Annotated in this window: 58 protein-coding genes and 2 tRNA genes (2 of these 60 running past the window's edge); 53 read left to right on the top strand and 7 right to left on the bottom strand. The window is 44.8% G+C overall.

What is annotated here, in order from left to right; genetic code table 11:
* From DWY63_RS03920 to DWY63_RS03930, 3 genes are all read left to right on the top strand, one after another.
* A protein-coding gene (locus DWY63_RS03920; protein WP_022461313.1) for a YlmH family RNA-binding protein crosses the window boundary here: on the top strand, window positions 1-220 show its 3' end. It extends 545 nt beyond the left edge of the window; 220 of the gene's 765 nt are visible here — the last part of the coding sequence; its start codon lies beyond the left edge, outside the window; it ends in the stop codon at window positions 218-220.
* A gap of 164 nt (window positions 221-384) precedes the next feature.
* Window positions 385-1,470, top strand: a complete 1,086-nt coding sequence (gene trpS, locus DWY63_RS03925) for a tryptophan--tRNA ligase (protein WP_022461312.1) — start codon at window positions 385-387, stop codon at window positions 1,468-1,470.
* Between the two features lie 102 nt (window positions 1,471-1,572).
* Window positions 1,573-2,268 (top strand): anaerobic ribonucleoside-triphosphate reductase activating protein, encoded by a 696-nt coding sequence (locus DWY63_RS03930; RefSeq protein WP_117801395.1) that lies wholly within the window; start codon window positions 1,573-1,575, stop codon window positions 2,266-2,268.
* An 8-nt stretch (window positions 2,269-2,276) separates the two neighbouring features.
* On the opposite strand, the gene DWY63_RS03935 is transcribed toward DWY63_RS03930, so the two are convergent.
* On the bottom strand, window positions 2,277-3,458 hold the full coding sequence (locus tag DWY63_RS03935) for a DUF6128 domain-containing protein (protein WP_117801396.1): 1,182 nt from the start codon (window positions 3,456-3,458) through the stop codon (window positions 2,277-2,279).
* Window positions 3,459-3,565: 107 nt separating this feature from the next.
* On the opposite strand from DWY63_RS03935, the gene tadA reads away from it, so the two are divergent.
* From tadA to DWY63_RS03995, 12 genes are all read left to right on the top strand, one after another.
* Window positions 3,566-4,114, top strand: coding sequence for a tRNA adenosine(34) deaminase TadA (gene tadA / locus DWY63_RS03940; protein ID WP_117509593.1), 549 nt, complete (start codon window positions 3,566-3,568; stop codon window positions 4,112-4,114).
* A gap of 179 nt (window positions 4,115-4,293) precedes the next feature.
* Window positions 4,294-4,379 (top strand) — tRNA-Ser (locus DWY63_RS03945).
* A gap of 172 nt (window positions 4,380-4,551) precedes the next feature.
* Entirely contained in the window at window positions 4,552-5,985 is a 1,434-nt protein-coding gene (locus tag DWY63_RS03950; protein ID WP_117509592.1) for an RsmF rRNA methyltransferase first C-terminal domain-containing protein, read from the top strand.
* 190 nt (window positions 5,986-6,175) lie between these two features.
* Window positions 6,176-7,471 carry a PcsB-like coiled-coil domain-containing protein gene (locus DWY63_RS03955; protein ID WP_117761688.1) on the top strand — a complete coding sequence of 432 codons (1,296 nt, stop codon included), beginning with the start codon at window positions 6,176-6,178 and terminating at the stop codon, window positions 7,469-7,471.
* A 236-nt stretch (window positions 7,472-7,707) separates the two neighbouring features.
* Window positions 7,708-7,781: transfer RNA gene (locus DWY63_RS03960), tRNA-Pro, on the top strand.
* Between the two features lie 99 nt (window positions 7,782-7,880).
* The gene (locus DWY63_RS03965) at window positions 7,881-8,666 is read left to right on the top strand and encodes a Cof-type HAD-IIB family hydrolase (RefSeq protein ID WP_242857168.1); all 786 of its coding nucleotides are present in this window, start codon (window positions 7,881-7,883) and stop codon (window positions 8,664-8,666) included.
* Window positions 8,667-9,176: 510 nt separating this feature from the next.
* Complete coding sequence (locus tag DWY63_RS03970) at window positions 9,177-12,383, top strand: response regulator (protein WP_117801397.1); 3,207 nt, start codon at window positions 9,177-9,179, stop codon at window positions 12,381-12,383.
* Window positions 12,384-12,441: 58 nt separating this feature from the next.
* Window positions 12,442-14,286, top strand: coding sequence for an ABC transporter substrate-binding protein (locus tag DWY63_RS03975; RefSeq protein ID WP_117801398.1), 1,845 nt, complete (start codon window positions 12,442-12,444; stop codon window positions 14,284-14,286).
* Between the two features lie 146 nt (window positions 14,287-14,432).
* The gene (locus DWY63_RS03980; RefSeq protein WP_117801526.1) at window positions 14,433-16,574 is read left to right on the top strand and encodes an ATP-binding protein; all 2,142 of its coding nucleotides are present in this window, start codon (window positions 14,433-14,435) and stop codon (window positions 16,572-16,574) included.
* A 173-nt stretch (window positions 16,575-16,747) separates the two neighbouring features.
* Complete coding sequence (locus tag DWY63_RS03985; protein ID WP_022463031.1) at window positions 16,748-17,212, top strand: MarR family winged helix-turn-helix transcriptional regulator; 465 nt, start codon at window positions 16,748-16,750, stop codon at window positions 17,210-17,212.
* Window positions 17,196-18,545, top strand: coding sequence for an MATE family efflux transporter (locus DWY63_RS03990; RefSeq protein WP_117801399.1), 1,350 nt, complete (start codon window positions 17,196-17,198; stop codon window positions 18,543-18,545). Before DWY63_RS03985 ends, DWY63_RS03990 begins: the two co-directional genes overlap by 17 nt.
* Before the next feature lie 163 nt (window positions 18,546-18,708).
* Window positions 18,709-19,146 (top strand): MarR family winged helix-turn-helix transcriptional regulator, encoded by a 438-nt coding sequence (locus DWY63_RS03995; protein ID WP_022463033.1) that lies wholly within the window; start codon window positions 18,709-18,711, stop codon window positions 19,144-19,146.
* Window positions 19,147-19,236: 90 nt separating this feature from the next.
* On the opposite strand, the gene DWY63_RS04000 is transcribed toward DWY63_RS03995, so the two are convergent.
* Together DWY63_RS04000 and DWY63_RS04005 are read right to left on the bottom strand one after the other, a co-directional pair.
* Window positions 19,237-19,878, bottom strand: coding sequence for an endonuclease III domain-containing protein (locus DWY63_RS04000; protein WP_117509586.1), 642 nt, complete (start codon window positions 19,876-19,878; stop codon window positions 19,237-19,239).
* Between the two features lie 45 nt (window positions 19,879-19,923).
* Window positions 19,924-20,799: an AraC family transcriptional regulator gene (locus DWY63_RS04005; RefSeq protein ID WP_022463035.1), complete on the bottom strand. Its 876-nt coding sequence runs from the start codon at window positions 20,797-20,799 to the stop codon at window positions 19,924-19,926.
* Between the two features lie 167 nt (window positions 20,800-20,966).
* On the opposite strand from DWY63_RS04005, the gene DWY63_RS04010 reads away from it, so the two are divergent.
* The 3 genes from DWY63_RS04010 to DWY63_RS04020 all read left to right on the top strand — a co-directional run bounded on the left by DWY63_RS04010 (window position 20,967) and on the right by DWY63_RS04020 (window position 26,629).
* The gene (locus DWY63_RS04010; protein ID WP_117801400.1) at window positions 20,967-21,917 is read left to right on the top strand and encodes a phospho-N-acetylmuramoyl-pentapeptide-transferase; all 951 of its coding nucleotides are present in this window, start codon (window positions 20,967-20,969) and stop codon (window positions 21,915-21,917) included.
* 276 nt (window positions 21,918-22,193) lie between these two features.
* Window positions 22,194-24,512, top strand: a complete 2,319-nt coding sequence (gene yicI / locus DWY63_RS04015; protein ID WP_117801401.1) for an alpha-xylosidase — start codon at window positions 22,194-22,196, stop codon at window positions 24,510-24,512.
* Between the two features lie 89 nt (window positions 24,513-24,601).
* Window positions 24,602-26,629: a glycoside hydrolase family 31 protein gene (locus DWY63_RS04020; RefSeq protein ID WP_117801402.1), complete on the top strand. Its 2,028-nt coding sequence runs from the start codon at window positions 24,602-24,604 to the stop codon at window positions 26,627-26,629.
* 84 nt (window positions 26,630-26,713) lie between these two features.
* Here DWY63_RS04020 and DWY63_RS04025 read toward each other — a convergent pair whose 3' ends face one another.
* Window positions 26,714-27,535 (bottom strand): hypothetical protein, encoded by an 822-nt coding sequence (locus tag DWY63_RS04025; RefSeq protein WP_117801403.1) that lies wholly within the window; start codon window positions 27,533-27,535, stop codon window positions 26,714-26,716.
* Window positions 27,516-28,151, bottom strand: a complete 636-nt coding sequence (locus tag DWY63_RS04030) for a helix-turn-helix domain-containing protein (RefSeq protein WP_055265066.1) — start codon at window positions 28,149-28,151, stop codon at window positions 27,516-27,518. Before DWY63_RS04030 ends, DWY63_RS04025 begins: the two co-directional genes overlap by 20 nt.
* Window positions 28,152-28,450: 299 nt before the next feature.
* Here DWY63_RS04030 and DWY63_RS18660 point away from each other — a divergent pair, with 299 nt between their 5' ends.
* Entirely contained in the window at window positions 28,451-28,576 is a 126-nt protein-coding gene (locus DWY63_RS18660) for a hypothetical protein (protein ID WP_330415410.1), read from the top strand.
* Here DWY63_RS18660 and DWY63_RS04040 read toward each other — a convergent pair.
* Together DWY63_RS04040 and DWY63_RS04045 are read right to left on the bottom strand one after the other, a co-directional pair.
* Complete coding sequence (locus DWY63_RS04040; protein WP_117509614.1) at window positions 28,562-28,762, bottom strand: Uma2 family endonuclease; 201 nt, start codon at window positions 28,760-28,762, stop codon at window positions 28,562-28,564. The two genes, DWY63_RS18660 and DWY63_RS04040, sit on opposite strands and share 15 nt — an antisense overlap.
* 38 nt (window positions 28,763-28,800) lie before the next feature.
* Complete coding sequence (locus tag DWY63_RS04045; protein WP_055265060.1) at window positions 28,801-29,043, bottom strand: hypothetical protein; 243 nt, start codon at window positions 29,041-29,043, stop codon at window positions 28,801-28,803.
* 136 nt (window positions 29,044-29,179) lie between these two features.
* Here DWY63_RS04045 and DWY63_RS04050 point away from each other — a divergent pair, with 136 nt between their 5' ends.
* The 34 genes from DWY63_RS04050 to tnpB form a co-directional block, all read left to right on the top strand.
* Window positions 29,180-29,662, top strand: a complete 483-nt coding sequence (locus tag DWY63_RS04050) for a glycoside hydrolase family 3 N-terminal domain-containing protein (RefSeq protein ID WP_243001834.1) — start codon at window positions 29,180-29,182, stop codon at window positions 29,660-29,662.
* A gap of 206 nt (window positions 29,663-29,868) precedes the next feature.
* On the top strand, window positions 29,869-30,132 hold the full coding sequence (locus DWY63_RS04055; RefSeq protein WP_022461716.1) for an IreB family regulatory phosphoprotein: 264 nt from the start codon (window positions 29,869-29,871) through the stop codon (window positions 30,130-30,132).
* An 11-nt stretch (window positions 30,133-30,143) separates the two neighbouring features.
* On the top strand, window positions 30,144-30,587 hold the full coding sequence (gene ruvX, locus DWY63_RS04060; protein ID WP_055228327.1) for a Holliday junction resolvase RuvX: 444 nt from the start codon (window positions 30,144-30,146) through the stop codon (window positions 30,585-30,587).
* Window positions 30,588-30,602: 15 nt separating this feature from the next.
* Window positions 30,603-30,863 carry a DUF1292 domain-containing protein gene (locus tag DWY63_RS04065; RefSeq protein WP_055265056.1) on the top strand — a complete coding sequence of 87 codons (261 nt, stop codon included), beginning with the start codon at window positions 30,603-30,605 and terminating at the stop codon, window positions 30,861-30,863.
* 178 nt (window positions 30,864-31,041) lie between these two features.
* A complete protein-coding gene (locus tag DWY63_RS04070) occupies window positions 31,042-32,706 on the top strand; it encodes a ribonuclease J (RefSeq protein WP_055218756.1) in 1,665 nt (554 codons plus the stop codon).
* Between the two features lie 5 nt (window positions 32,707-32,711).
* Entirely contained in the window at window positions 32,712-33,047 is a 336-nt protein-coding gene (locus DWY63_RS04075; protein ID WP_158568317.1) for a YlbF family regulator, read from the top strand.
* A 26-nt stretch (window positions 33,048-33,073) separates the two neighbouring features.
* On the top strand, window positions 33,074-33,487 hold the full coding sequence (locus DWY63_RS04080; RefSeq protein ID WP_117801406.1) for a solute-binding protein: 414 nt from the start codon (window positions 33,074-33,076) through the stop codon (window positions 33,485-33,487).
* A 30-nt stretch (window positions 33,488-33,517) separates the two neighbouring features.
* Window positions 33,518-34,183 (top strand): O-methyltransferase, encoded by a 666-nt coding sequence (locus DWY63_RS04085; RefSeq protein ID WP_117801407.1) that lies wholly within the window; start codon window positions 33,518-33,520, stop codon window positions 34,181-34,183.
* Window positions 34,180-35,409, top strand: coding sequence for a peptidase U32 family protein (locus tag DWY63_RS04090; protein WP_117801408.1), 1,230 nt, complete (start codon window positions 34,180-34,182; stop codon window positions 35,407-35,409). The genes DWY63_RS04085 and DWY63_RS04090 overlap by 4 nt, the downstream gene beginning before the upstream one ends.
* Window positions 35,410-36,110: 701 nt before the next feature.
* Entirely contained in the window at window positions 36,111-36,368 is a 258-nt protein-coding gene (locus tag DWY63_RS04095) for a hypothetical protein (RefSeq protein WP_117801409.1), read from the top strand.
* Window positions 36,369-36,632: 264 nt separating this feature from the next.
* Window positions 36,633-37,901 carry a glycosyltransferase family 4 protein gene (locus DWY63_RS04100; RefSeq protein WP_117801410.1) on the top strand — a complete coding sequence of 423 codons (1,269 nt, stop codon included), beginning with the start codon at window positions 36,633-36,635 and terminating at the stop codon, window positions 37,899-37,901.
* Between the two features lie 15 nt (window positions 37,902-37,916).
* Entirely contained in the window at window positions 37,917-38,501 is a 585-nt protein-coding gene (locus DWY63_RS04105; RefSeq protein ID WP_117801411.1) for an acyltransferase, read from the top strand.
* A complete protein-coding gene (locus DWY63_RS04110) occupies window positions 38,501-39,595 on the top strand; it encodes a glycosyltransferase family 4 protein (RefSeq protein ID WP_117801412.1) in 1,095 nt (364 codons plus the stop codon). The genes DWY63_RS04105 and DWY63_RS04110 overlap by 1 nt, the downstream gene beginning before the upstream one ends.
* Before the next feature lie 89 nt (window positions 39,596-39,684).
* Window positions 39,685-40,791 (top strand): EpsG family protein, encoded by a 1,107-nt coding sequence (locus DWY63_RS04115; RefSeq protein WP_117801413.1) that lies wholly within the window; start codon window positions 39,685-39,687, stop codon window positions 40,789-40,791.
* A 12-nt stretch (window positions 40,792-40,803) separates the two neighbouring features.
* Window positions 40,804-41,802, top strand: coding sequence for a glycosyltransferase family 2 protein (locus tag DWY63_RS04120; RefSeq protein WP_117801414.1), 999 nt, complete (start codon window positions 40,804-40,806; stop codon window positions 41,800-41,802).
* Window positions 41,792-43,225, top strand: a complete 1,434-nt coding sequence (locus DWY63_RS04125; RefSeq protein WP_117801415.1) for a lipopolysaccharide biosynthesis protein — start codon at window positions 41,792-41,794, stop codon at window positions 43,223-43,225. The genes DWY63_RS04120 and DWY63_RS04125 overlap by 11 nt, the downstream gene beginning before the upstream one ends.
* A gap of 14 nt (window positions 43,226-43,239) precedes the next feature.
* On the top strand, window positions 43,240-44,349 hold the full coding sequence (locus DWY63_RS04130) for a DegT/DnrJ/EryC1/StrS family aminotransferase (RefSeq protein WP_117801416.1): 1,110 nt from the start codon (window positions 43,240-43,242) through the stop codon (window positions 44,347-44,349).
* 12 nt (window positions 44,350-44,361) lie between these two features.
* Window positions 44,362-45,561 carry an ATP-grasp domain-containing protein gene (locus DWY63_RS04135; RefSeq protein ID WP_199607178.1) on the top strand — a complete coding sequence of 400 codons (1,200 nt, stop codon included), beginning with the start codon at window positions 44,362-44,364 and terminating at the stop codon, window positions 45,559-45,561.
* 20 nt (window positions 45,562-45,581) lie between these two features.
* Window positions 45,582-46,574, top strand: coding sequence for an NAD-dependent epimerase/dehydratase family protein (locus tag DWY63_RS04140; protein WP_117801417.1), 993 nt, complete (start codon window positions 45,582-45,584; stop codon window positions 46,572-46,574).
* A gap of 42 nt (window positions 46,575-46,616) precedes the next feature.
* Complete coding sequence (locus DWY63_RS04145) at window positions 46,617-47,570, top strand: hypothetical protein (RefSeq protein WP_117801418.1); 954 nt, start codon at window positions 46,617-46,619, stop codon at window positions 47,568-47,570.
* Between the two features lie 2 nt (window positions 47,571-47,572).
* The gene (locus DWY63_RS04150; RefSeq protein WP_117801419.1) at window positions 47,573-48,565 is read left to right on the top strand and encodes an NAD-dependent epimerase/dehydratase family protein; all 993 of its coding nucleotides are present in this window, start codon (window positions 47,573-47,575) and stop codon (window positions 48,563-48,565) included.
* 193 nt (window positions 48,566-48,758) lie between these two features.
* On the top strand, window positions 48,759-49,589 hold the full coding sequence (locus DWY63_RS04155) for a LicD family protein (RefSeq protein WP_117801420.1): 831 nt from the start codon (window positions 48,759-48,761) through the stop codon (window positions 49,587-49,589).
* Between the two features lie 15 nt (window positions 49,590-49,604).
* Window positions 49,605-50,039, top strand: a complete 435-nt coding sequence (locus DWY63_RS04160; RefSeq protein WP_117801421.1) for an adenylyltransferase/cytidyltransferase family protein — start codon at window positions 49,605-49,607, stop codon at window positions 50,037-50,039.
* A gap of 5 nt (window positions 50,040-50,044) precedes the next feature.
* Window positions 50,045-51,268, top strand: coding sequence for a DUF1015 domain-containing protein (locus tag DWY63_RS04165; protein WP_117801422.1), 1,224 nt, complete (start codon window positions 50,045-50,047; stop codon window positions 51,266-51,268).
* Window positions 51,269-51,290: 22 nt separating this feature from the next.
* Window positions 51,291-51,686 (top strand): adenylyltransferase/cytidyltransferase family protein, encoded by a 396-nt coding sequence (locus DWY63_RS04170; protein ID WP_158568318.1) that lies wholly within the window; start codon window positions 51,291-51,293, stop codon window positions 51,684-51,686.
* A gap of 120 nt (window positions 51,687-51,806) precedes the next feature.
* The gene (locus DWY63_RS04175) at window positions 51,807-52,850 is read left to right on the top strand and encodes an SGNH/GDSL hydrolase family protein (RefSeq protein ID WP_117801424.1); all 1,044 of its coding nucleotides are present in this window, start codon (window positions 51,807-51,809) and stop codon (window positions 52,848-52,850) included.
* 127 nt (window positions 52,851-52,977) lie between these two features.
* Complete coding sequence (locus DWY63_RS18300) at window positions 52,978-54,384, top strand: hypothetical protein (protein WP_243001835.1); 1,407 nt, start codon at window positions 52,978-52,980, stop codon at window positions 54,382-54,384.
* 16 nt (window positions 54,385-54,400) lie between these two features.
* Window positions 54,401-54,583, top strand: coding sequence for a helix-turn-helix domain-containing protein (locus DWY63_RS04185; protein WP_117801425.1), 183 nt, complete (start codon window positions 54,401-54,403; stop codon window positions 54,581-54,583).
* 29 nt (window positions 54,584-54,612) lie between these two features.
* Window positions 54,613-55,476: a helix-turn-helix domain-containing protein gene (locus DWY63_RS04190; protein ID WP_117801426.1), complete on the top strand. Its 864-nt coding sequence runs from the start codon at window positions 54,613-54,615 to the stop codon at window positions 55,474-55,476.
* Window positions 55,470-55,976, top strand: a complete 507-nt coding sequence (rfbC, locus tag DWY63_RS04195; protein ID WP_117801427.1) for a dTDP-4-dehydrorhamnose 3,5-epimerase — start codon at window positions 55,470-55,472, stop codon at window positions 55,974-55,976. Before DWY63_RS04190 ends, rfbC begins: the two co-directional genes overlap by 7 nt.
* Window positions 55,977-56,024: 48 nt before the next feature.
* Entirely contained in the window at window positions 56,025-56,366 is a 342-nt protein-coding gene (locus DWY63_RS04200) for a hypothetical protein (protein WP_117801428.1), read from the top strand.
* Window positions 56,367-56,506: 140 nt separating this feature from the next.
* The gene (locus DWY63_RS04205) at window positions 56,507-56,893 is read left to right on the top strand and encodes a hypothetical protein (protein WP_117801429.1); all 387 of its coding nucleotides are present in this window, start codon (window positions 56,507-56,509) and stop codon (window positions 56,891-56,893) included.
* Window positions 56,894-57,034: 141 nt separating this feature from the next.
* Complete coding sequence (gene tnpA, locus DWY63_RS04210; RefSeq protein ID WP_242998605.1) at window positions 57,035-57,445, top strand: IS66 family insertion sequence element accessory protein TnpA; 411 nt, start codon at window positions 57,035-57,037, stop codon at window positions 57,443-57,445.
* A protein-coding gene (gene tnpB, locus DWY63_RS04215) for an IS66 family insertion sequence element accessory protein TnpB (protein ID WP_117801430.1) crosses the window boundary here: on the top strand, window positions 57,439-57,671 show its 5' portion. It continues 7 nt past the right edge of the window; only the first 233 of its 240 coding nucleotides appear in the window; its start codon is at window positions 57,439-57,441; its stop codon lies beyond the right edge, outside the window. The genes tnpA and tnpB overlap by 7 nt, the downstream gene beginning before the upstream one ends.

The following is a 57,671-nucleotide window of genomic DNA, read 5'->3' on the forward strand; positions in this document are numbered from 1 at the left end:
GCTGTCGCTGGCGTTCAGCAGTTCGCGGAGCAAAATGGTGCCGCTGATCGAGGGCGGCCAGGTGTTTATCAACGGAAAGCTGGTGACATCGCCGAGTGCGTCATTAAAAGAGGACGATCTCGTGACCGTGCGCCATATGGGAAAATTCCGCTATGTGGGCGTGCAGAACCAGACGAAAAAGGGAAGGCTGTACGTGGCTGTTGAACGATTTGTCTCATAATAGATATTTTGAGGGATTTTACAGGAAAAGACCATTGACAGTGTTTGTAAAAAGACGGTATTATAGAGGGTATGTAGAAGGTCCGCAGTTATGAGAATTTTCATGAAATTTTTCATACAGAAGCGGACTGCGAAGATTACGTATCAGGAAGGCAGGAAGAAAAAATGGGAAAAATTATACTGACCGGCGACCGACCGACCGGCAAGCTGCATGTAGGACATTACGTTGGTTCACTGCGCCGCCGCGTGGAGCTGCAGAACTCCGGTGAATTCGATAAAATTTACATCATGATTGCAGACGCACAGGCGCTGACCGACAATGCGGACAACCCGGAGAAGGTGCGCCAGAACATTCTGGAGGTAGCACTGGATTACCTTTCCTGCGGACTTGATCCGGAAAAGAGCACCATCTTTATCCAGTCTCAGATTCCGGAACTGTGTGAGCTTTCTTTCTATTATATGAATCTCGTTACGGTTTCCAGACTGCAGAGAAACCCAACCGTAAAATCGGAGATCCAGATGAGAAACTTTGAGGCGAGCATCCCGGTTGGATTCTTCACCTACCCGATCAGCCAGGCAGCCGATATCACTGCATTCAAGGCAACGACCGTTCCGGTTGGAGAGGATCAGATGCCGATGATCGAGCAGACACAGGAGATCGTCCACAAATTCAATACGGTTTATGGCGAGGCACTTGTGCAGCCGAAGATTATGCTGCCGGAGAATGATTCCTGCAGACGTCTGCCGGGTATCGACGGAAAAGCGAAGATGAGTAAATCGCTCGGAAACTGCATTTACCTGTCCGAGGAGCCGGATGAGATCAAGAAAAAAGTCATGAGCATGTACACCGACCCGGATCACATCAAGATCACCGACCCGGGCAAGATCGAGGGAAATACCGTATTTACCTATCTCGATGCATTCTGCCAGCCGGAGCACTTCGAGCGCTATCTGCCGGATTACGCAAATCTCGACGAGCTGAAAGCACATTACCAGAGAGGCGGCCTTGGCGATGTCAAAGTGAAGAAGTTCCTGAACAATGTACTGCAGGAGACCTTAGAGCCGATCCGTAACCGCAGAAAAGAGCTGGAAAAAGACATTCCGGCGATCTACGAGATGCTGAAAAAAGGCAGCGAAGAGGCAGAAAAAGTTGCCGCTCAGACACTGGCGGATGTCAAAGCAGCCATGAAAATCAACTATTTTGATGATCTGGACCTGATCCGTTCCCAGGCAGAGCGTTACGGCAAATAATTACCAATAGAAGATAAATGGAAAAAGCGGACATTATGGTTCCGCTTTTTCTGTTGCAGGGCGGACGAAAGTTCGGAGTCCTGCGGTCAGAGAGGATAGCATATGGTCATACATGGATTTCAAAAGCTGACGCTGCTGGATTACCCGGGCAAGGTGGCGTGCACATTGTTTTCGGGCGGATGTAATTTCCGCTGCCCGTTCTGCCAGAACGGAAATCTCGTGCAGCATCCCGAATGGGAGCCGGTGATTCCGGAGGAGGAGATTTTTGCAGTGCTCGAAAAGCGGTGCGGCGTGCTGGACGGCGTCTGCGTGACGGGCGGTGAGCCGACGCTGGATCCGGATCTGGAGCGGTTCGTGACGAAAATTAAGGAACTGGGATATTTTGTGAAGCTCGATACGAATGGATACCGGCCGGAGATTTTGAAAAAGCTGGTGGAAGAGAAGAAAATCGATTACGTCGCCATGGACATCAAAAACGCGCCGTCCCGGTACGGCGAGACGGCGGGCGTGAAAAAGATCGATGTGATGCGGATCAATGAGTCGGTCGAGTTTTTAAAGAGCGGCGTGGTGGACTATGAGTTCCGGACAACGCTCTGCAAAGAGCTGCATGGAAGGGAAGAGATCGAAGCGATCGGAAAGTGGCTTTCCGGGGCAAAACGGTACTTCCTGCAGAATTACCGGGAATCGGATTATGTGATTGATCCGAGGTTCTCGGGGTATGCGAGGGAGCAGCTCGAGCGGTTCTGCGAGATCCTGCGCGGAAAGATTGAGACGGTGGAGATCCGCGGCGTGGATTAAAAAACGCTTTAAAGCGTGCGGTACCAGTAGCCGAAGCGGGCATCGGGCGCGAGCTCGGATGGGCGCATCGCCTGCTTAAAGTGGAAAAAGCCGAAGAGGCTTGCCATGAACTGCTCATTCGGCGTGTAGACGCCGGGGACGCCGAAATACCAGAGTTCCTGCTGGTCGCGGTTCCGGGCGAGGAGCAGATGGCGATAGGACGAGGAGCCATGGAGGACGAAGCGGTTCGCATCCACCGAAAGACCGGCGGCGCGGAGCTGTGGAAGATCGTCGAGTGATAGGCGCAGGCAGTCGGTCAGATCATCATCTGGGAACGGATGGAACTCCGGGAACTGGTCCTGAAGCTGGAGATAGAGAGCAGCCCGGGACGGCGGCACGGCTGCTGCGGCGGGAAAATCGGCGGAAGTCATATGTAGCGGCTGGGCGGCAGAATCCGGGATGGGCTGCGGCGGTTCCGGGTTGGCAGAGGGATAGCTTTCTGCGGTTTTCACAGATTCCGCGGATGCGGGATGGAGTGTGTTGGCGGATGATTGCGTGATCTTGTCTGCAGGAACGGTGTTTACCGTGTCAGTTGATGTGGATTCTGTGGAGACGGTGGATTCCGGGTTGGAATTTTGTGGATAAAGTTCGGAATTGCTGCTGAATTCTGTGGAAAGTTCATCGAACTGTGCTTTGGAAGCGTCTGATGATGGCAGGGACTGCGCAGGTACGGCGGGATCCAGAGGTTCGGGTGTTTCGGCAGTTTTCTCTTCGGTCGGTCTGGCACCATTGTCTGCGGATGTTTTGGGCTCCTGCGGGAGCGTGGGAGCGAAAAACTCCGGCTGAATCGGAAGATCGTCCCACTGGGTGGCGATGACGCCGGTCTGGCGGCAGAGCAGGATCAGACCGCCAAGCTCGTCGAGCGTGACATCCGTCTGCCCAATGGCATCGGAGTGCGTGAAGAGTTTTCCGCTCGTAGAAGAGCGCCCCGCAAGGAGATTTCCGAGCGGAATGCCGTACATCCGCCCTGACCGGCGGATAAATCCGTAGACCGTGACCGAGGTCTCCGGCGGAAGCGACGGCGATTTGATCTGGAAGTCCATGCGGCAGAAACCGTTCTGCGACTCCACGCGGACAAAGCCGCAGCATCCGCCCTTGCGGTTGTTCGGGTATTCGTATAGATAGGCAATGAAACGCCGGTAATCAGACATAAAAACCTCCTGCATAGAAGTAAAAAGAGTAGAAAAAGATACTGCGCTACAGTTCACGATATGCGGGAAGGACAGAAAATATACGCAGAGAAGAAAGGAAGTGCACAATGGAAGAAGAAACAAAGCTGGAAACGCCGGAGGAAAAAGCGCACCGGAAAGAACGGGAACGCTTCATGCGCCAGGCGATTACGCAGGCGAAGAAAGCAGAAAAGCTGATGGAAGTGCCGATCGGCTGTGTGATTGTGTACGAGGGAAAGGTGATTGCGCGGGGGTATAACCGCAGAAATACGGATAAAAACACGCTGTCCCACGCGGAACTGAATGCGATCCGGAAAGCCAGCAAAAAGCTCGGCGACTGGCGGCTGGAGGGCTGTACGTTGTATGTCACCCTGGAACCGTGCCAGATGTGCGCCGGTGCGATCGTACAGGCGAGAGTCAGCGAAGTCGTCATCGGCAGCATGAACCCGAAGGCGGGCTGCGCGGGATCGATCTTAAATATGCTGGAAATGCACGAGTTTAACCATCAGGTGAAGGTCGAGCGCGGCGTGCTGAAAGAAGAGTGCTCGGAGATGCTGAGTGCGTTTTTCCGGAGACTGCGGGTGGTGAAAAAGAAGAAAAAAGAAGAGAGGAAGAGGGCGGAAGAAGGGAAAGAATAAAAGAAGAGGCAGCATCGGGATGGGATGCTGCCTGAGGAAGATTATTTGTTTGAGTAAGTTGCACTTTCGAATATTTCCGTAAAAAATACAATCCCCGTATTTCCATCGGAAACCATCGAAAAAATCATTGACGAATCCCGAAAAAAGCACTATAATATATGATGTATTTGACAAAATACGGAGAAGTACCCAAGAGGCTGAAGGGTCTGGCTTCGAACACCAGTAGGTCGGAAACGGCGCAAGGGTTCAAATCCCTTCTTCTCCGCTATGCAAAAAAGAGACAGCAAAAAGATTGAAAAATCGAAAAAGCTGTCTCTTTTTCTGTGAGAAATTATGAAATAGATGCAAAACAAAAGAAACAAAGACAGAAAAAGCATCGCCAGTTCACGAAAAGGGACCGATGCACAACAAAGCAAAATAAAAAGGAGAGACAATACATGGCGCAGTTACCACAGGAATTTCTGACCCGCATGCAGGACATGCTGGGCGATGAATTTGATGCATTTTTAACTTCCTACGACGCACCCCGCACAGCCGGGCTGCGTGTGAATACAAAAAAATGCCGGACCGAAGATTTCCCGCCGCTTGTTCCGGGAACGTGGAAGAAAATTCCGTGGATTCCAAACGGCTATTTCGTGCCGGACGGCATGCGCATGGGCCAGTCTCCGCTGTATGCGGCAGGCGTCTTCTATCTGCAGGAGCCAAGCGCCATGACCCCGGCGTCCCGCCTCCCGATCGAACCGGGTGAACGTGTGCTCGATCTCTGCGCCGCACCGGGCGGCAAGGCAACCGAGCTGAATGCGCGCCTGAAAGGAACCGGCCTTCTCGTCGCCAATGACATCAGCAACGCCCGCGCCAAAGCACTGCTGCGCAATCTGGAGCTGTTCGGAAGTGAAAACGTGCTTGTCACCAATGAGACACCGGCAGGCCTTGCAGACGTCTTCCCGGGCTTCTTCGATAAAATCCTCGTGGATGCACCGTGCTCCGGCGAGGGCATGTTCCGGAAAGATGAGGCAGTCATCGGCACCTGGACCCCGGAGCGGCCGGATTTCTTTGCGGATCTGCAGCGCGAGATCACCTCGAATGCTGTCAAAATGCTGCGTCCGGGCGGCCTCATGATGTATTCGACGTGTACCTTCGCCCCGCAGGAGGACGAGGGAACCGTTTCTTTCCTTCTGGAAAACTTCCCGGAAATGGAACTGATCGAGATGGAAGGCTACGAAGGTTTTTCAAAAGGCAATCCAGTCTGGGGAAACGGCGATCCGGAGATCGAAAAGACCGTGCGCATCTGGCCGCATAAAATGAACGGCGAGGGCCATTACCTTGCCCTGTTCCGCAAAAAAGGCGAAGCCATTCCTTATGAGACAGAAGAAAAACCGATCGAAAAGAAAAACAAAAAACAGAAAAACCGGAAAAAAGACCGCGGAACGGAAGCACCGGGTCCGTCGAAAGCAGAAAAACAGATCCTTTCCGATTTCCTGTCCCGGATGACAGCACCGATCCCGGTGGAGGAACTGGAAGTCCGCGCCGGAAAAGTATACCATTCCCCGTCCCTGCCGGATGGCGTGCGGAATCTTCATTTCCTGCGGAACGGTCTGTATCTCGGTGAACTGAAAAAAGACCGTTTCGAGCCGTCACAGCCGTTTGCCGTGACACTCTCCGCGGACAAGTTCAAAGATTACATGAATTTAAAGGCAGATGACGAGCGTACCGAAAAATATCTCCACGGTGAGACAATTTCCGTAGAGCCGGGAGAGACCGCATCGCCGTCGGGCTGGAAGCTGGTCTGCGTCGATGGATTCGGCCTTGGATGGGGCAAACTGGTCAATGGAACCTTGAAAAATAAGTACCCTGTTGGATGGAGAAAGTAGAAAAATCATGCCAGTTTTTGCAGGAAAAACGTCGAAATATTACAAAGTTATTAACAGAAATTAAAAAAGACTTTCATTTCAGACATACTTGTGTTATAATGGCAAAGTACGGCGGGAAAAAAGGCCCATTTTCCGCAGTAACTTGGAGTGACAATCAGCAACAGAACGTAATAAGTATGAGGTGTACGACATGAAAAAAAAGAAATTATTCAGCCTGGTTTTGGCCACAGTGCTTACGGCAGCAACCGTTCTGCCATGCTATGGTGCCAGTACAAAGGAGAAAATTTCAAATGCTCAGGCAGAACAGGCTGCCGCACAGTCTCAGCTTGACAGCATACAGAGCAGGATTGACGAACTCAATTCCAAAAAGGGACAATCAGAAGAATATCTTTCCGAACTGAACCAGCAGCTGGACGATCTGCAGAACCGTCTGCAGGAGCTTCAGGATCAGTATGATGCGAAGCAGAACGAACTGGTACAGATTCAGGCAGATCTGGAAGATGCAAAAGCAAAAGAAGAAGAGCAGTACGAGGCGATGAAGCTCCGTATCCAGTATATGTATGAAAATTCTTCCGGAAACGGATACATGGCAATGCTCTTTTCTTCCAAAAGCATTTCAGAGCTGATCAGCCGGGCAGAATACATACAGAAAATTTCCGATTTCGACCGCGATCTTATGCAGGAGTATGAAGACACGGTAGACCAGGTAAAAGAAAAAGAAACACAGGTGCAGGAAGAGCAGGCAGCGATCGTAGAACTGCAGCAGCAGAGCAGCGATCAGCAGGAAGCAATCCAGGAGCTGTACGCAGCAGCTTATCAGGAACTCCGTACCTACTCCGCAGAGCTGGACGATGCAAAATCCAGCGAGAGTGCACTGGTAGATGAAATCAACAGCAAAGCAGATGCAATCAACGACCTGATCCGTCAGGCGAAAGAAGAGGAGATTGCAGCGCAGAAGAAAGCAGAAGAGGAAGCAGCCGCAGCAGCCGCCGCACAGCAGGCTGCCGCAGAAGCTGAGGCAGAGGCCGCCAGAAAACAGGCAGCCGAGGCCGCAAGAGTCGCAGCCGCAGAAGCAGCAAATGCCGCAGCGAAAGCAGATACCGATACAAGCAGCAGCTCCGGAAGCAGTTCTTCGGACAGCAGCGCATCCTCCACGACAACGGGGAGTCCATCCGCGTCAGATACTTCCAGCAGCTCCTCCAGCGGAACATACCTTGGAAGATTTAAACTGACAGGCTATTGCTCCTGTTCCATCTGTACCGGACAGTGGTCCGGCGGATCCACCGCGAGCGGAACCACACCGACCGCCGGCAGAACGATCGCCATGGGCGGTGTACCATTCGGAACGAAACTGATGATCAACGGCCAGGTTTACACGGTAGAAGACCGCGGAACCGCTTACGGCCACGTAGACATCTTCTGCAGCAGCCATTCCGAGGCGCTGAGCTTCGGCGTGCAGTATGCAGATGTATATCAGCTGAGCTGAGAAACAAAGATAAGAGATATGCCGGAACAGAACTTCCGGCATATCTCTTTTTTTGACTTTCTCAGAAACTGTCATTCTAAAAGAACACCAAAAAGGCCGCAAACCCGTGTGAAATGTACCTTTTGAAGCAATAATAAAAAAAATTAAAAAAATTTCAAAAAAGGTGTTGACATTCCTATAGACATCATATATAATAGCTATTGTTGACGGACGAGAGTTCAGAAAACAAATAAAATCGAAGCGTGGCTCAGTTTGGTAGAGCGCTGCGTTCGGGACGCAGAGGTCGTGGGTTCGAATCCCGTCGCTTCGACTGGAATGAAAATGCCGAAAGCCTTGACAATCAAGAGCTTCGGCATTTTTTCGTATGTCAGAAAGAGAACAGGAAACAGTACACGAGGAGGAAATTTTTGTGAAAGCATTATTTTTTGATATTGATGGAACGTTACTGAGTGAGATTACAAAAGAAATTCCGCAGAGCGCGCTCGATGCATTGAAAAAGACAGCGGAAAAAGGAAATCTTACGTTTATTAATACCGGCCGCACCTGGTCGGAGCTGCCCGAGGAGCTGAAAAAGCTTCCGTTTTCCGGATTTCTGTGCGGCTGCGGGACCTATCTGCGCCGGGACGGCGAAATCCTGATGCATCAGACGATTCCGAAAAAGCGCTGTGAGGAAATCCCGGTTATTTTAAAGGAGTGCAGGATCGGCATGATTCTGGAGGGAACGGATAATGTTTATTTTTCGTCGGAGGTATCCCGTTTTCGGGAGGTCGAGCAGACCCGTGCCTATTTCGCTGCTGTCGGAATCGGACTCGCGGAGACAGCGGAGACAAAAGGAATCATTTACGATAAATTTTGTATCGTAACCGATGCACAGTCTGATATAGAACGTATGTACCGTGAATTTGAGCAGGAGTTTGATATCATGGATCGCCGCGGCGGTGTATACGAAATCGTTCCGCACGGCTGCAGCAAAGGAACAGCTGTGGACTATGCGCTGAAACAGTTTCAGCTGGAGAAAGAAGATGCATACGTATTTGGCGACAGCAGCAACGACCTTACCATGTTCCGGTGCGGCGCACACACCATTGCGCTTGGAAAACATGATGAGATTCTGGATCCGTACACAGAGTACGTAACCGATACCGTCGAGCGGGACGGCGTGGCAAAGGCGATGGAGCATTACGGATTGATCTGACAGAAAAAAAGAAAGCGAAGGGGCGCATTTGAAAAGAAATTTTCAGGTGCGCCCCTTTGGTTGCAATTTTCTGAAAAAGGAAACAAGAAAAGCAGCGTCTGAAAAGGTATGTGCATTGCAAAGTAAAAAATTTCATGGTAATATAAAAATGAGTTTTTATGTATATTTGTAATGATACCAGGAGGTGAGCGTTCAGAAGTTCCATGGAAACAGAAAAAAATCAGATAAATAAAAAAAGCCTCAGATACCGTTTTACAGCAGGAACGATCGGAGTAAGTGTCTGGCAGCAGGAATGAATGCTCACTTGGCAAAGCCTATAAAAATTGAAAACATAAAGAGAATTTTGTATGAATATTGTGTGTAGTGGCTGCAACTTCTCAAATCCGTATACCTGTTTTTCACGTTTTGTAGGATATTATAACGTAAATGTAAAACTGGCAGGGACAGGTTCTCTGTATACAGATAAAAGCAGGATAATGAAGCATAAAACAGAGAGAGGATTTTTATAAAATGGAAAAGTATGAAGACAAAATATATTCTTTAGGTGAGGCTGTAACGGGACAGACACAGGCTATGTCACAGGCCGTACAGAAAACACTGGAAAATAATGGCGGGGTAGGTATAATGACAGGATCTTATGACCAAAACCTGTCTATTTTGTCTGTGAATAATCTGCTGTTGCATAGTACAGGATATACATTCGATACTTTCATGGAACAGACAAAAGGCTCATTGAGAAACTTCTTTTATGACGAGGAAGATAGACAGGAGCGAGACCATTTTTTGCAGCTTCACGGAACAGGGGAAGCACAGATCCTTACAGCAGACGGTACAGTGAAAAATGTACGGCTTTGTAAAGAGGATGCGACAGATGAGGCGGGCAGACAGATCTGGGTTATGTCCGTACAGGTCAACTGGGATCATGTAAATTTGACACTGCTCAATGAGGCTATCTGTTCCGGCTTCTGGTATTTTGACTGTGACGAAAACAGTGAGATTGTGAATGCAAACTGGAGTCATGAATTCCGAAAAATGCTTGGCTATCATGACACTCTGGACTTTCCGAATAAACTGGAATCCTGGTCAGATCTTCTGCATCCACAGGATAAAGAAAGAGTAATGGTGCAGCTTCAGGCGGCAATTAAGGATAAGACGAACCAGATAAAATACCAGGTAGAGTATCGTATGAGAATGAAGGATAATCAATACCAGTGGTTTCGGGCATCGGCAGAAGTAATACGCCGTCTGGATGGTTCTGCCAGCAGGATTGCCGGGATTTTTATTAATATTGATGCGGAAAAAAAAGAGGCCATGCAGGCACAAAAATCTGCTGCTTTCCACCGGGCTTTTACGAAAGCAGATTTGTGTGAGTATTATGTAAATCTGGAAGCGAATACTTTTGATACCTTTAAGGTTGAACCGTCCCTGATGACAGTCTTTGAACAGAGTCATACATGGGATGAACTGATCCGTCATTTTGTGGATTCCTATGTTGTGGAGACAGATAAGAAGGCGGTATCCTCTTTTTACGACCGTGGTTATATTGCAGAAAGGCTGAAGGGTCTGGAAACCGAATTGGCTTTAGAGTGCCGTATCACTCTGAATGGAGAAGAACGATGGGTCCGCAATGTGGTCATACGTGGCGAAATAGAGGATTCAGAATATGCCATGATCTTTCTGCGTGATATCACAGAGACAAAGGTAGAGAGCGCACGGCATCTGCAGATGGCAGCGGATAATGCTTCCATGGAGCAGCTGATTCAGAGTATTGTGCGTCTGGTTGACCGCTTTGTTGTCTGTGATCTGGAAAATGACAGATATGAATTCTATAACCTGAATGGACAGATGCTATATAAACCTCTGGGATTCTATCATGATTTTCAGATGCAGGTTCTTGAAAAGTATAAGACACTGGAAACATTGGAAACTATGGACATCCTGATCGCACCGGAAAATATCCGGAAGAATCTGAAAAGTGAAAATGATATTTATAAGTTTGAGTACTGCAGCCTGGATGAAAAGACTTATAAGATCGCTTCTTATATTCCTTTGGAATGGAAGAATGGAAAGCTGGAAAAGGTATTGCTGGCATCCATGGATGTGACACAGGAGAAGAAAGCAGAGATTGAATCCCGTCAGGCACTGAAAGAGGCTTACCGGTCTGCAGAAAATGCAAACCGTGCGAAAACAGAATTCCTTTCCAATATGTCCCACGATATCCGGACACCGATGAATGCCATTGTCGGCCTGACAGCAATTGCAGGAGCAAATATTGAGAGCCAGGACAGAGTCATTGAATGTCTCAGCAAAATTACAAAATCAAGCCGTCATCTGCTGGGGCTGATTAATGAAGTGCTGGATATGGCACGTATTGAAAGTGGAAAAATGACGCTGGCACAGGAGGATTTCAATCTGCCAGATCTGGTGGATAATCTTATAACACTCACAAAACCGGTGATTGATGAACATAAACACAATTTAGATATACACATTAATCACATTGAACATGAGAGTGTCTGTGGTGACAGCCTGAGAATCCAGCAGGTATTTGTGAATCTGATGAGTAATGCGGTCAAGTATACACCGGATGGCGGGAATATTACTTTTTCTATAGAGGAAAAGCCAAACGGATTTTCGGAACTTGGATGCTATGAATTTACGATTGAGGATAATGGGATCGGTATGTCACCGGAATTCCAGAAAATCATGTTTGATCCTTTCAGCCGCGCAGATGACCATCGGACAACCAGAGTCCAGGGAACAGGTCTGGGAATGGCAATCAGCAGAAATATTGTGAACCTGATGAATGGTAATATTAAAGTGGAAAGCACCTTACATAAGGGAACTAAAATTACAGTAACAATTTATCTGGAACTTCAGGAAAAAGAAAAAGAACAGGACAGAAATCTGATGAATCTACCTGTTCTGGTTGTGGATGATGATAAGACATGTTGTGAAAGTACAGTTGCCACATTGAAGGAGATTGGAATTACAGGCGAATGGGTTCTCTCCGGCAGAGAAGCCGTTGAGCGCTGTTATGCACATCATGAGCTAAAAAATGATTACTTTGCTGTTATTTTAGATTGGAAAATGCCGGATATGGACGGAATTGAAACAGCCAGACAGATCCGGAAACGGATAGGGAAAGAGATTACCATTATTGTACTGACATCTTATGAATTCAGCGAGATCGAAGAAGAAGCAAAGGCTGCAGGCGTAGATGCTTTTATTGCAAAACCGCTGTTTCGTTCCCGTTTGACGGCTACATTGCGGCAGTTTACTTCTGGCAGAAAAGAAAAAACAGCAAGAAATTATCTGGATGAGCTGTCTGAAGCAGATTACACAGGAAAAAGAATTCTGCTGGTCGAGGATAATGAGTTAAACAGAGAAATTGCCGTTGAAATTCTGCAGATGACAGGGGCGGAAGTGGAAACGGCAGAAAATGGAAAAATTGCAGTTGAAAAAGTAGAAGCTTCTCCGAAAGGCTTGTATGACCTTATTTTTATGGATATCCAAATGCCTGTCATGAATGGTTATGAGGCAACCGCAGCAATCAGGAGCCTTCCGGGTGAACAGGGAAAACTACCGATTGTTGCCATGACAGCAAATGCTTTTGCAGAAGATGTACAGCTGGCAAAAAATACAGGCATGAATGGACATATCGCGAAACCGCTGGATATGAATAAGCTGAATGATGTTCTGGAAAACTGGCTGTAATTGTTTCCTAATTATTGAATTAATGATTTTATCAGGAAAGAATGAGGAAAATACGAGGATGAAAAAGGCAAAACAATGTCTGATAGCATTACTGTCAGGTGTGCTTTTAGCAATTACTGTTTTGTCTGGCTGTGGACAATCTCAAAAAGCAGTATCTAAAAATGACGATCACCTTACCGTGTATCTGTGGGAAAATCGTTTAATGAAAAATATTGTACCCTATATCCATGAGCAGTTTCCAGATCAGGATATTGAGTTTATTACCGGTAACAACGATACCGATTTATATAGCTATTTTGAGGAACATGGTGAACTGCCGGATATCATAACCGTACGTCGATTTTCTGGAAAAGATGCACAGGATCTAGAGCCATATCTAATGGATTTTGCTTCTTATGACGTGGTTTCCAGGTATTACTCCTATGCATTGCAATATTATAAAAATTCAAAAAATGAGATTCAGTGGCTTCCTATCTGCGGTATACCGCAGACGATTATTGCCAACAAGACATTGTTTGAACAGTATGGAATCAAGATACCGAAAAACTATAAGGAATATGCACAGGCATGCCAGCAATTTTATGATAATGGTATAAAACCGTATTCCCTGGATCTTGCAGAAGACTGGTCTGCTCATGAGGTGATTCAGACAGGTGCAATTGGGGAATTTATGAGTCTGGATGGAATCGAATGGAGAAGCTCAGCTGAAAGTGCATCAGGGGATATCGCGTTTGATGATGCGTTATGGAAACGTATTTTTTCAGAAACCAATACATTTTTGAAGGACTCACATTTTACAAATGATGATATCAGCGTCGATATTAATACTGCAACGCAGATGTTCCTTGAGGGAAAAGCAGCAATGTTTCATGGTTATCCGGCACTTATGCAGGAATTTCAGGAACAGATGGATGCAGAATTAACTCGTATACCGTTTTTTTCACAGATTTCGGATGAAGCTTTTATAAATATGACCCCTTCTCTGAATATTGCATTTAACAAAGAACTGGAAAAAGATCAGGAAAAACTGGACCTGGCATTCGATGTCCTGGAGTGTATGATTTCAAAAGAAGGACAAACATTGATCGCAGATGGAAAGGGTGTAATTTCATTAAATGTAGATGTTCCAAACATGATGGAAGATGTACCTGGCCTTGAAGATGAAATTAATAATAATTCTGTTTATATCCGATATTCTGCTCAAAAATCATTTGATGCCAGTCTTGAGGCTGTTCACGGATTATTGTCAGGGGAAATGGATGAAACACAGGCTTATGATGCTTTTCGCAGCACAATGAACAGTAAGGATTCAAAAGAAGAAACCACAGTTAATTTTGAAAATGAATATTCCATTTCGCTAAATGATAAAAACGGTCGTGATGCGGCATCTTCTATTTTAACTACGATTAGAGAAGAAAAGGATGCTCAGCTGGCTTTGGCACCATATTATTATTTTACTTCCTCCATTTACAAAGGGGAGTGTACCTGCAGCCGGGTTGGTCTGATGACAGCAAAGAGTTCAGATACACCATTATACCTGGCAAAAATCAATGGCAAAGAGATTTATGAACTTGCGGAGAAATATCTTGCTGATTCTGATGAGAAATTCCATATAACCAATAAATATGAATTACCAATTGCATCCGGTATGAAAATAATCGTCAGGCAGGAGGAAAACGGATTCTCATTAAAGGACATAGAAGTAAATAAGAAAAAAATCGACAAAGAAAAGGAGTACTCTATTCTTCTTACAGAAACCACAATGTCTGTTTTGAAAAAAATAAATCCGGAATGTGAGATCAGGCGGCTTGGTAACACAACATTATCAAGTGCATGGACCGCAGCAATGGAAAACGGACAGCAGCCGTCAGCACCGGAAGATTATATAGAGGTTGAAAAATAAAAGTGGGAACAGAACAGGCGAAAACAAAAAGAAAAAAGATGATAGTACCATTGTTCTTTTTAATTCTTATCTTTTTAAACTTAATTTTTGTAAAGCTCCTTTTGAACAGGATGAACAGCTATATCGCAGAAAACGGGAAAAGCAGTATGGGAGCAGTTGTTGAACAGATACAGCAGACCTATGATCTGCAGGTGAATGGATACTACAGTCGGCTGCATATGCTTGAGGATTTTCTTACTCAAGAGGGAGTGAGATCTATTGAACTGGATAGAAACAAGAAGTTCTTTGAGGCATGGCAGAAAGAATCTGAAAGTACACTTATATTTCTCCAGGAAAATGGAAAGGCAATAACCACTGATGGAACAAAACTTCGGGTTGACATGCCAAGTAAACTTTTGTTGGATTTGAGGAACGGATATAATATTGGAAAATTGGTTACTCTTGATTACAACCAGAAGAAAAAAGATGGTTATCTGGTTGCAATTCCATGTCAGGAATATACGATTAAGGGGGAAACTTATACGGCAATTGGAACCTTGTATGATCATTCAAAATTAGATTCCATGTTAAGTGTGAAAAGCTATAACGGGAATGCGTATCTGTTTATGCTGGATAACGACGGAAATATTACTTATACAAATCAGAAAGAAGATAAATTTTTCAGGAACTATTTCTTGTTAAAGCATTTAAAAGGAGATCAGGCTATCACTGAGGAAGAGGCTGATTCTCTTCAAAAAAAGCTGGATGGCAGAGAACAGGGGGTAGAACTTGTGGAAAGTGACAAACCTTACTATCTGGGATACTGTCCGATAGAAAATAATAACACCATGCTGATTTGTATTGTAGAAAAAAGTGTTGTAGATAATGTACTGAGAGATTATCAGAAAACAATAGTGTTTGAAACAATACTCATGGCAGGTTTTATACTTTTGCTTTTTGCCGGATTATTCTACAGTATTTCCAGACGCAGTCTTGCTGAGCAAAAAGCTGAATACGAAAAAAGAAATAATGAGATTCAGACGCAGGCAATGAAGGAAATGGAGGAGTCCAATAAAAAACTGAAAAAAGCAAAGAACATTACAACGGAAGCCTTGCAGACCGCTGAAAATGCAAATAAGGCGAAAACAGATTTCCTGTCCAATATGTCACATGATATTCGTACACCAATGAATGCAATTATCGGCATGACATCATTGATCAGACATGATGCCGGTAATAAAGCGAAAGTAATAGAGTATGCAGATAAAATAGACATTTCATCACAGCATCTGTTAGGAATCATTAATGATGTTCTGGATATGAGCAAAATTGAGGCAGGAAAAACAGTTTTTAAGTATACCGATTTTTCCATCTTGGATTTTATTACAGAACTCAATACCATATTCCATTCACAGATAGACGAAAAAAATCAGACTCTTACAATCATAAAAGAAAACATCCGGCACGAGTGGGTGAACGGAGATCAGGTTCATCTGATGCAGATTTTCAGCAACTTGGTTTCTAATGCAGTGAAGTACACGCAGGAAGGTGGAAAAATTCAGTTTCTGGTAGAAGAATGTGAGACAAAGTCATCTGTCTACGCAAAGTACCGTTTCTTGGTCAGCGATAATGGCATGGGAATGTCGGCAGATTTCAAAGATACAATTTTTGATGCTTTTACTCGTGCTGAAAGTTCTATGACGAATAAGATACAGGGAACTGGTCTTGGAATGGCTATTACCAAAAATCTGGTTGAAGCAATGGGAGGCACCATTGATGTGGAGAGTGAACTGGGCCAGGGAAGCTGTTTTGAGGTTCTTATAGATCTGAGAATAGCAGAAGATAGATTTGTTTCTTCAGCAGAACAGGCAGAAAAGGATGAACCGGCTGGCAATGTCCTGAAAGGAATGAGGTTTCTGTGTGCAGAGGACAATGAGCTGAATGCAGAAATCCTGATGGAATTGTTAAAGATTGAGGGTGCAGAGTGTACAATCTGTGAAAATGGTAAAAGGGTCTTAGAGGCATTTGAGCAGTCTGCTCCGGGGGATTATGACATGATCCTGATGGATGTGCAGATGCCGGTTATGAATGGTTATGAGGCAACAAAAGCAATCCGAAGAAGCTCCCATGAACTGGCAAAGACAATTCCAATCATTGCTATGACCGCCAATGCGTTTTCTGAGGATATTCAGCATTCTCTGGCAGCTGGTATGAATGCCCATGTTTCAAAACCGGTTGAGATGAAGGTACTGGAAAAGACGATCAGAAGCATAAAATCCGGCGGGGGGCACCGAAATGCAGCTCATTGAACAGTGACAAATGGATATGGAAAAGAGCTGATGAAAGAATCTGGCATTGCCAGAACTTTCAATCAGCTCTTTTTTAGCATCAGTTCCCTCTTGACATTTTTTCATTTCCTGCTATACTTATCAAAGATAATTACTAAAGATAACTAAATTTTAAGAAGAAAGGACCATTTTCCATGACACAGGAAAAATTAAAGCAGTTCCTGGATGCGTGTTTTGATGCAAAGCGTCTGATCGAGAAACTCCCGGACCTGCCGGACGGTATGAAGCCGCGGCAGGTGCATGTGCTGGATGCGGTGAATGAGATTCAGAAAAAGCAGGGCTTCTGCCGCGTCAGCGACATCAGCAGCTATATGAACACAACGCTGCCGAGCATCACCAAGCTGGTGCAGGAACTGGAGGAGAGAAATCTTCTCGTGAAACAGGCGGATGAAAAAGATAAGCGCGTGATCAACCTGACACTGACCGAAGAGGGAAAAGAGTTTGTGGAACTCCGCGTGACGCACTTTCACGGGGAATGGGCATCCCGCCTGCCAGATCTGGACGACGCGGTGGTGGACGAATTTGTGCATGCAATCACACGGATGCAGGAAACGATGCCGGGAATAAAAGGAGTGAAAAACAATGGCAAAAGAAAATAAGAAAGAAATATCGTTTGTAGAGGGACCGATTTTCCAGTCCCTGATCCGCTTTGCGCTGCCGGTGCTCGGCGCGCTGATTCTGCAGGCGGCTTACGGTGCGGTCGACCTTCTCGTGGTCGGCTGGTTCGGCGATGCGTCGAGTATTTCCGCTGTCGGAACCGGAAGCAGCTTCATGCAGATGGTAACATTTATCATCACCAGCCTTGCGATGGGTTCGACCGTTATGATCGGCCAGCACATCGGCGAGGGCAAGCCGGATAAGGCCGGCAAAACCGTGGGAACCTCGATTGTTCTGTTCGCCATCATCGGTATCGCCATGACGGTGATTCTGGAGCTGTTCGCAGGCCCGATCGCCAATATTTTACAGGTCCCGGCGGAGTCTTTTGACAAAACCGTCCTCTACCTGCGGATCTGTTCCGGCGGTATTCTGATCATCATCGCGTACAACGTCATCAGCAGCGTGCTTCGCGGAATCGGTAATGCAAATCTGCCGCTTTTATTCGTCGGCATCGCCTGCGCAGCCAATATTGCCGGAGATCTGTTCTTCGTCGGTGTGCTGAAACTGGACGTTGCGGGAGCAGCGCTTGCGACGGTTCTGGCGCAGCTGATTTCTGTCATCGCCTCCATGGGTGTGTTGAAAAAAGGCAATCTGCCGATTGAATTCAAAAAAGAAGACTGCCGCATCGACCATGACGAGCTGAAGAAAGTCCTGAACGTCGGTGTGCCGATCGCGCTGCAGGAGACGACCGTACAGATTTCCTTCCTTGTGATCAACTCGATCATCAACGGCATGGGTCTGATGCCGTCCGCCGGATACGGTGTGGCGCAGAAGCTGACCTCATTCATCATGCTGATCCCGTCCTCTGTGATGCAGTCTGTGTCAGCATTCGTGGCACAGAACACCGGAGCCGGAAAGAAAGACCGCGCGTGGAAGGGCTTCCTCACCGCAATCGCAACGGGCTGCTCTCTTGGAGTTGTGATTTTCTGCATCGGTTTCTTCGGTGGAAGTGTCATCTCCAGAATCTTCACGAGCGATCCGGCCGTTATCGAGCAGAGCGCCGCTTACCTGCGCGGTTTCGCACCGGAATGTATTCTGACCTGTGTGCTGTTCAGCAGCATCGGATACTTCAACGGCCGCGGCATCAGCATCCCGGTTATGATCCAGGGAATCACCTCCGCCTGCCTGATCCGTATTCCGCTGGCGCTGTTCTTCTCACACCTGCCGAATACGAACCTGACCTTCGTCGGCATGTCCACCCCGATCACAACCGTATACGGCATCTGCTTTTTCATGATCTGCTTTGCACGGTTAAAGAAAAAAGGGCAGATGTAATTGAATCAAACATAACAGAACTGCCTGGGAAACGGCACGGAGCGATCCGCCGTTTCCCAGGCAGTTTTTGGTATTGTTTGTCCGGAACTTTTTTGATACAATACAGACAGAAAGAGCGGAACCCTGTTCAGAAGGGACAGAACAGACGGAAAGGGGAAGAGGAGTGGATAACAGAGAAATCATCAATGAGACACTGGTCCATCTGTTTCACGAGATACAAAAACTGGAAGAAGAGGCGATCATTACCGAGGATTTCAAGGATCTGACGAACAACGATATGCACATCATAGAAGCCGTCGGCCTGGAGGGCGGCAATATGTCATCGATCGCGGCAAAGCTCGACATCACGGTCGGATCGCTGACAACGTCGATGAACAGTCTGGTGAAAAAAGGCTACACCGAGCGGGAGCGCAGCGAGAAGGACCGCCGGATCGTCTACATCCACCTGACCGGAAAGGGACGGCAGGCATTCCATCATCACGCAAAATTCCACGAGCAGATGACGGATGCCGTGATGGCGGAACTCGGAGAAGAGGAAGTGCAGGTGCTCGGGAAAACGCTGAAAGCGCTGACGGACTTCTTTCGGTCATATAAAAAATAGAAACAAAAAGGCTTTTGCAGCCGGGACAGAATCAGAAAAATCTGTCCGGTATGCAAAAGCCTTTTTCGCATGGAAACGCATAGAAAAATGCTATTTTTCTACGCCGTTCTTCTCACAGATATCCGCGAGCACACACCGTTCACAGTGCGGTGTCGTCCTCGCAGTACAGACCTCGCGTCCGTGCTCCACAAACCGGTGGCAGAGCGAGCTTCCTTCTTCCGGCGGCACAATTTTCCAGAGTGCCATCTCCACCTTCTTCGGATCCTTGCAGTCATGCACGAGCCCGATGCGGTTGCACAGCCGGATGCAGTGCGTATCCGTCACAATCGCAGGCTTTTTGAATACATCGCCCATAATCAGGTTCGCACTTTTCCGTCCCACGCCCGGGAGCTTCAAAAGTGCGTTAAAGTCATCCGGCACCTGGCTGTGGTACTCGTCGCGCAGCATGCGCATGCAGGCGTTGATGTCGCGTGCCTTGCTCTTTCCAAGACCGCACGGCCGCACAATTTCCTCGATTTCCTCCGGTGTCGCGTTTGCCAGCGCATCGATATCAGGATACTTTGCGTAGAGATCCTCCACCACAACATTGACCCGCGCATCGGTGCACTGTGCGGCCAGGCGGACACTGACGAGCAGCTTCCACGCCTGGTCATAGTCAAGCGTACAGTCGGCGTCAGGATATTCTTGTTTCAAACGTTCAATGACGGCAAGCGCCAGTTTTTCTTTTGTCATCGTGTTAAACTCCCATTCTCAAAGATATTAAAACAGCGAAAGCTATCAGGAGCCTTTCTCGCGTGCTGCCTTCCGAAGCTGCAGCGGCGTCGTGTGAAACCGCTCGCGGAAGAGGCGGTGAAATAGCTTATCGTTTGTAAAGCCATGCTTTTCCGCGAGCGTGCCGACCGGCAGATCCGTGGCGATCAGGTCGCGGTAGATGCGGGAAAGACGGTAGGAATTCAAGTATTCCAGATACGTCGTTTCCATGTTCTGGCGGAAGAACCGGCAGAAATATTCCGGCTGCAGCGAGACAACATCGGCAGCCTCCTTCAGCGTAATCGGCCGCTGGTAATTTTCCTGCGTGTACGTCAGAATCGTATCGAGCCGTGTCTGCGTCCGGGAGCTCATCGGGTGGTGCGCAAGCGGGCTCTTCTCAGAAAATTTCGTGTAGAGCAGATCGAGAAACGTAAAAAGCTCCCGCTGGAACGTCAGCAGATAGCCGTCGGGCATTTCCTCATGAAGCTGCATCATCGAAAGCAGAAGACGCCGGAACTGGCTGATATTTTTCTGCACTTCCGGATTCGTACTGTCGTAGTCAATCGAGAACCAGAGCTGTGACGGATCAGGCAGATAGTTCGCAAGGAACGCATCCGGAATCTGCATCAGAATCGAGCGGTTTCCCGTGGACGGACAGCGCGCCGTGTGGATACGCCCGGAATTGATCAGCAGAAATTGACCCGGAAGGACGGTCTTGGTGCGGTCCGAGAGCGTGACAATGGAGGAACCCTCCAGAATATAAATAATTTCCAGCGCGTCGTGCCAGTGCGGCGGCGAAAAACTGCCGAAATCGTCGGTTACGCGAAATTCGATGCTGCGGTTCGGCTGCAGCGTGATGTGTTCCTGGCGTGTCTGGCGCGGCAGATGATCTTTGCGTGGCATAAAAAACTCCTTTTTTGTTCAACTTAGTGTATCACTATCTTATCACGAAACCCCCGAATTGGGTATAGCAATTTTTGTATGAAGTTGTTATAATAAATGAACACAAAGCCACGTCACATACGGCTTCGTGCAAACTCAATCTAAAGAAAAGTGAAGGAAGAAAACGTATGTATCAAGTATGGAGTAACTTTTTAAATCCCGGCCAGATCGCCATGCTGGGAATCGTGGTCACCTTTCTGCTGACCTTTCTGGCGTTAAAGCATCCATTTTCCTTTCTGCCGAGCGATCACGGCAGAGAATTTGCCGTAAACGGCGGCCTCTCCCGCGGAAAACTGCGCGGCGTCGGCCTCGTGATCGTCATCTGTTTCCTGATCGGAAGCGTTCTGTTCCTGCCTCTTGGCGCCGAGTATGTGATCTACGCGATCCTGCTCGTCTGCATCATGCTGAGCGGCTACCTCGACGATGCATCCGAAACCCCGTGGAGCGATTACAAAAAAGGCGCGATTGACCTCGTCATCTCCATTGTGACCGTCATCACCTTTGTGAATTACAATTCCACCACGATCTACTTCGGAAACATGTCCCTTACCATTCCGAAAGTGGTCTACATAATCCTCGGCATCATCCTGATCTGGATTTCGATCAACGTTACAAACTGTTCCGACGGTGTCGACGGACTCTGCGCGAGCCTTTCCTGTGTGGTTATCTTCGCGTTCAGTATGATTTTCCACGATGTCCTTGGAAGCTTCACCGTAGCCAATTACCTGTTCGTGGCAGCGCTTCTCGCGTACCTGTATTTCAACACCTCGCCGAGCAGCATGCTGATGGGAGACGCCGGTTCGAGAGCACTTGGTTTCTACATCGCCATCCTTGCCATGCAGTCCCGCCATCCGTTTTTATATCTGCTGATGGCAGGCGTGATGATCGTCGACGGAGGAATCGGTCTTGTCAAAGTATTTTTACTCCGTTTCCTGAAAATCGCAATCCTCAAAAATACAAGAACACCGCTGCATGACCATGTCCGCCTGAAATACAAGTGGTCCGACAGTCAGGTTGTGATCCGCTTTGTGATCCTGCAGATCCTGCTGGCCGTCATTGCGTATCTGATTGCAGCATAAGAAAAAACAGAAGAGAAACGGGAGTGTGTCTTTTGCAGACGTCTGCGGGGCACACTCCCGTTTTGCATCCCAGCCCCCGAATACACCAAAAAGATAGAAAAAGATAATATCGCCGTATTTTTTCACAGAATCCGCCCTGTTTTCGAAAGCAAGAGTGTGGTAGTATAAAATTACCAAAAAACGTCAGCCTGAAACGATAATTCTGTAAAGATTGATGAAAAGAAAGTGCTTTCAGCTATCTGTTTCAGGCTCATCCAATCAGGAGGTAATGAAAAGATGAAATTCACAGAAGGTTACTGGCTTCCGAGTGAAAAAGCAAATGCATCTCATGCAATGCAGGCTTATGAAGTAGAGCAGATCCCAGGCGGTATGCGTATCCTGGCTACCACCCGCCCGATCGAGCACAGAGGTATGACCCTGAACCTGCCGACCATCACCGTTGAGTTCGTGGCACACACACCGGATACCATCTCCATGGAAGCATGGCACTATGAAGCATACGACAACAAAGTTCCGTCCTTCGACAAAACAGAGAGCGTATACGAGGACGTAACTGTAACGATCAACGAGGATGAGGCAGTTCTTGATACCGGAAGCGTACAGGTCCGCGTACAGAGAGAAGGTGTCTTTGCTTACACCTTCGAGGCAGATGGAAAAGTTCTGACCGGAAGCGGCTTCCGCAACCTTTCCTATATCAGATGGGACCGTCAGCAGAGCACCATGCTGCCAGCCCAGAATTACATGACCGAAAAATATCAGCCATATATGGTAAGCGAGCTCTCCCTTGGCGTCGGCGAGTGCGTATACGGCCTTGGCGAGAGATTTACTCCATTCGTAAAAAACGGACAGGTTGTAGACACCTGGAACGAGGACGGCGGTACGGCATCCGAAATCGGCTACAAATGCGTACCGTTCTACATGACAAACAACGGCTACGGTATTCTCGTTGACAGTACCGACAACGTTTCTTTCGAAGTAGCAAGTGAAAAAGTAGAGTATGTCGGCTTCTCCGTACCGGGCGAAAGAATCAAATACTATCTGTTCCACGGCCCGTCACCGAAGAAGATCATGAACGAGTACACCGCACTGACCGGACGTCCGGCACTTCCTCCGGCATGGTCCTTTGGTCTGTGGCTGTCCACATCCTTCACCACCAACTACGACGAAGAGACCACCACATCCTTCATCGAGGGAATGGAGAAGAGAAATATTCCGCTGAGCGTATTCCATTTCGACTGCTTCTGGATGCATGAATTCCACTGGTGCGATTTCGAGTGGGACAAGAAATGCTTCCCGGATATCCGCGCAACCTTAAAGAAATATCACGACAAAGGTCTTCACATCTGTGCATGGATCAACCCGTATATTGCACAGGGAACCACATTCTTCAAAGAAGGCGCTGCAAACGGCTATCTGCTGCAGAGAGCAGACGGAAAAGGCGTATGGCAGACCGACAACTGGCAGGCAGGTATGGGCCTTGTGGACTTTACCAACCCGGATGCGGTCAAATGGTATACCGATAAACTGAGAACTGTTCTGGACTGTGGCGTAGACTGCTTCAAGACCGACTTCGGCGAGAGAATCCCGGTTGACGTTGTTTACCACGACGGAAGCGATCCGCAGGCAATGCACAACTACTATACATACCTGTACAACCAGGCAGTATTCAGCCTGTTAAAAGAAGTAAAAGGTGAGAACGAGGCAGTTCTGTTTGCAAGAAGTGCAACAGCAGGAAGCCAGAAGTTCCCGGTACACTGGGGCGGCGACTGCTCCGCAAACTATCCGTCCATGGCAGAAACGCTGCGCGGCGGTCTTTCCTTCGCGATGAGCGGCTTCTCCTTCTGGAGCCATGATATCTCCGGATTCGAGAGCACCGCAACACCGGATCTGTACAAGAGATGGTGCGCATTTGGACTGATGTCTACCCACAGCCGTCTGCACGGATCCACAAGCTACCGTGTGCCGTGGCTGTTCGATGAAGAGTCCTGCGACGTAGTAAAATTCTTCACCAACCTGAAATGCTCGCTGATGCCGTACATTTTCCAGAAATCTGTAGAGGCACACGAGGAAGGAACCCCGGTAATGCGCCCGATGGTATTCGAGTTCATGAACGATCCGGCTGTTCCGTATCTGGATCAGCAGTACATGCTGGGTGATGCCCTTCTGGTAGCACCTGTCTTCCGTGAGGACAAGGTAGCACAGTACTATCTGCCGGAAGGCACCTGGACAGAGCTTCTGACCGGCGAGACAAAAGAAGGAGGCAGATGGTTCCAGGGAACCTATGACTACTTCTCCATGCCGCTGTATGTAAGAGAAAACAGCATCGTAGTCAGAGGAAACTGCGACACCAAACCGGATTATGACTACGCTGACCATGCAACCGTTTGCGTATATCAGTTAAAAGACGCAGCCGAGACAAAAGTTCCGGATGTACATGGAAACACGGTATTCACTGTAAAAGCAGTCAAAGAAGGCGATGCAGTCAAAGTATCCGCAGAAGGCGCACATACCGAACTGAAAGTAGAAGTCTTTGTCGGAAATGAAAAGAAAGAAGCTGTTCTGGCAGCAGATGCAGACGAAGTTGTCGTTGCATAAGCATCGGAATGTAAGAATATAGGGGAGGGAGAGGCGCGGAAAAGAAAATTTTTCTGTGACCTCTCTTTTCAAAAAAGGAGAATAAAACAATGCGTTTTCAGACAGAAAATGGTGTATTAATTGCACAGGTAAACGGAGAAACACTGCGGATTGAGCCGTGGGGAAAAGATTCCTTACGTGTCCGCGCAACCATGCTTCCGGAATTTTCCGGAAAAAACTGGGCACTGACCGAAGTGCCGGAAAAAACAGAGGCAAAAGCAGAGCAGTTTGAGGTCGATCATCTGGAAATCGACGGATCGATGGGAAAAAGAACCAGCGCATCGATCACCAATGGAAAAATCCGTGCTGTAGTCAACTTTGCAGGAGTTATCACCTTCTACAAAGAAGATCAGGAAATTTTAAGAGAATATCACCGTTGCTACGACGGAACGATCAGCAAAGAGAGCCGCTGCTTAAAAACGGTCAACCGTGAGTGGAAAGGTGTGATCGGCGGAAGCGAATACAGCCTGAACCTGAAATTTGAGAGCAACGACGAAGAGAAAATTTTCGGAATGGGCCAGTATCAGCAGAAATACATGGATCTGAAGGGATGCACCCTGGAGCTGGCGCAGCGGAACTCCCAGATCAGCGTACCATTCGCCGTATCCAGCTTAGGATATGGTATGCTGTGGAACAATCCGGCTGTCGGACAGGTAACCTTCGGAAAGAACTACACCGAATGGACTGCACGCTCGACCAAAGATATGGACTACTGGCTGACCGCAGCCGATACACCGAAAGAGATCCTGGAAAATTACACCGCAGTGACCGGCCGCGCGCCGAAATTCCCGGAGGACCGTATGGGCCTGTGGCAGTGCAAGCTGCGCTACCGTACGCAGGAGGAAGTGCTTGAAGTGGCACGCCGCTACCAGAAGGAAGGCATCAAAGTCGATCAGATTGTCATCGATTTCTTCCACTGGACCGTACAGGGCGACTGGAAATTCGATGAAAAATACTGGCCGGATCCAAAAGCCATGGTGGACGAACTGCATTCCATGGGAATCAAAGTTATCGTTTCCGTATGGCCAAGCGTAGACCGGAAGAGCGAGAACTTCTGGCCGATGCTGGACCGCGGCCTGCTGATTAAAACAGAGCGCGGCGCCCTGCAGACGTATGATTTCCAGGGGGACTGCGTGGAAATCGATGTGTTCAACCCGGAAACCAGAAAATACGTCTGGGAAGTCTGCAAGAAAAACTATTATGATTTTGGAATCGATGCCTTCTGGCTGGACAACTCAGAACCGGATTTCGGCGTTTACGATTTCGATCATTACCGCTATATCGACGGACCGGCTCTTTCCTGCAGCAATATCTATCCGCAGATGTACAGCCGTGTCTTCTATGACGGCATGAAAGCAGAAGGAGAAGAAAATATTGTAAACCTGCTTCGCTGCGCCTGGACCGGAAGCCAGAAATACGGAAATGTTGTATGGTCCGGCGATGTGCCGAGTACCTTTGAAGCCTTCTATGATCAGCTCCAGGCCGGCCTTAATATGGGTCTTGCCGGCATTCCATGGTGGACAACCGATATCGGCGGCTTTATGACAGATGATGTCAACGACCCGGATTTCCAGCAGCTTCTGATCCGCTGGTATGAGTTTGCCGTTTACTCTGCTGTTTTCCGTATGCACGGCGACCGCGGACCGCACAACATTCCACCGCTCGATGACCGTGATTTTGGCGGCGGCTACCTGTATACCGGCCAGTCCAATGAACTGTGGAGCTATGGAGAAGAAAATTACCGGATCATGAAGAAATATTACGACATCCGCATCAGCATGCACGATTACATCAAACAGCTGTATGACGAGGCATCCGAAAACGGTTCTCCGCTGATCCGTACCATGTTCTATGAGTTCCCGGATGACAAAAAATGCTGGGAGCTGCAGGATCAGTATATGTTCGGAAGCGAATACCTGGTAGCGCCGATTTTCCATCTGAACGAGTTTGAGCGTGAAGTATATCTTCCGGAAGGACGCTGGGAAGACACCAGAGACGGAAAAGTGTACGAAGGCGGACAGACTATCCGTGCCGCTGCACCGATCGATTCGATTCCGGTATTTAAGAAAATGGCATAAGATCGTGTAAAAAGGTCAAAAAAGAAAACAGTACAGAAGACACACACAGCGTGGGGACTTTTCTGTACTGTTTTCTTTTCGACTCTAACTGCGCATCAGATATCCATATTTGCGCATCTGTCGGCGTATGATCTGCTCAACACGCTGGCGGATTTCCAGAGGATAGTAATCGGCCAGAGAATCCAGTTCCGTGCAGACATCTTTTGCAGTAAAGGAAAAGTGAAGCTGGATACCGTATAATTCCTCCGCAGCATCCAGCTGTGTATCAAAATCAGAGCTGAAAGGTTTGGCTTCGATGCGTTCTATACAGACATCCATCGGCAGATCCAGAGGATAGTCATTGCTAATGTCTGCAAACAGGCATAAACCCTGATCGAATAGAGGACTTGGAGAATATTGCTCTGTTTCTGTATCATATAGAACAGCGATGTTGTTGGTGTGCCGGTCTTCATTCAGAAAGAAGGCATCAATTTCCAGCATAGCGGTCAAATATGCGCCGAAGTTCTGAATTCCCGTCATGTTTTCTAACTGGTCTGCCAGAAAACGAATGCGTTCCGCAGGTTCTGAAAAAGCAGCAAGTGAGATTGCCAGACTGTCTCCGGTATTCTGACGGTACAGTTTTTCCAATGGGATCAGCATCTGATTTGCTTTTAGAAAATCAGGACTGGAACAGCCACTGCGGAGAGTGCCGCGGTATGCAATCCGAACAGGCTGATACAGGACAAACGGATGGGAAAGAGTGCTTTTTTGCAGTAAATGAGACACCAGTGTCTCCGAGAGTCCCTCATATCCCATATAGTCGGATTTGTACCAGATATTACCGATTTTCCACTTGAGCTGGTCCCCTTTTGAGGTGTGATCTGTTTTTTTGACAGGCAGCTGATTATCAAGACGGATCTGTTCCATGGCGTGCCTCCTTATTTTTCAGAATCAGGATCCATTGCTCGTCACCGGCCATTCGCCCATCTGTTTTTTCAATGATAAGCAGCGGATCATAAAAGGGAAGTCCCATTTCTTTTAAAATATCTTTGGCATGATCGCGTGTTTTGGGAAAACAGCGACTTTCCAGAAACCAGGTAAAATCATCCCAGGTCGGATGCTCCACAACGCCAAAGGCACGAAGCGGAATTTTTTTTGTGTAATTCTGGATTGCAATTTTCTCATGACGGAAGTCGATATCAATCGTTGTGCAAAGCTGATCGCGGTAAAGAAAACACATCCGCGTTTTGACATCGGGATCCGTGCTGAAACAGTGAGCACGGGCAATTTGATTGTATACTGTCTGCCTGCTGACCTGAAAGGTGCGCGCGATCTCGGCAATACTTTTTCCCTGCTGCTGCATGGCAGCCATCTGAATGATTTGCGGCAGCGAAAAAGCTGGTTTTCTTCCAGCCGCATGGCGCAGTGCTTCTTTTTTCGCTAACTGCTGGTATTGTTTCGCGTCTTTGGAAAGCTTGCGCAGCTCCTTTGGGTCCGTTGTTCCAAAGATCTCGTAAATCTGCTGCTCAAATGTGTTTTTCATGCAATCACCTCGTTTCTGCCATTACTGTATCACAGAGATCTGAAAGCGTCAAGAAATCATTTATTGACAAAAAACGAACTGATTGAGAAAAGTTACGGCTCGCAGATGTCTGAGAACAGCAATCATGGCGATGAAAGAACTTCCCTGCAGTGCAGGCAAAAGCTTGACAGAAAAAAGCAAAGGCAGACCCCATTCTGCGTGAAAAACTGCTTCAGACAAGGGAAAATCCGAATCCAATCCACGCATTCTGCGAAATCTGCCATGCCTATGGCGTTTCCATCTATGAAATGGATCTTGCCATGGCAGGTGAAGAATTTTACGTAGAAATCAAACGCAGCACCAATGGCGGCGGAGAAAATTCCCCGGCGCTTGAAGGGGAAGATGACTTCTATGAGCTGTTTCTGGCAGCGTTAGAAAATATATGATTTTTTGCGAAGAATGTAAGTATTGATGAGTGTAGAAAGCTGCATGGATAGTGCCTGATGAACCTGCGAAGGGCTTGCCATGTCGTAGATGACACCGTCAAAAACTTCGAAGCGTTTCTCTTCTGGAAGCATTTCATACTGTTCCAGCGTGACTTTTTCGAGCTGTGGTTGAAGAACTGGCGTCATAAAATACACATCTTTTCCCAAAAATGAAATGAAATCGCTTAAAATTCTTTCTTTAAATGTTCTGCGAGAATCGTATCGTAATCGCCTTCGATTTCCTCATCGCGCCCTGCATACCGCAGATTGGTCTCCACGCCGACCGGCTCCACATCGTCTGCAAATTCCCAGATATGATACCGCAGACCGCGGTGCTCAAAGTCGATGCTTCCGCAGTTATCCTCTTCCGTATAGGAAAACGTGATTTTTTTCTCGTTTAAGACAGATTGAATTTGTGTCATATGCATAAAGCGTGATACCTCCGATTTTGTAGTTATCTGGAATAAAAAACAGCTACATTTGTTTACATTAGTATAGAACAGGGCGGGAGAAAATTCAATCGAAATTCTGGTCAGAATCATCGCAGCAGCTCTCACACGCGGTGTGCAGAGACAGCACGGCGTCGGAACGACCATCAAACATTACGCCTGCAACAATCAGGAAGAAAACCGCCGCGGCGTATCGAGCATCGTCTCCGAGCGCGCTCTGCGTGAGATCTATCTGAAGGGCTTCGAAATTGCAATCAAAGAATCCCAGCCAAAGGCGATCATGACCTCCTACAACAAGGTAAACGGTGTCCACACCGCCAACAGCTACGATCTGTGCACAACCGCTGCAAGAAAGGAATGGGGCTTTGCCGGCATCATCATGACAGACTGGACCACAACAAACGCCGACGGAGGCTCCTCTGCCGCAAAATGCATCGCTGCCGGAAACGATCTTGTGATGCCGGGAACCGACACCGACCGCCGCGAAATCCTGGATGCGCTGAGTGCCGAAAATGACCAGTATCTCGAGGAAAAAGACCTGACCGCCTGTGCCCAGAAAATCCTGGAAATGATTTTTACTTCCAATTCATATGAATAATGCGGCGTTTTCAGGGATAAAATAACATCAGAAATAGCTGCCGCCCCTTCGCAAAGCAAAATTTTCCATGCGGGCTTTGAATGTTACAGTTCGCTGAGATGCAGTGAACTGTAACATTCAAATAGTTGGGCAATTTCACGATTGAAATTTCCCATAACATGTATTAGAATATAAATGATATCAATAAATACGAGGACGTGAAAAGAATGTCAGGATTAAGTAACACACAATATTTTAAAGTAAAAACAGAGCCGGAGATTCAGGTAAAAGAGGTACTCGAAACCGTTTACAACGCCATGGTAGAAAAAGGGTATAATCCAGTCAACCAGATCGTAGGCTATATCATGTCAGGCGACCCGACGTACATCACAAGCTTTAAGGGAGCCAGAAGCCTGATCATGAAAGTAGAGCGTGATGAACTGGTAGAGGAACTGTTAAAAGAGTACATCAAAAATGAATCCTGGAAGTGAGCGTAATTACTATGAGAATAATGGGATTAGATTACGGCTCAAAAACAGTAGGGGTGGCAGTCAGCGACCCTCTGGGTCTTACTGCGCAGGGAATCGAAATTGTCCGCAGAAAATCGGAGAATAAGCTGCGTCAGACGCTGGCCCGGATTGAAGAGATAGCAAAAGAGTACGGCGTGGAAAAAATCGTACTCGGCTTCCCGAAACATATGAACAACGACATCGGAGAGCGGGCCGAAAAATCTCTCGAGTTCAAAGAAATGCTGGAGAGACGGACAGGCCTGCCCGTTGTTATGTGGGACGAGCGGCTGACAACGGTCGAAGCAGACCGCACCATGATGGAAACCGGAATCCGCAGGGAAAACCGCAAGGAGTACGTAGATATGATTGCAGCTGTTTTTATCCTGCAGGGATATCTGGACTATCTTTCCCATCAGAAGGAATCACAGGAAAACTGAACAAAGGAATATTGTATGGAAAAAATAACATTTGTAACAGATGATGGCGGCAAAGAAGAATTTTACGTGGAAGAGCAGACCAGAATCAATGGAGTCAACTATATTCTGGTATCCGATTCAAAGGACGATGAGGCAAATGCCTATATTCTGAAGGATATCTCCACCGACACCGACGCAGAGGCAGAGTATGTTGTGGTAGAAGACGACACCGAATTCGATGCCGTTTCCGGCGTATTTGCTTCCATGTTGGATGACGAGGCAGACATCACCTATTGAACCAGCCGTTTTGAAGCCATACCGGGACGCAGACGAAGCGGGACCGGGACAGCGCTTTAAAGGGCAAATCCTGCAGGTGCGGGACATGCTCCATCAGCCTGAAGTGACGCTCAGGGGATGCGTGCGTGAAGCCGTACCGGTAACGGAATCGTTTGGAAAACATGCGCGGAGGTGCTATTTGAAAAAGAATAATGGAAGTAAATTAAAAATTATACCGCTTGGCGGTCTGGAACAGATCGGTATGAACATCACCGTTTTCGAGTATGAGGACAGTATCATCGTCGTAGACTGCGGACTTGCATTCCCGGAAGACGACATGCTCGGTATCGACCTGGTCATTCCAGATGTAACATATCTGAAAGAAAACATCGACAAAGTCAAAGGCTTCGTCATCACCCACGGCCACGAGGACCACATCGGTGCGCTGCCGTACATCTTAAAAGAAGTGAACGTGCCGGTCTACGCCACCAAACTGACGATTGGCCTGATCGAAAACAAATTAAAGGAGCACAACCTGCTCCGCACCACAAAACGGAAAATCATCAAACACGGACAGTCCATCAACCTGGGCGCATTCCGTATTGAGTTTATTAAAACAAACCACAGTATTGCAGATGCAGCAGCACTGGCCATCTACTCCCCGGCAGGCATTATTGTCCACACCGGAGACTTCAAAGTCGACTACACACCAGTCTTTGGTGATGTCATCGACCTGCAGAGATTCGCAGAGATCGGAAAGAAAGGCGTTCTGGCACTGATGTGCGACAGTACCAATGCAGAGCGGCCTGGCTTTACCATGTCCGAGCGTACCGTAGGAAAGACGATCGACGGCCTGTTTGCCGAGCATCAGAATTCCCGAATCATCATCGCAACCTTCGCATCGAACGTCGACCGTGTGCAGCAGATCATCAACTCTGCTTATAAATACGGCCGTAAAGTTGTCATCGAAGGCCGCAGTATGGTCAACATCATCTCCATCGCGCAGGAGCTGGGCTACATCAATATCCCGGAAAATACCCTGATCGATGTGGAGCAGATGAAAAACTACACCGGCGAGCAGCTTGTCCTGATCACCACCGGAAGCCAGGGCGAGTCCATGGCAGCACTGTCCCGTATGGCGGCACACCTGCACAAAAAGATCTCGATCCTGCCGGGCGACACCGTGATCTTCAGTTCCCACCCAATCCCGGGAAATGAAAAAGCCGTTTCGAACGTCATCAACGAACTGTCTGCACAGGGTGCCAACGTCGTATTCCAGGACGTTCACGTATCCGGACATGCCTGCCAGGAGGAAATCAAGCTGATCTACTCCCTGGTAAAACCGAAATACGCGATCCCGGTACACGGCGAATACCGTCACTTAAAAGCACACGCAGAAGTAGCACAGAGCCTCGGCATCCCGAAAGAGAACATCTTCCTCATGTATTCCGGTGATGTCATGGAACTCGACGAGGACGGCGCAGCAGTAACTGGCAAAGTCCACACCGGAGCCATCATGGTCGACGGACTCGGCGTTGGTGATGTAGGAAATATCGTCCTGCGTGACCGCCAGCATCTGTCCGAGGACGGAATCATGGTCGTTGTACTGACTCTCGAAAAGAGAACGAACCAGCTTCTGGCCGGCCCGGATATCGTATCCCGCGGTTTCGTCTATGTACGCGAATCCGAGGATTTGATGGGCGAGGCAAGAGAAGTTGTAGAAGAGGCACTGGATGGCTGCCTTTCCAAAAATATCTCCGACTGGGGCAAGATCAAATCCACGATCAAAGATGCCCTCGGCGATTATGTATGGAAGAAAACAAAGAGAAGACCGATGATCCTTCCGATCATCATGGAGGCATAAATACCATGGACAAAGTAACAGAATGTCTGGATGCGCTCATCGAAGAAATGAGGGAGAGCAGGGCATATCAGAATTACTTGTGGATGGAAGAGGAACTTGAAAAAGACCCGGACTTAAAAAGCCGGGTCGATGACTATCGAATCCGCAATTATCGACTGCAGCAGTCAGAAAACGTAGACCTCTACGACGCCGTAGATTCCCTCGAGCGGGATTCCTACGCACTCCGCAAAAGCGAGAAAGCAAACGCCTATCTTGAAGCGGAACTCGAGGTCTGTAAGATGGTACAGAAGGTGCAGGACTGCATTTCAGAGGCAATCCGCATCGGAGTACCGGAAATCTAAAACCGAAAATCAAAAGGAGAGCGCCCATGTCCGAAAAGAAAAGGGATGCCGGATACCGCGCAGCGCTGACAGGTGCGAAAGGAACCGTGCGCCTGCTCATTTACGTCTGCGTGATTCTTGTGATCATTCTGGCAGCGAAAACTTCATATCAGTTTGGACATGACGTGTTTGCCGAGGAGCCAGTCGCATCCAGAGGAAAAGGAAAGGAGGTCACCGTACAGGTGCGTTCCGGCGTGGAGGCGAAAGAACTTGGCGAACTCCTGAAAGACAACGGACTGATCGACGAAAGCCTTCTGGTTTTCGAAGTCCAGTACCGCCTGTCCGGCTACTACGGCGGCATCAAGGACGGTTCCTACGTGCTGAACACCGCACAGACCGTCGATGAAATGCTGGAAATTCTGGCGGGCGTCAACACCGAAGGACAGCCGTCCGCGGAATAACGCACGTTTGCAAAACAAGAGGAATCTTACATGATAATAGACGAACGAATGGTAACCTACATCAATTCCCTGGACACCGGCCACACCCCGTTTCTGGAAAATCTGGAGCGGACGGCCAAACAGGACCGGGTGCCGATCATTCGCCGTGAAATGCAGAGCTTTTTAAAAGTATTCTTAAAGATGAAACAGCCAAAGAGAATCCTGGAGGTAGGAACTGCCGTAGGATTCTCTGCTGTTTTCATGGCACAGTACGGTGAAGCGGACGCAGAGATTACCACAATAGAAAATTACGAAAAACGCATCCCGATCGCACGGGAGAACTTCGAAAAATCCGGCTTCGCCGACCGCATCACGCTGATCCCGGGAGACGCTGCAGAAGTCTTAAAAACCCTGGACGGCCCGTACGATTTTATCTTTATGGACGCCGCTAAGGGACAGTACATCCACTTCCTGCCGGAAGTCCTGCGTGTCCTTGACAAGAACGGCGTACTGATCACCGACAACGTGCTGCAGGACGGCGACATCATCGAATCCCGCTTCGCCGTGGAACGCCGGAACCGCACGATCCACAAACGGATGCGGGAATACTTATTTGAACTGACACACAATGAAGGGCTGCTGACATCGGTCGTGCCGCTGGGAGATGGAATCGCGATCACGATGAAAAGCCATGAGAAGAGAGAGGAAACAACATGAGAAAACCGGAATTACTGGTTCCAGCCAGCAGTCTGGAAGTATTAAAAGTAGCAGTGATCTTCGGCGCAGATGCCGTATATATCGGCGGAGAAGTCTTCGGACTTCGGGCGAAGGCGAAGAACTTTTCGATGGAAGATATGAAAGAAGGTGTGGAGTTTGCGCATGCGCATGGAGTGAAAGTGTATGTCACCGCGAATATTCTGGCACATAACCAGGATCTGGAGGGCGTACGCGCTTACTTTGCCGAATTAAAAGAGATCGGACCGGACGCGCTCATCATCTCCGATCCGGGCGTGTACCGCATCGCCATGGAGGTATGCCCGGAAATCGAGCGGCATATCAGTACTCAGGCAAACAATACGAACTACGGAACGTATCAGTTCTGGTACGAGCAGGGCGCAAAGCGCGTTGTGACGGCAAGAGAGCTGTCCCTGGAAGAAATCCGGGAAATCCGGGAGCATATTCCGGAGGAGATGGAGATCGAGACGTTTATTCATGGGGCGATGTGTATTTCGTACTCGGGAAGATGTCTGCTGTCCAATTATTTCACGGGAAGAGATGCGAACCAGGGCGCCTGCACCCATCCGTGCCGGTGGAAGTATGCGGTCGTGGAAGAGTCCAGACCGGGGGAGTATCTGCCGGTGTATGAGAATGAGAGAGGAACTTATATCTTTAACTCGAAAGATCTTTGTATGATTGAGCATATCCCGGATTTGCTGGATGCGGGGATTGACAGTTATAAGATTGAAGGAAGAATGAAGACGGCGCTGTATGTGGCGACGGTGGCAAGGACGTATCGGAAGGCGATTGATGATTATCTGGAGAGCCCTAAGAAGTATGAGGAGAATATGGAGTGGTATCGGGATCAGATCTCGAACTGTACGTACAGGCAGTTTACTACGGGATTTTTCTATGGAAAGCCGGATCATGAGAGCCAGATTTATGATAGTAATACGTATGTGAAGGAGTATACGTATCTGGGGATTGTTGGGGAGAAGAATGAAAAAAGCAGATATGCGATTGAGCAGAGGAATAAGTTTTCGGTTGGGGAAGAGATTGAAGTGATGAAACCGGATGGGGAGAATGTCTGCGTTACGGTGAAGGGGATCTGGGATGATGAAGGGAACCAGATGGAGAGTGCGCCGCATCCGAAGCAGAAATTGTGGATTGATCTTGGCGTGGAATTGGATAGGTTTGATATTTTGAGAAGGAAAGAAATGGAATAGGATAGGAAAATAAAAGGGATTAGGAACGTGTCATTTTCGAAGGGTTGCTAATCCTTTTTTTGCGCGAATAGAGATCATGTAAAATAATGGTAATGATAAAAGAAACAAATAGGAAAAAGTTCGACATTCTGTGAAGAAAGTTGCTTCATAATGTTTACAAACTGGAGCAAATAAGCTAGAATATACATGATATTATTGGACTAAGGCTAAATGCTGTTTTAATAGGCCATAAGTCACAAAAATATGTTAAGTATCATTACAAACGGAATGTATATAACTGGCAATGTCTAGGTCTAATTCTCCGGAAAAATAGAATGGTCAGGGGTGGAGTCATAAAAACATAGATTTTAGCAATACGTGAGCTTTTCGCTACACCCTGATACAGAAAAATGAGAGTTTGCGTAGAGATATGTATACCTCTAATTAACCGGAAATATTGCATGAGAATGGAGTGAAAAAATCACTTAATGAAATTTTTTTGTCATAGTAAACAACAAAATTTTAAAAATCACTCAATAAAATATACAAAATGCACTAAAAATTACGTTGCAGCGTCAAACAATGTCTACCTCAAACTTTCAGTGGCGGCATGATGGTCTACGGTGGCGTATAAAACTCATGCAAAATACCCCTACTGCGAGCCTGTTTTATTGCAGAGCAAGAGACGGACATGATACCTTCATTTTTCCGGAGAATTAGAGGTGGAGGTTGAAAGTGTTGAAAAGCCCAAAATCTATTTTTCTGGAAAAGTTTATTGCAGACAAGAGATGGACATGATACCTGCATTTTCTGGAGAATTAGAGGTAGTGAGGGGTAGAGGATTGTTCATGTTGCAACAAGAGCAGGATATGAACTTGTACAGTTTTAACAAAGTAAGTTGGTTTACGGGTTATGACAATAAGGGTCAGCACTTTGAAAAATGGAGAAGTGCGACTGCGAGTTTTGACAATAAGACCTAACACTTTGTCAGTGAGTTGTCCTTAAGGTTTGTACTTCAAAGTTTCAGTTGAGGGAAATCTGAGTGCTGCATCAAAGGGTGTGTACTCAATAAAACTGGGAATTTGTTCAGTTGAAGTGTGAGCAATAGTTAAGCACATCGCTGTGATAAACACATCGAGCTGATTTTTAAGAAGTTAATTACAATCCTGCGGGATGTGTACATATATCCATGCCGATTAAAGGGGTATCGGCAATTCAAAAAAGAGTGAGAGGAATATAGCGGAATGCCTAATAAGAAAAATCTTTTGATCTACGCTCATTACTATATTCCAGATACTGCGTCAACGGGGCAGATTCTCCGTGAGCTGGCGGAGGGTATGCTGGATAAGTTCAACATTACGGTCATCTGCGTGGTGCCGAGTTACTTAGGAACTATCGAAGAAAAATACAAGACGCAGAAATATTACGAAGAAGAAATCAACGGTGTGAAAGTCCTGCGAATCCGAGTGCCGGAGTTCAGCAAGACCAACAAGAAAAGCCGTGTGAAGAACATTGTTTCCTATTTCTTTGGGGCAATGAGTGCGACATTCAAGGTCGGAAAGCAGGACTATGTGTTCTCTATTTCCCAGCCGCCTATCCTCGGCGGCCTGCTGGGTGTTTGGGGAAAATGGGTAAAACACGCTAAGTACATCTATAACATTCAGGACTTCAACCCGGAGCAGGTGCTGGCTGTTGGTTACACCAAGAGCAAATTTGTGACCGATGCCATGATGTGGTTTGACAAGTTCAGCTGCAAGAGAAGTGACTTGATCATCACCGTTGGCAGGGATCTGGTTGAGACGGTAGTGGGGCGGTTCAAGGGCAAGAAAGTCCCTAAGACTGTCATGATCAACAACTGGATCGATGAGAATGAGATCTATCCGCTGGATGAGAGTAATGAAAAGGTTCTGGCCTTCAAGAAGAAGTACGGTCTGGATGGCAAATTTGTCATCATGTATTCCGGCAACATCGGTTTGTACTATGACCTAGAGAATCTAATTAAAGTGGTCGGAAAATTTGGTGCCGATACAAAGACCGCAGATGGTCGAGAAGTCGTATTTGCCTTTGTAGGTGCTGGTTCTGTACTGAAAACACTGGAAGACTATGTGTCCGAGCATCACATGGAGAATGTGACCTTTATTCCGTACCAGGACAAAGCTGACTTGATTTATAGTCTGAACGCTGGTGATGTTCACTGGTGTGTGAACGCGAAAGGTATTAAAGGCGTGAGCTGCCCGTCAAAAGCATACGGAATAATGGCCGCTTCGAAGCCCATTTTAGGGGTCTTGGAATCTGGATCTGAGATCCGCTGCATCATTGAGGACACAAAGGGTGGCCTGTGCTGTGAGCCGGGCGAGTATGACAAGGTTGCGGAAAATATCCGGTGGTTTATTGACAATGCTGGCGGTGAAGAGCTGAAAGCAATGGGGGCCAGAAGCCGGGAAAACCTTGAGAAAAATCTAACTAGAAACGTAAGTGTACAGAAGTATGCAGAAGAAATTCTGAAGCTGTAAAGGAGGCGAGAGGGAATGAACAGTAACTGGTTCAAGCTGGTTATGAAGATGACAAAAGTTGAATATGGAAAGAACCTCTTGCTGAAGGGCGTGCCAATCATTTTCAACAAGGGCGGTGCCAAGCTGAAGATTGGCGAGAATGTCACGATTAAGAGCAGCTTCCTCAGCAATCTGGTGGGCCTTTACAGCCGGACGATTATTGTTACTCGCGCACCAGGTGCAGAGATTGAAATCGGAGATAACGTTGGTATAAGTGGAGCAACGATTTACGCCCGCAAGAAGATCATGATTGGTGAGAATACCTGCATCGGCGGTAACTGTAAAATTCTGGACAACGACTTCCATCCTATCGAAGCTGAAACCAGAAATAAACTGCTTCGAGATGAAAATGGTGGTGACAGTAATTTGGTGCCAAGCAGAGAAATCAAAATCGGCAAGAACTGCTTCATCGGGTGCAATAGCATAATCCTGAAAGGCACAGTGCTGGGCGATGGCTGCGTTGTCGGTGCCGGTGCTGTGGTAGCTGGGAAATTTGAAGATAACTGTGTGATTGTGGGAAATCCGGCGAGGGTTATTAAGAGGCTGGAGGGCAATAGTTGATGAAGAAAATATGCTTTATTGCTCAGTTTCCTCCTCCGATGCATGGATTATCTAAGGCAGTTGAAACTCTTTACAATTCAAATTTGAATTCCGAGTTTGATCCACATGGAGAATTTGAATTTGAAAAGGTGGATATTACTAACAATAAGAACTTTATAAAAAATCTCCTGAAGATAAGTTGTAGTAAAGCAGATTTGTTTTACTTTACAATCAGCCAAACTAAGGGCGGGAATCTTCGGGACTTAGTTATTTTTAAGCTGTTGGAATTGCAACACAAGAAATGTTTGATTCATCTCCACGGCGGTTACTATCGTCAATTAGTTGATAACGATATGGCCAGCTGGCAACGCAAAGCAAATTATAAAGCCATCAAAAAACTCTCTGGTGTAATTGTTTTGTCAAAGTCTCTAAAGAAGATTTTTGAAGGGATGATTGATGATGATAAGATTTTTGTCGTAGAAAACTGCGTTGATGATCAGTATTTGCTCACAGACCAAGAAATCGAAAAAAAGCTGAAAGCATTAGAAAATGAAAAAGTTCTTCATGTTCTTTGGCTGAGCAACTTTATTAGAAGTAAGGGATATCCATTCGTTCTTGAAATGGCAAAAGCCGAAAAAGAGCGTGTAGACGCTGGTGGAGAGAAAAGATTCCATTTTGATTTTGCAGGCAAGTTCTTTGAAGGCAGTGAAAAAGATTACTTTGAAAGCTATATAAAAGAAAATAAGCTGGAGGAGTATGTTACATATCATGGGATTGTAGGTGGCGAACAGAAGAGAGAACTTCTGAAAAAATGCTATCTTTTTGCACTGCCAACTCGATATCCCAACGAGGGCCAGCCTATTAGTATTCTGGAAGCAATGGGTAATGGAATGTTTATTATTACAACAGATCATGCTGGTATTCCAGATATTGTGGAAGACGGTGTGAATGGAATTGTGATGAAGAAGTGCGATGTAAAACATATTTATGGAAGACTGTACGAGCAAAACGAGATGATAGGCAGTATATGCCAAGTGAATAGAGAATATTGTGAAAAAAATCACTCGGAAAACGTATATTTGCAAGCAATGAAATATTGTTTTGATATGGTTTAGAAATGTTAGAACAATTAGGTGAGAAGGAAAGACATCGTGATTGATAGAAGACGGCTAATAAAAATTCATCATCAAAGGAGGTGCCGTGCATGATATATCTATCGATTTTTAGTGTTGCAATATTGTGTACGGCATTAGCAGAATGGGCTGACCATAAAAAGATGGTTACTTTTTCATTAATGCTATCAATATGTGCAATTTTAGTACTGGCGATATTGGGAGGATTGCGTGATAAAACAATTGGAACAGATGTGCTGTATTATGTGAAAGGAAATTATGATTTGGCTGTTAGGTCGACAGCATTCACCAAATATTGTGCATCTGTATATGCAAAGGAACCACTATATTTATTGTGTGTCTATATAGTTGCAAAAATATTTGAAAATTTTCAAGTCCTGCTGTTTATACTTCAGCTTATCACAGTAGGGTGTGTATATTGTGCATTGTGGAGAATGCGAGATTCGGTGTCACCATGGTTTGCACTTCTTGTATATTGTGCATTGTATTATAATGACTCATTTAATATGGTGCGTCAGCATATGGCCATGGCGATTGTTTTACTTGGAAGCACATTCATCGTTGAAGAAAAATACAAAAAGAGTATTTTCTGCACGATTATTGCAACTTTGATTCATTTTCCAGCAGCTATTTCGTTGCTGAATATATGTTTATATGGTTATTTACAGAAGAAAAAGGTGAAAAAAAATGTAAGCATTCGAGAACTTGCTTTATTTGTTGTGGCAATTGTAGGAGTTTTAGGTGTTAAAACATGGAGTCAAGTCCTTATAAAATTTGGTCTGCTTAGTTCGAGATATTTATATTACTTTTCACATGAAAGTACATCAGGGCATTATCTGGACACTTTGATTTATTTGATTGAAATTTGTTATTTAATTGCAAATTCAAAAATGCTGTCAAAAAGAATGAAAAATTATAATTTCTATAAATTGATAGCATTATTTAATGTCATCTTTTTACAGTTGGCCTTATTCATGAATTATGGACATCGAATTAGTTTATATTTTGGAATTGTAAATGTAATGACAATTGGTCAAATTCCGAAGACTATATATAAAGCATCAAATCGAATGATAACCTATCTAATTGTAGTTGTAATAGCATTGAGTTATTGGCTTAGAATTTATTATTTTGGAGGAGTATCGAATACGATCCCATACATATTTTATAATCGGTGAGGATGCAGGATAATGATAAAGAAAACAGAAAATGAAATTATGGGGAACTGGGAGAAGACGCCAGTGGTTTCAATTAAATGTTTAGCATACAATCATGAAAAATATATTGCGGATGCATTGGATTCTTTTTTGATGCAGAAAACGACTTTTCCATTTGAGATTATTGTTCATGATGATGCATCAAAAGATAGAACAGCATCTATAATTTCGGAATATCAAAAGGCTTTTCCACATATTGTTAAGCCAATCTATGAAAAGGAAAATCAATATTCAAAAGGTTCTGGAATAATGAACAGAATCATAGATGAACAAATTACAGGGGAATATGTGGCTTTATGCGAGGGTGATGACTATTGGACAAATGAAGATAAATTGCAATTGCAGTTTGATGCAATGGAAAAGCATCCGAAAGTTGATATCTGTGCTCATGCTGTAAGAAAAATTAATGCAGCATCTGGAAAAGTCCTTGGGATAATTAGTCCGCAAAAAGAAAGTGGTGTAATATCTGTAAGCCGGGTAATTGCAGGTGGTGGTGGATTTGTTGGAACAAATTCGCTGTTTTATAGAAAAAAAGTATTTGATTCTGAGTTGCCCTTTAGAAAACTCTTAGAGATAGATTATACACTGCAGGTTCAAGGGGCTCTTAGAGGGGGAATGTTGTATTTGAATGACTGTATGGCTGACTATAGATTTATGTCGGTAGGGTCATGGTCCGTTCGCTATAATAATGAGGATGTTGTAAATGCGATGAATGTTCGGTGGATTGCGATGACAAACCAATTGGATATTGATACAGATAGAAAGTATCATGACATCATTCAAAGATATATGGATTTAAGGGAAGTTGATAGATTACTGAGATTTAAACATTTTGAAGAATTGAGAAGTTATAAATCTATCTATAAAAAGCTTGAAGGGGAGAGCAGAAAAAAGTATTATGTGATGACGAATTTTCCAAGAATATATACAGCACTTAAAAAGGTTCGAGATAAGGTGAAAAATGGACAATAAGAATGTTGTTAATAATTTTATATGGCGTTTTGCAGAAAGATGTGGTGCGCAGGCGGTAACTTTAATTGTATCTATTGTTCTAGCGCGTATCTTAACACCTGGTGATTTCGGGACAGTGTCATTGGTGATGGTTTTCACCACGATAATGCAGGTCTTTGTGGATAGTGGACTTGGAACGGCACTGATTCAAAAGAAAGATGCTGATGACTTGGATTTTTCATCTGTTTTTTATTTTAACTTTGCAGTGTGTTTGATTCTGTATGCTGTAATGTTTATGGCAGCACCCTTAATCGCAGGATTTTACAACGATACATCCCTTATATTAATCATTCGTGTTATTAGCCTTACAATTATCATTTCTGGAGTAAAGGGCATTCAACAGTCATATGTTTCACGAAATATGCTGTTCAAAAGATTTTTCTTTGCAACGCTAGGGGGAACAATTTTTTCAGCATTTCTTGGAATTGGTATGGCATATGCTGGATGTGGTGTGTGGTCCATTGTTGCACAACAACTTTCAAATACAGCAATCGATACCTTGATTCTTTGGGTTACAGTGAAATGGCGCCCTAAGAAGCTGTTTTCGTGGAAACGCCTAAAAGGCTTACTTTCCTATGGGTGGAAGCTGTTGATATCTTCTCTTTTGGATACAGTGTACAACAATTTGCGAAACTTAATCATTGGCAAAATATATACGTCAGCTGATTTGGCTTACTATAATCAAGGAGATAAATTTCCAAAGGTTATAGTGACTAATATAAATGCTTCAATTGATAGCGTATTATTACCATCGATGGCAGGAGAACAAGACCATCGCGATCGGGTTAAGAGCATGACCCGTCGTGCCATAAAAACTAGTACATACATTATGGCACCATTGATGATGGGACTAATGTTCTGTGCTGAGCCGGTGGTTAAGTTGCTTTTGACCGATAAGTGGCTACCGTGTGTACCTTACTTAAGAATTTTCTGCTTCACATATATGTTTTGGCCTATACACACTGCAAATCTTAATGCTATCAAAGCTATGGGACGAAGTGACCTTTTTCTTAAGTTGGAAATTGTAAAGAAAATAATGGGTTTAACGTTATTGTTGCTTACAATGAGAATTAGCGTTATGGCAATGGCGTATAGCTTGATAGTTTCGGGCATATGTAGTCAGGTCATAAACTCATGGCCTAATTGGAAATTGCTTAATTACAATTATTTTGAACAGCTGAGAGATATACTTCCATCAATTATTATTGCCTTAATCATGGGCATTATAGTCTATTTCGTAGGATTTCTGCGACTGCCAACTATTGTAATATTGCTTATTCAGGTGCTTACAGGTGCCGCAATTTATATCGGAGTGTCTGCATTATTGCATCTGGAGGAATTTGAATATCTATTTGAAATGGTTAAATCGTTTCTAAAAAGATGAGGAGGTTTGAAATTATGGAGAACAAAATTTTGGTTACACGGTCATCAATGCCAGAGCTTGATGAGTACATGAACGAGATTACATCTATGTGGGATAGTCATTGGCTTACCAATATGGGCCCGAAGCACAAGGAACTTCAGGCAAATCTATGTGACTACTTGGGTGTTGATAATATTGACCTTTTGACAAATGGTCACATGGCATTGGAACTCACTCTGCAGGCTATGAATTTGCAGGGGGAAGTTATCACGACGCCATTTACTTTTGCATCCACAACTCATGCGATTGTTCGTAATGGATTGACCCCTGTGTTTTGCGATATTGACCCAGATACCTATTGCATGGACGCAAGCAAAATAGAAAAGTTGATTACTGATCGTACCTGCGCAATTATGCCGGTTCATGTGTACGGCAATGTTTGTAATATTGAAGAGATTGAACGCATTGCGCATAAATATGAGCTTAAAGTTATTTATGATGCAGCGCATACGTTTGGCGAAACATACAAAGGAAAGGGAATTGGCTCTTTCGGTGATGCATCTTGCTTTAGCTTCCACGCTACAAAGGTATTTAATAGTATCGAAGGCGGTGCTGTTTGCTATAAAGATAAGCAGCTGGGAGCTAAACTCTATGAATTGAAGAACTTTGGTATCCACGGGCCAGAAGAAGTACCTGCTGTTGGCGCAAATGCAAAAATGAATGAATTCTGTGCAGCAATGGGACTTTGCAACCTTCGTCATGTTGATGAGGAAATTGCAAAGCGCAAGGCTGTGGTTGAAAGATATCGCGAACGACTGAATGGTGTGGATGGGATCCAACTTAACTGTATTCAGAATGATGTAAAGAGTAATTATGCCTATTTCCCAGTCGTGTTTGAGGAAAAATTGTTTGGCGCGAGCCGTGCAGAAGTATTTGATAAATTGGCGGAAAACGGAATTGGAGCCAGAAAGTATTTTTACCCTCTGACCAATACATTTGAGTGTTTCCATGGAAAGTATGATGTTACGAAGACACCTGTTGCCTTGCATATCAGCAAACGAGTACTTACGTTGCCTTTGTATGCTGATTTGGCACTGGAGGACGTAGATAGAATCTGTGATATTATTTTGAGTTGTAAATACTAAGGAGGGAATAACGTGAAAAAATTGATGGTCTTGGGAGGATCGCGCTATGCACTCCCGGTAATTAAAGCGGCGCATGATCTTGGAATTTACGTGATCACTTGTGACTATCTGCCAGATAATATTGCGCACAAGTATTCTGACGAATATTGCAATGTCAGCATCATCGACAAGGAAAAGACGCTTGAGGCGGCAAAGAAGTTGAATATTGATGGCATCATGTCCTTTGCCTGTGATCCTGGTGTTATTACAGCGGCATATGTGGCTGAACAGATGGGATTGCCCAATGTGGGACCCTATGAATCAGTTTGCATTCTGCAAAACAAAAGTAAGTTCCGCGAATTTCTGACGCAGAATGGCTTTACTGTTCCGACTGCAAAAGGCTACAAGAATATTGATGATGCATTGAAGGATGTCGGGATGTTCCATTGGCCGGTAATCGTCAAGCCTACGGATTCGGCTGGAAGTAAAGGTGTGACTCGTGTGGATGATCCCAAGGATTTGGAAAAAAGCATCCATTATGCACTCTCATATTCTCATTCGGACGAATTTATTATTGAGGATTTTATTACGCAGCATGGCTATTCGTCCGACACAGATAGCTTCTCTATCGATGGCGAGTTGAAGTTTGTATCCTTTGATTGCCAGCGATTTGACCGGGAGGCAAAGAACCCGTACACACCGGCAGCGTATAGCTGGCCGTCCTCAATGACTGCGGAGCATCAGGAAGAACTAAAAAATGAGATTCAGCGTCTTCTCAAATTGCTGAAGATGAAAACTGCAGTTTACAATATTGAAACGCGCGAAGGAACTGACGGTAAAGCGTATATTATGGAACTGTCCCCTCGTGGCGGTGGAAATCGTCTGGCAGAATGTTTGCGCTACGCAACCGGTGTGGACATGATTACGAACATGGTGAAGTATTCGGTTGGCTTACAAATTGATGAAATCCAGCAGAAGCCCTATAACGGTTGCTGGGCCGAAATTATTCTTCATAGCGATAAGCCGGGTGTCTTTAAGGAACTTTGGATTTCGGATGAGATCGCAGAAAATGTAGTGGAGAGGGATCTTTGGATTGAAGAAGGCACCACTGTTGGAGGATTTGAAGCGGCCAATGAAGCAATTGGTACACTGGTTCTCAGATTTGACAGTCAAGAGAGGATTGAAGAAGTTCTCGGCAACCAGAATAAATATGTAAATGTTGTATTAAAGTAATTACCAGAAAGGAAGGCACAATGAAAAAAATCGTTGTATTTGGTGCTAGTGGTGATACCGGACAGTATTTTATAAAGTATTTCTTAGAGCACTATAAGGATGAAGAATATCAAATTGTTGCAACAGGTACTCGCGAAACAGATTATTTTGACCAATTAAATGTTCCGTATTATCGGGTGGATATCACAAATAAAGATGAGTTCTCAAAACTGCCAAACGATGTTTATGCCGTGGTTGATCTTGCGGGCGCGATGCCTGCGAGAATGAAAGGATACAATCCTTATAAGTATATCGATGTAAACATTACTGGCAATCTGAACATATTAGAATATTGTAGAAAAAACAATGCGGATCGTATTTTGTTTGCGCAGAGCTTTGGTGATATAAAAGATTATGGAGACAAGAATCCGCTTTTAAGAGTGGATTTGCCGCGCAAATTCAGCTTCACGACAGATCATACTATTTATGTTATGTCTAAAAACTTTGCGGTAGATATGATTGAAAACTACCATCAAATGTATGGACTGAAGAGATTTATCTTTAGATTGCCGACAATCTATCTCTACTCGCCGGTAGACACGTTTTATGTGGATGGAGTAGAAAGAAAAATTGGATATAGGCTTCTAATTGATAGAGCAATAGCAGGAGAGCCTATTGAAGTGTGGGGCAATTCAAGCCGCGTAAAAGATATGGTCTATGTCAAAGATTTTTGCCAAATGCTATATAAGGCATTGTTTGTGAACCGTAATTGTGGATATTACAATGTTGGTACAGGCGTTGGCACTTCGCTTTTAGACCAAATTAAGGGAATGATTGATGTATTTGGAGAAAACGGTAAGAAGTCTAACATTATAATGCGACCGGATAAGCCTAATGCGCCGCAATATATTATGGATATAACACCGGCCATACAAGAACTAGGGTATCATCCTCAATATAACTATTTAGAAATGCTGCAGGATTTCAAGAAGGAAATGCAACTTCATAAAATAAATGGGGGGGTACAGATATAATGTAATCTGTCTCTTTGCTGCACCTCAAATGGAGAGTGCAGCATGAGAGAAATTGGTGGATTTTTAGAGCTGGAAAATAATCGTGGTCACGAATTCCATGAAAATAGTATCGCTTTAAATAGTGGTCGAAATTGTCTTCGCTTTTTGCTCCGTGCAAGAGAAATCAGAAGAATTTGGCTCCCCAAATTATTGTGTTCTGCAATATCAGAAACGTGTGAAGAAGAAAATGTAGAAATTGAATATTATCCAGTGAATGGCCAATTAAAGCCAATATTGACTTCTGTTCCGGGCAACGAATGGATATATTTGATAAATTATTATGGGCAATATAGTGATACGGAAATCTCTTCTTATTGTAGGCAGTATAGGAATGTGATTGTTGATAATGCGCAAGCATTCTATTCACAGCCCATAGTAGGTGTGGACACAATATATACTTGTAGAAAGTTTTTTGGGGTACCGGATGGTGGGTATCTCTATACGACTTGCAAATACAAAAAAGAATTAGCAGAGGATGAATCATTTGAGAGACTGCAGTTTCTTGCAGGGAGATTCGAACGCTCAGCGCAAGAATTCTACGGTGCTTATCGAAATAATGAAGAAGTGATAGACAAGCTTCCACTGAAGGCTATGTCGAAAATCACACATAATCTTCTGCGTGGTGTTGATTATGCGGTCGATGCTAGTATTCGAGAAAGAAATTTCGGCTACTTGCATCAAAAGCTTAAAGCAATCAATCAAATTGAAGTCACATTGCCAGCGGGACCATATATGTACCCTTTCTATACAAAAAATGGAGTAAATCTTCGACAACAGTTACAGAGAGAAAAAATATATATCCCAGTACTGTGGCCTAATGTAAAAGAAAATATCTATAATTCGGATGTTGAATATCAGTTGGCAGATAATATTCTACCATTGCCTTGCGATCAGCGATATACAACTGAGGATATGGACTATATGATTGAAAAAATACTAAGATTGGAGACTTTTTGACCATGAAGAAAATTGTTATCTTTGGTGCAACTGGAAATGTGGGCGCCTATGTCCACAAATATGCGTGTGAATATTTTAAAGGAAAGTATGAGGTGATTGCATCAGGTCATCGCCAGACGGATTTCTTTGAAAAGCAGGGACAAAAGTATGTTTCCGTAGATATCAGCAATCCAGAGGAATTCGATAAGCTTCCACAAGATGATGTGTATGCGGTTATTGATCTTGCTGCACAGATTCCGTCTTACATGAAAGGATATCAGCCAGAGAAATATGTAAAGTCGAACATTATGGGGGCATATAATGTCCTTGAATATTGCCGGAAAGTTCATGCTGACCGAATTCTGTTTTCGACAACGGTATTCGATATTTCGCTCTCAGCAACAAATGGCGCGGTTCTGAAGCCTGATATGCCGTATAATTTTAGCTATAAGGGCGATCATGCGGTTTATGTTATCACAAAAAATACCGCGATTGAGTTTATGAAGCATTACTACGAAGAGTATGGATTGAAGTATTTTGTGTTCCGGTTCCCGACGATTTATAACTATAGTCCGTACCACTATTATCATCCGAATGGAGTAAAGACACTTCGCCCGGTTTATCGAATGATTGATTTGGCTATGAAAGGTGACCCGATTGAACTTTGGGGCAATCCGAACTATGCCAAGGATATGGTTCATGTTTATGATTGTGCCCAAATGATTTGTAAAGCTGTTGAGGTTGACCGTGACCATGGCTGGTATAATGTTGGAACTGGTGTCCCTGTAACGTTACAGCATCAAATTGAAACGATCATTAAAGTGTTTTCTCCGAAAGATCATCCCTCCAAAATCGTTTATCGTCCTGATAAACCGGCTGGCGGTGGATTTCTTATGGACGTGACCAACGCAAAAGAGGAATTAGGCTACGAGCCGAAATATGATGTAGAGGCATTGTTTAGAAACTATAAGGAAGAGATGGAAGTCAATCGATTTAAAGAGCTTCGTGGAGAGTAAAAATATTATAAGCCTGCACTGTTATGGTGCAGGTTGCTACTCGAATTTTGCACACCTCTTCGTGGTGAGTAGTAGAAAACGACACTTGACGTTAATCAAGTGCGGCGAAGATGCAATTTAATTAGATGCCAGAAAATATAATTTGGACAATAAAATCAAATCGTTTTGTAACTGATGGAGGAGAAAAATTAACATGGATACTGAGACTTTGCGAAGGGTTCAACTCGCACAGCTAGAGATTGCAAAAGAAATAAAGCGAGTATGTGATGAAAATAACATCAAGTACTTTTTGGATTCCGGAACATTGCTTGGCGCAGTTCGCCATAAAGGTTTTATCCCTTGGGATGATGACATGGATATTGGGATGCTTCGAGATGAGTATGAAAAGTTCATTCGAATTGCGCCCGAAAAGCTAGACGAAAACTATTTTTTGCAAACATGGAAAAGCGATGAAAATTATCCACACGCGTATGCAAAAGTGAGAAAACTTGGAACAGTATATATAGAGAATGTTTCACAGAATAGTGGAGCACATAATGAGCTATTTGTTGATGTGTTTCCATATGACGCATATCCGGATTCTGAGTCTGACAGATATAGTCATGGCAGACAGGTGATGCTTTACCGATATGCGCTACAAATGAAAAATCATGTCAAGCCATGGGTTAGACACAAAAAATTATGGAAACGCATACTCGGAGAAATAAAGTATCTCCCGTATATTATTTTTTCGCTGACTCAAAATAGAAGTACTTTGATTAAAAATGCTGATGCTATAAATAAAAAATATAATGATCAGAAAACACAATATTATTATGAAGCAACTGGGGCAACACCATACGGAAAGTGGATTATTCCTACGAAATGCTTTGATAAATTGAGTACAGCAATATTTGAGGATACAGAATTTTCGGTTCCAGAGGATTCTGACCTGTATCTGCGCACGGCTTATGGTGACTATATGCAACTTCCACCGATAGAAAAACGCGGAAATCAGCACCAGATTATAGAGTTGAAGTTATAAAGGAGGAAATATTAAATGAAGAAGTATCATATTGGATATACATGTGGAGTATTTGATCTTTTCCATGTGGGACATCTGAACCTTTTGGAAAGATGCAAAGAAATGTGCGATATTCTTATTGTTGGTGTTTGTGATGATAAGTATGTTACTGAAATCAAGAAAAAGCAGCCTGTTTACCCAGAAGATCAAAGAATGCGAATTTTGAATGCTCTAAAAGTTGTAGACAGAGCCGAGTTGGTAACGATTGAAGAAACCGATGACAAAATGTTGGCGCTAAAGAAATTTGGATTTGATGTTCTGTTCTCTGGAGATGACTGGAAGGGATCTGAGCGTTATATGCGTACAGAAAAGCAGTTCGCAGAGTATGGGGCCTCAATTGAGTATTTGCCATATACGCATGGAATAAGCACTACAGAAATTAAAGAAAAAATGAAAGAACAGAAAGTATAATCGAGATGGTATTTGAAAAAACGGATATTTTACTTCCCAAAATTAAAGATTATAGAAAGTGGGCAGTTGTTGCATGTGATCAATTCACATCACAACCTGAATACTGGGAAAATGTGCAAAAATATATCGGAGATGAAGTATCTACATATAATTTGATTTTACCGGAAGCACAACTGTCGGGAAATAATGATGATAAAATAGCTAATATTAATGAAACAATGAACAGCTATTTAAAAAAGAATATTTTTGAAACATATAATAATTCGTATATATATGTTGAACGAAAATTAAAAAATGGTGCCATTCGTAAAGGTATAGTTGGCGCAATTGATTTGGAAGATTACGATTATAAACCAAACGCCAAATCTAAAATTAGGGCAACAGAAAAAACAGTGGTAGACCGTATACCGCCAAGAGTCAAGATCCGTGAAAATGCGAACATTGAATTGCCTCATATATTGCTTTTATGTGATGACCAAAAGCATCAATTGCTGGAATCAATTGAGACGATTAAAGAAAAGCTAGAAATACTATATGATTTTGATTTGATGCAGGATGGAGGACACATCACTGGATGGCTTGTATCTGAAGACAAAGCAGAGATATTTGATGCTGCTTTAGAAAAGTATTTACAAGATATTAGAGAAAAATATTATGGATTAGATGAAGATCCGATGATCTTTGCTGTAGGAGATGGAAATCATTCGCTTGCTACGGCGAAAGAATGCTATGAACAGCAAAAGAAAGCTTTTGGAACAAGTATAAAGTCAAGATATGCGTTAGTTGAGCTAGAGAATTTGCAGGACGAATCACAACAGTTTGAACCCATACATAGATTGCTAATGAATGTTGATATCAGTGACTTTCTTACAAAAATAAAAACAATATGTGTATCACAAAGTAAGCATAAGGTGGAATATTATACAAAGGAACAACAAGGCGTACTGTATTTAGATGAAAGTCTAGGAGAATTGACGGTCGGCATTTTACAAAGATTTTTAGATGATTACGTCAAAACAAATAATTGTGATATTGATTATATTCACGATAATGATGTTTTAAAGAAACTGAGCTGTAAATCCGATTGTATAGGGCTTTTATTATCAGCCATCGATAAAGAAAACTTGTTTTCAGAAATCATAAAAAATGGTTCATTACCACGAAAAACGTTTTCCATGGGACATGCTCAGGAAAAAAGATATTATATTGAAGCAAGAAGAATAAAATAACAAGAATATATGGAGAATGAAAATGAAAAAAGTTGTAACATTTGGAGTATATGATTATTTTCATCTAGGACATCTTCGGTTGTTTAAAAATGCGAAGAACCTTGGAGATTGGTTGATAGTTGCTGTTCAGGATGGCGATTATATATTGAAAACAAAACCGGATGCTAAAGTTATGTATACAACAGAGCAGAGAAAAGAATTGGTTAGTGCGCTAAGTGTAGTTGATGAAGTAGTAAGTTATACAGATGTTGATGTGACTATTAAGACATTGGATTTTGATGTTTTTGCAGTTGGCGAGGATCAAAATCATGCAGGATTTCAAAGAGCTATTGAGTGGTGCAAAGAAAATGGAAAAGAAGTTGTACGTATGAAAAGAACACCTGGAATTTGTTCATCAGAAATTAAGAAAAGTCTATAAGTAAGGAGAAAAGAATGAGTCATAATCGTCGGGGGGGGGTACCGCAGTAGCTCCCGAAAAAATGTAATACTATGGATCATTATAGTTTTGCTTGCTGCAATCCTTGGGATTCTCCTTTGGATGAACAAAAAGGATGAGGACAAGAAATCGGCAGAACTACGAGCAATGAATGCAAAATTGTATCAGGAAAAGCAGGAGAAAGAAGCAGCATTAAAACAGAAAAAGGCAGAGGATAGCTTTTATCAGAAGCTATCAGATGGTTTTGACGTTAATGTTTTGGTTGTGGGAGATTCAATCGGTGCGGGTGCTGGCACAGAAACAGATGGGCAGCAGTGGTTTAAACAGTTACAAGCATATTTAAGGACTGTTAATAAAGCATCTGTATCCGTAACAAATGTTTCAATGGGAGGTAATACCTCTTATGCTGGTTATGTCCGGACAATGGCACTTGATGATGACATTGACTACGACTTGGCGATTATTTGCTATGGTCAGAATGATGCCTTACAAGACTTGGATGTATATTATGAAGCTATGGTACAGGCCATCAAAAATAAGTACCCGAATTGCTCGATTATTTCAATTTTGGAATCCTCACAACGTGACTATACATCCAATATAACCACGATCCAAAGCATCTGTGACCATTATGGAATCCCTGTAGCAGACACAATTGCAGCGTTCAATAACTCTGGCAAGTCTTATGACGATTTGACCAAAGATGGCGTTCATCCGAATGATGCTGGTCAGACAATCTACTACGAAACCGTAAAGGCTGTTATTGATGAAAATGTAACTGCGTCTACCGGAAAAATGGAAGATGCAGATGTCATCAATGCAGATGTACATAAGTTCGATAACTTTATCTGGTATGGCGCGGATACTGATTTTGAGCGTGTAGATGATACGACATTTACTCTGAACGCATCTGCGTCTGGAATTTTGGGTATCGACTATACCTTTGAGTCTGGTGACAATAAAGCGGACATCTACGTGGATGGCAAACTATACAAATCTCCTACCGTTACGTTTAACTATGACTTCTCCCAGCGTCATATCATGGTAGTCAGCGATGACTGCACGGTAGAAAAGGAAATCAAAGTCGTGTTCAATAGCAAAGAACAAGCGGATGGCTTCCAGGGAATGTGCTTTAGCTGGGAATAACAATTTAGGCCGTGTGATTATTCACACGGTAGCTGCTCAAATCTTCACACACCTCTCCGTGGTGAGCAGCAGGCAACGGTCTTATGACTGGCTGAGATGTGAAGGAATACGAAGGCAAGGAGGAATAATGAAAGTGGAACCAGTATTTATTTCGGATTTTTTTGAATTGGATGACCGACTAGAAGAATTGGGTGTATTTGATTCTATAATAAACAAGGACAGTCACTTCTTTATTAACCTTCTTCGTTTAAAGAAATCTGATACGCCAGAATTTTCAAATGCATATGAGCGTGTTAATGACTTCTTTTCGAACATAATGATACTTTTAAGTGCCTCAAAAGATAAGGGAGATCGATTTTATCGTGAAGCCTTAAAAAAGTTTTCGTTTTCTGGATTAAATGGTGTAAATCTTGGCTTTTCTGAAACCGGTGTCGATGCTGGTTTTGGAAGGGTGTTGTCCGAAAAAGTTATTAGCGATGCATTTGATATTGTTAAAAATGGATCTACGCAGCCTGAAATTTTTCAACTGGTCGGTTTGTTTGAAGAAAATGTTGCAGCTGATAGGCTTAGCGATATGATTGCAACAATTATCAAGCCCGATATAGAGGCTTATACCAGGCGAATTAATCAAGCGTTGCAGATAAATCAAACTCATTATCCTGATGTTGAGTTCATAAATGAAATTGCAGTTAACCCATTTAAAAACTGTGAGTTATTATACTTGCCGACAGAGGTTTTACATGAACTTCCAATAGCGAGATGTTGGGATGATATTGACAGAGTGATTTCAGAAAATGAAAAAATACGAAACGAAGTCAACGAAGCAGTTGGTTTAGAATGGCAAAAGATGTGCTCGGCGGAAAAGAAGAACTATTTAAAACAGCACATTTTTATGGATGCGGGGCGTTGTGCCAAGATAATAGAGGGGTATAGAGAAGAAGAAATCGCCCCCTACTGTGTTGATAATGATCTTGAGTACTTTGTTGCTGATGCCTTTAAAAGAATGAAAAGAAGCGGTGCATTTAATTTCCTTGAGCACGCTGATAAACGTGAAATAGGAAGTTATGATGCGGCTTTAAAAGTTTTGGATATTTTTAAAGACTGGGTTGAACACAATAAGGGCTGGGATGAAATTCAATCCGCATCGACTCAGCGTCGGGAAAAAGCAGTTCAAAGAATGCTTCATCTGAGCGGAAAATATTACTGCGAATCAAATAATATTGATATGTCTTTTGAAGCAAATGAAGGGCCTGGCCCGGTGGACTTGAAAGTCAGCAGAGGAAACGATAAAACTGTTGTTGAAATTAAATTGTCATCCAATAATGATTATTTGCATGGATTTGAAGAACAGATAGAAAGCTATGCGCAGGCGGAAGGAACAAACAATAGGATATTTGTATATGTTATGGTTGGAAATCCGGGTCGTGACAAAAAAATAAAAGAGCAGTATCAAAAAATGCTTGATGAAGGAAAGAACCCTCCATATCTTTATATGATCGATTCGAAAAAACAGACATCTGCAAGTAATGCATAAGTAAAAGGGAACACATATGAGCGAAGCAATCGGAACCAGAGAATTTGCAGAGAAATTTGGCGTTACTCCGGCCACGGTATCAAAGTGGTGCCGTGAGGGAAAAATCCCGGATTGCAATCAAGACCGAAAAGGTTCACCGTGGCATATTCCCAAAGATGCAGTGCCACCGGCGGGATATAAGAGACGGAAAGTAAAGTAAGGATTCGGAGAAAGGGTGAGGATGCTAATATGGATCAAGAATTATTCAACCCACAATCGTCGTCCGTGACCTCCTCCCGAATCCTATACACCCCGTCCACGTTTGCGCGGACATCGTTACTGCATCTGCAGGAGGTCGGATCGCTGCAGGCCATCCACCCGCATACATCGACCAGAACGAACCTGACCTCGTTTCTGTGCTTCGTAGTTCTGTCTGGAAACGGAACCCTCACCTACGAAGGAACGACCTATGAGCTGTCAGCCGGGGACTGTGTGTTTATCGACTGTCGGAAAGCGTACAGCCATTCTACATCCGATAATCTCTGGTCACTTCAATGGTGCCACTTCTATGCGCCATCCCTTCCGGCTGTGTATGAGAAATACAAGGAGCGTGGTGGTCGGCCTGTGTTTCATCCAGATGATCTAACACCCTTCACATTACTCCTAACAGAACTCTATAACTTAGCTTCCTCATCTGATTACATCCGGGATATGCGGATCAATGAGAAGCTGGGAAGTCTATTGACTCTCCTAATGGAACAGTCCTGGCATCCAGAGAGCGTGACGGTGAGCCGGAAGAGAATGGAACTGGCAGCCGTGAAGGAATATCTGGACGAACACTTTACAGAGAAAATTATGCTGGAAGAGTTGGCAGAGAAGTTCTTTATCAACAAGTTCTATCTATCCAAAATCTTCAAAGAGAGCTACGGAACGACGGTCAATAACTATCTGATCTCAAAACGGATCACCAGAGCCAAGCAGCTGCTTCGCTTCACGGATATGACTGTGGATGAAATAGGCGTTGCGGTCGGCATGGCAGATGCAAACTATTTTAGTCGGATGTTCCGAAAAGTAGAGGGAATCAGTCCAAGGGAGTATAGAAAGCAATGGTAGACAAGCCAGAAATAATTGAAACACAACGTTTTGAAGATTTCCGTGGGTGGTTGTCGGTGTCAGCAGAGGGATTTCACGTGGTTCAAATCAACCAAGGGTTCAGCAAGAAAGCTGGAACGCTCCGTGGACTACACTTCCAAGAGGGAGAGTACGCGCAGGCAAAGCTGGTATCCTGCCTACATGGTTCGATTTTCAATGTTGCCGTGGATATCAGACCGGGAGATACTTTTGGATACGCCTATGGCGAGATTCTGTCCTTTGAAAATCAGAAGCAAATGTACATTCCGAGAGGCTTCGCCCACGGATACCTGACTTTGGAAGATGACACCCTGATGCAGTGGTGCGTGGATAACGACTTCTGCGCAGAAGCCGCGAGAGCTGTGAGGTACGATTCGGACTTCATCTGGGAAAGCGAGAGCTGGCCAGAAGGGGAGTATATTGTTTCGGAGAAAGACAGGAATGCGGAGAAATTTCCATTCTCTATTGCCAAAGATAAATAATGGTGGTTTAATAAAAATACATATAAAACTGAATCGAGGTATCGTATTATGCCCAGAACCAAAGGAAGCAAAAACCGCACAAAAATCGACTTCGATGCACAGATTGTAAAGCTGCAGAAGGACAAAGCTCTCTTAGAAGAGGGCGTAGCCAAGACCGTCACTCAGATTGAGGAATTAAAGACGGACATCAAGTCTATGCGTGAATCGTTGAAATCGCAGAAAGCTGAGATTAAGCAGGTTGAAAAGGAAATCGCCAAGCTCGAAGCAAAGAAAGCTAAAGCGGATCAGAAAGCAGCTGAAGAAGCGAAAAAGTCGGAAGCTGAGGCTGTGGTTAAGAAACTGCTGGCTGGCGGCATGAGTGCTGATGAGATTCTTGAGAAGCTGAAGTAATATAAGCCGTGTGGACTGAACTCCAGAAGTTCGCACGGTTATTTTTAGAGGCGTGGGTTAGTCAAAACTAATCGTAAAAACAAGTTGCTATGTGCAAAACCTGATGCTAATATCCATCCTAACCGGGGAGCAGAATGTAATTGCTCACGGTTGGAAAGGGCGGTAGCGTCATAGAAAAACTAAAAGAAATATTGAAAAGATACTTGGAAGGAGCATCGCCGAAGTACTATCCACCGGTCGAGAATCTGCTGGATTTGATCTACGAGCATTACACGGAGAATAATTCCATAGCACCGCAGACCACCGAGGCCGGCAAGGAGGCCAAGCAAAAAGAGAAAGATCTGGAAACTTGGCTCAGAGGTATAGCTGGAATGGATGTCTTGGTGGATGACTACGGCGGAGATATCCCGCTGTGGGAGAAAATTATGGACAGACAGGGGAGTGTGTGCTGCGCTTGGGAAAAGACTGCCTTTGAGGAAGGCATGAAAGTCGGGATGCGGCTGATGCTGGAGGTTCTCGACATATAGTTTGTAACGAAAAACGCTTCACTGTGAGAGTAATACAGTAAGCGCCAAGTATTCCTGCGGATTTTCAAATCCTTAGATTTCCCCTATAATTGCAGCTGATAGATACTTAGATTATTTCACTACAATTATGGAGGATAGGTTATGGCAGGTACTCGCAAGACCCGCGTTCCGATGGTGGAACAGATCAGACTTATCAATGAATGCCGTCAGAGCGGCATGACAGATGCTGACTGGTGTCGTGAAAACGACATTGCAGTAAGCACCTTTTACAACTGGGTCAGCCGTTGTCGGAAAACAGCAGCGGATCAGATCCCAGCGGCGAATTATGGTCATCTTGAGGTTCCACGCCCGAAACAGGACGTGGTTCCCATTGACATTGTTCCGGATCACATTCCGGAACAGCATACCGCATCGCAGATGCTAAATTCGAACCTTGACAATCCACATACGATTGAAGTTTCTATGAAGGATATCACAGTCCGCATCAGCAATGATGCGGATCCTGTTCTGCTCACCAGGACTTTTCGCATGCTTCAGGAGTTTTCATGTTAGGTGATGTTTCCGGACTTGAGAAGATCTACATTGTCTGTGGCTACACGGATATGAGGAAATCTATTGACGGACTCTGCACCGTTATCGAAGACCAGCTTAAGATGGATCCGTCGTCCAGTGCTCTCTTCCTTTTCTGTGGAAGAAGACGGAACAGGATTAAAGCCTTGTTCCGCGAACCGGATGGCTTCGTTCTGATCTATAAGCGATTGTCTGTCCGCGGCGGTTA

The sequence above is a fragment of the Blautia sp. AF26-2 genome (genome assembly GCF_003460955.1).
Taxonomy (GTDB): Bacteria; Bacillota; Clostridia; order Lachnospirales; family Lachnospiraceae; genus Fusicatenibacter; species Fusicatenibacter saccharivorans.

Coding starts and splice junctions, on each gene's coding strand:
- DWY63_RS04130 (WP_117801416.1), top strand. CDS start 43,240: ATGGAGAACAAAATTTTGGTTACACGGTCATCAATGCCAGAGCTTGAT.
- DWY63_RS04065 (WP_055265056.1), top strand. CDS start 30,603: ATGGAAAAAATAACATTTGTAACAGATGATGGCGGCAAAGAAGAATTT.
- DWY63_RS04025 (WP_117801403.1), bottom strand. CDS start 27,535: ATGGAACAGATCCGTCTTGATAATCAGCTGCCTGTCAAAAAAACAGAT.
- DWY63_RS03950 (WP_117509592.1), top strand. CDS start 4,552: ATGGCGCAGTTACCACAGGAATTTCTGACCCGCATGCAGGACATGCTG.
- DWY63_RS03970 (WP_117801397.1), top strand. CDS start 9,177: ATGGAAAAGTATGAAGACAAAATATATTCTTTAGGTGAGGCTGTAACG.
- rfbC (WP_117801427.1), top strand. CDS start 55,470: ATGGTAGACAAGCCAGAAATAATTGAAACACAACGTTTTGAAGATTTC.
- DWY63_RS04010 (WP_117801400.1), top strand. CDS start 20,967: ATGTATCAAGTATGGAGTAACTTTTTAAATCCCGGCCAGATCGCCATG.
- DWY63_RS04170 (WP_158568318.1), top strand. CDS start 51,291: ATGAAAAAAGTTGTAACATTTGGAGTATATGATTATTTTCATCTAGGA.
- DWY63_RS04080 (WP_117801406.1), top strand. CDS start 33,074: ATGTCCGAAAAGAAAAGGGATGCCGGATACCGCGCAGCGCTGACAGGT.
- DWY63_RS04200 (WP_117801428.1), top strand. CDS start 56,025: ATGCCCAGAACCAAAGGAAGCAAAAACCGCACAAAAATCGACTTCGAT.
- DWY63_RS03985 (WP_022463031.1), top strand. CDS start 16,748: ATGACACAGGAAAAATTAAAGCAGTTCCTGGATGCGTGTTTTGATGCA.
- DWY63_RS04145 (WP_117801418.1), top strand. CDS start 46,617: ATGAGAGAAATTGGTGGATTTTTAGAGCTGGAAAATAATCGTGGTCAC.
- trpS (WP_022461312.1), top strand. CDS start 385: ATGGGAAAAATTATACTGACCGGCGACCGACCGACCGGCAAGCTGCAT.
- yicI (WP_117801401.1), top strand. CDS start 22,194: ATGAAATTCACAGAAGGTTACTGGCTTCCGAGTGAAAAAGCAAATGCA.
- DWY63_RS04100 (WP_117801410.1), top strand. CDS start 36,633: ATGCCTAATAAGAAAAATCTTTTGATCTACGCTCATTACTATATTCCA.
- DWY63_RS04110 (WP_117801412.1), top strand. CDS start 38,501: ATGAAGAAAATATGCTTTATTGCTCAGTTTCCTCCTCCGATGCATGGA.
- DWY63_RS03935 (WP_117801396.1), bottom strand. CDS start 3,458: ATGTCTGATTACCGGCGTTTCATTGCCTATCTATACGAATACCCGAAC.
- DWY63_RS04175 (WP_117801424.1), top strand. CDS start 51,807: ATGAACAAAAAGGATGAGGACAAGAAATCGGCAGAACTACGAGCAATG.
- DWY63_RS03955 (WP_117761688.1), top strand. CDS start 6,176: ATGAAAAAAAAGAAATTATTCAGCCTGGTTTTGGCCACAGTGCTTACG.
- DWY63_RS03980 (WP_117801526.1), top strand. CDS start 14,433: ATGGGAGCAGTTGTTGAACAGATACAGCAGACCTATGATCTGCAGGTG.
- DWY63_RS04000 (WP_117509586.1), bottom strand. CDS start 19,878: ATGACAAAAGAAAAACTGGCGCTTGCCGTCATTGAACGTTTGAAACAA.
- DWY63_RS04160 (WP_117801421.1), top strand. CDS start 49,605: ATGAAGAAGTATCATATTGGATATACATGTGGAGTATTTGATCTTTTC.
- tnpA (WP_242998605.1), top strand. CDS start 57,035: ATGGCAGGTACTCGCAAGACCCGCGTTCCGATGGTGGAACAGATCAGA.
- DWY63_RS04115 (WP_117801413.1), top strand. CDS start 39,685: ATGATATATCTATCGATTTTTAGTGTTGCAATATTGTGTACGGCATTA.
- DWY63_RS04030 (WP_055265066.1), bottom strand. CDS start 28,151: ATGAAAAACACATTTGAGCAGCAGATTTACGAGATCTTTGGAACAACG.
- tadA (WP_117509593.1), top strand. CDS start 3,566: ATGGAAGAAGAAACAAAGCTGGAAACGCCGGAGGAAAAAGCGCACCGG.
- DWY63_RS04045 (WP_055265060.1), bottom strand. CDS start 29,043: ATGCATATGACACAAATTCAATCTGTCTTAAACGAGAAAAAAATCACG.
- DWY63_RS04165 (WP_117801422.1), top strand. CDS start 50,045: ATGGTATTTGAAAAAACGGATATTTTACTTCCCAAAATTAAAGATTAT.
- ruvX (WP_055228327.1), top strand. CDS start 30,144: ATGAGAATAATGGGATTAGATTACGGCTCAAAAACAGTAGGGGTGGCA.
- DWY63_RS04085 (WP_117801407.1), top strand. CDS start 33,518: ATGATAATAGACGAACGAATGGTAACCTACATCAATTCCCTGGACACC.
- DWY63_RS04040 (WP_117509614.1), bottom strand. CDS start 28,762: ATGACGCCAGTTCTTCAACCACAGCTCGAAAAAGTCACGCTGGAACAG.
- DWY63_RS04140 (WP_117801417.1), top strand. CDS start 45,582: ATGAAAAAAATCGTTGTATTTGGTGCTAGTGGTGATACCGGACAGTAT.
- DWY63_RS04075 (WP_158568317.1), top strand. CDS start 32,712: ATGGACAAAGTAACAGAATGTCTGGATGCGCTCATCGAAGAAATGAGG.
- DWY63_RS04005 (WP_022463035.1), bottom strand. CDS start 20,799: ATGCCACGCAAAGATCATCTGCCGCGCCAGACACGCCAGGAACACATC.
- DWY63_RS04120 (WP_117801414.1), top strand. CDS start 40,804: ATGATAAAGAAAACAGAAAATGAAATTATGGGGAACTGGGAGAAGACG.
- DWY63_RS03930 (WP_117801395.1), top strand. CDS start 1,573: ATGGTCATACATGGATTTCAAAAGCTGACGCTGCTGGATTACCCGGGC.
- DWY63_RS03975 (WP_117801398.1), top strand. CDS start 12,442: ATGAAAAAGGCAAAACAATGTCTGATAGCATTACTGTCAGGTGTGCTT.
- DWY63_RS04150 (WP_117801419.1), top strand. CDS start 47,573: ATGAAGAAAATTGTTATCTTTGGTGCAACTGGAAATGTGGGCGCCTAT.
- DWY63_RS04125 (WP_117801415.1), top strand. CDS start 41,792: ATGGACAATAAGAATGTTGTTAATAATTTTATATGGCGTTTTGCAGAA.
- DWY63_RS04190 (WP_117801426.1), top strand. CDS start 54,613: ATGGATCAAGAATTATTCAACCCACAATCGTCGTCCGTGACCTCCTCC.
- DWY63_RS04020 (WP_117801402.1), top strand. CDS start 24,602: ATGCGTTTTCAGACAGAAAATGGTGTATTAATTGCACAGGTAAACGGA.
- DWY63_RS04185 (WP_117801425.1), top strand. CDS start 54,401: ATGAGCGAAGCAATCGGAACCAGAGAATTTGCAGAGAAATTTGGCGTT.
- DWY63_RS18660 (WP_330415410.1), top strand. CDS start 28,451: ATGGCAGGTGAAGAATTTTACGTAGAAATCAAACGCAGCACCAATGGC.
- DWY63_RS04105 (WP_117801411.1), top strand. CDS start 37,917: ATGAACAGTAACTGGTTCAAGCTGGTTATGAAGATGACAAAAGTTGAA.
- DWY63_RS04055 (WP_022461716.1), top strand. CDS start 29,869: ATGTCAGGATTAAGTAACACACAATATTTTAAAGTAAAAACAGAGCCG.
- DWY63_RS18300 (WP_243001835.1), top strand. CDS start 52,978: ATGAAAGTGGAACCAGTATTTATTTCGGATTTTTTTGAATTGGATGAC.
- DWY63_RS03990 (WP_117801399.1), top strand. CDS start 17,196: ATGGCAAAAGAAAATAAGAAAGAAATATCGTTTGTAGAGGGACCGATT.
- DWY63_RS04090 (WP_117801408.1), top strand. CDS start 34,180: ATGAGAAAACCGGAATTACTGGTTCCAGCCAGCAGTCTGGAAGTATTA.
- DWY63_RS04155 (WP_117801420.1), top strand. CDS start 48,759: ATGGATACTGAGACTTTGCGAAGGGTTCAACTCGCACAGCTAGAGATT.